Here is a 57,127-nt window from a genome sequence, read left to right as displayed (position 1 = left end):
AATCAACAAGTCCATATTTAGATGCTTTAAATGCTGTATTAGGCTTAGTAGCTCAATTTATGCTAAGTCGAAAAATCTTAGAAAACTGGCATTTATGGATTTTATATAATGTAGTTAGTATTTCAATTTATATTTCCTCCGGGTTATACGTTATGCTAATATTAGCTGTTATTAATCTCTTTATATGTATAGCTGGTTTACTAGAGTGGAAGAACAATTATAAGGGACAAAAACATACAAATAATTATATCTAGAAAATAATTAGAGTTGGAAAACCCCTGAAGCACATACGCTTCAGGGGTTTATTAATAGAATATAAGTTTATGCTTTTGTCATACCTAACAATACAGCGCCACCAATAATTAAAACACTACCTAGTGCAATAAAGATCAATTGACGTTTTGTTTTCTTTTCACCTAAGAAGACAATCGCACCGAATGTTGAGATAACGATTCCAGTTTGAGATAATGGGAAGCTTGTTGCTACTCCGACACGTGGTAGTGAAAGAAGTAAGAATAAGTTTCCAGTTCCCCATAGTAAACCAGATAAAGCATTACGGATTGCATATTTGTTAAAAGGTTTATGTTTAGATGTCAGTACAACCGCACCAACAAACATACCAACTGCTTGTGGTAAAATAGCAGACCAACCATCGATGTTATACCAACGAATAATAATTACATATACAAGATAGCCAAAAGTAGAAACAATTAAAGTAAGAAGTCCTTTTTTCAATTGTCCTGGTGGCTGAGCATTTTCTTTATCATCTAATGATGTGAATACAACACCAACTACGATTAATAGGATTGCAATCGTTCCCAGAATGATCGTTGTAGTAGTAGTCCACTCGCGGAAAGCGATAACCCCAAAGATAGAAGTTGCAACAAGTTGCATACCAGTAGAAATTGTTACAGTAGTTGAAACACCTAGTTTTTCAACTGTTTTTAATTGGTTTACTTGTCCTAAAGCCCAGAATAAACCTGAAATAAAACCAACAATCAAGATTGTCATTGTTAAAGCTGGTTGAGTAAATACATACATAATTGTTGCGAAGAATAGAGCACCGATTGTCATACCTACCGTTTGGCTATATGCACCACCGCCCATTTTTACGCTTACTAATAAGATGTTTCCCCATGCAATTGCAGGAAGAAGCGCTAATAAAATGTCCATTACAAGACTCCCTTCGTTTTGCTATACCAATATAATTACATATCGTTCTAACGATCGGTAATGCCCCACTACTAGAGTAGAAGATTACCGATCGCTAAAACAGGATGAAGAATTCACGATATAAATGCGTTTTCATTTCTTCATTTTTTCAAACACCTCCATATAATAACAGGAAATTGCCTATTTTAGAAAGTAAATTCAAATAGAATGTATATTTAAATAAAAGTTAAAATTCAGTTATTTCCCGATGGTATATTTTTATTTCCTAAGAAATAAAAAAGCAGCTTCAAAAAGAGCTGCCTTAAGAGTTAGTAATTCTTTTATTAATAAGCTGAATACATAGCAAAAATAGGAGGGACATACTAATAGTGATAACTACTAGTGTCCAGGCGAGCTGCATATTACTTGCATCAATCGCCATGTAAATTGCAGTTGGGATAGTCTGTGTTTTACCAGGAATGTTTCCGGCAAACATGAGTGTAGCACCAAACTCACCAAGCGCACGAACAAAGCTCAAAATCATTCCACTTAGTAAGGCAGGAAATGCAAGCGGAAGTGTGACGTGTAGAAAAACTTGATATGCACTTGCACCAAGGTCACGAGCACTTTCTTCAATTTGTACATTCGCGATAGAAAATCCTGTTTTTGCTGATTGGTACATAAGCGGAAATGCAACAACTGTAGAAGCAATGATCGCAGCAGTAGATGTGAACATAATAGATTGCTGAAATATTGATTCTATCCACATTCCAATGGTACTGTTATTTCCAAAAATAATAATGAGAAAAAAGCCGATTACAGTTGGCGGAAGTACCATTGGTAATAAGAAAATCGTTTCTAGTATTACTTTATATCTCCATGAGGAACGTGCTAGCGCTCTTCCGATTATCGTTCCTAAAATGGTAACGATAATGGTGGCACATGCGGCTACTCGTAAAGATAGAAAGATTGGTGATAAAATAGTATCAAAGCTCATGGCAATTATGATAGGACGGTAAATCCATATTTCTTAAAGATAGATTGTGCATCTTTTGACTGCAAATACTCATAAAATGAAGTCGCCTCTTTCTTATGCTTAGACTCTTTTATAACACCTAAAGGATAGTGAATTGGCTCATGAGAAGTAGCAGCTGCTGTCTCACCAATCTTCACTTTTTCTGAAATAAGAGCATCTGTTTTGTATACAATACCAGCATCGACATTTCCTGTTTCTACATATGTTAACACTTGGCGAACATCTTTTGTAAATACGACTTTATTTTGAACATCATTCCAAAGGTTTTCGTGCGTTAAAGAAGCTTTTGCATATTTGCCAGCAGGTACAGATTCAGGTGTACCAAGTGCAATTTTTTTGATTTTCTCATCTTTTAAATCTTGAAATTTTGTAAGAGAACTATCTTTAGGTATGACTAGAACTAGTTCATTTCCAAGAAGATTTTTCCCTTCCTGTTCATTAATGAATCCTTTTTTAACAAGAGTTTGGAATTTATCTTCTGCTGCTGAGAAGAATAAATCAGCGGGTGCGCCCTGTTCGATTTGTTGTTGAAGTGCACCAGAAGCACCGAAATTAAAAGAAAGTTTAATATTAGGTTCTTTTTCTTTATATTTTGTTTCAATTTCTTTTAATGCATCTTGTAAGCTTGCAGCTGCGGATATAGTAAGTTCAACTGTTTTTCCTTCTTTAGCAGTTGATTTCTCTTTCTTATCTCCGTTTGTACATGCAACGCTAAATATAAGAAGAAAAGAAAATATAAGCGCCCCTATGGATCGTAATATAAACTTGTTCATAAGAAAATCCCCTTTCGTTTTGACATATTCAATTATAACTAATTATAACTAAATATAACTAGTTATAATTGAATATAATTTGAAAGATGTAGTTGCTCTTAAAATATAGGAGAAATATTCTTTTCTTTGTTACAATGAAGGAAGAAAGTGAGGAATCGTCTATGGATCATCATTCCTACACAACGGAAGAAGTAGCGAAGCGATTAAAAGTATCAAAATTAACTGTATACGATCTAATTAAAAAAGGAGAACTGCCTTCTTATAGAATTGGTAGACAGATGCGCATTGATGCAGCAGATTTAGAACAATATATTAAGCAAATGAAAACAGGTAACGTACAAGTTACTCCTGTTAAGAATGACAGTAATAGTATCTCGAATACATGTATTATTAGCGGACAAGAACTAACGTTAGACATGTTGGCAAAACGTATAGAAAATCGCCTGCCAAGTTCAAATATATTAAGGGCATATCAAGGTAGTTTAACGAGTCTAGTAAAAATGTATCAAGGAGAAGGAAGTATCGTTAGCTTGCATTTGTTTGATGGCGAAACGGGTACATATAATGTTCCTTACGTAAAACGTATTTTAGTGGGACAACCATGTACGATGATTAATTTATTAGCAAGGAACGTTGGGTTTTATGTGCAAAAGGGAAATCCAAAAAATATAAAAACATGGGCTGATTTATCTCAATCATCTATACGATTTGTAAATCGAGAAAAAGGTTCTGGTATTAGGGTGTTAGTCGATGAACAATTGCGCATTCAAAAGTTAAATAAAGAACGTATTAGTGGATATGAGTGGGAAGAATCGAACCATCTTGGTGTTGCCACGCAAGTCGCGAATGGAAAAGCTGACGTCGGAGTAGGGTCAGAAAAGTTTTCGCAAATTGTAAATGTAGACTTTATTCCAATCATGAAAGAACAGTATGATTTAGTGATTTTGAAGAATAAAGAAAATGAAGAGCTGATCGAAGTTGTGAAAGACATTCTGCAATCGGAAGAATTTTATAATGAATTAAATGCGATTGGCGGATACGATATGACGAAAACAGGTCAAATTGTATATGAAACAAACTAAAAAGCTGCTTGTCTATAAGACGAGCAGCTTTTTCTATATATAAAGGGGGTTGGGGAAACAAAGTGTTAAACAAGACTTTGAGCAAGTGAGTAAATGAAAGCTGTAAGAAGAGTTGCTCCACTTGCAAGTCCGATAAAGTCTGATTTGTTGAAAGTAATGTTGTTCATTATAATCTCTCCTTATTTGTTTAATGTAGTTGCAACAGCTTTTGCATCGACAAGTGCGGATAGCACCGTGCCCATTGTATTTAAAAATTTGTTTGATTTCATTTTGTTCATCATGCGTATCCGCTCCTTTTCGAATTGTTGTTGCCCTGCTTTATATCTTAATTATAGGAAATATGATCGCCTGCAACTATCGAATTAGCTTACGGAAGACTTACACTTTTGTAAGAAAAAAAGACATTCGTGTAAGAATGTCTTTTAAAGCATATTAATGTGGTGGTGCTCTTCAATTGTTTTTAAAAAGCTACGCATTGAATTCGTCATATAGCTATCCTTGCGGCGTATGAAAACCGTTGAAATACTACCATATTTTTCAGGGATTGCATGACAATGTACTTTCCCTGCTTTAGAAAGATGGTGGACAGCAGACTGTGGTACGAGTGTAATTCCAAGGCCGAGTGCAACACTGTTTAATATTGTCTCTAATATATTAAATTCCATAATTCTTTTTGGTAGCAAACCTTCGTCTTTCAGCCATCGTTCTAGTTTGGAACGGTATCCACAACCTTGGTTAAAAACGAGTAGAGGCGTTGTTGTAAATTCTTCTATATGAAAAGCTTTATTTTGTGTTACAAGCATTAATTTTTCTGTACTAACATCGTATTGTTCAATAAGTGGGTGTTTTATTGGTCCTGATATAAAAGCGCCATCTAATTGATGATCGAGTACTTCTCTAATTAATTCTTCTGTTAAACCTGCTTGTAATGACAAATCGACGTTCGGATAGCTTTTATAGTAAGAAGATAAAATGGTAGGTAATGTACTTACTGTTTCGACAGTACCGATTTTTAATATGCCAGAGGGTGTTTCGCTATCTAAAAATACTTGTTTTAGCTCATCAACATCTTGCAAAATTTTATTAACATAAACGAGCATTTTTCTTCCTTCAGCTGTTAAAGTCATACCTCGTTTATGACGATAAAAGAGCGGTGTTTTCAGTTCGTTTTCTAATTGTTTAATACGTGCAGTTACATTTGATTGTACGTAATTTAATTCCTTTGCTGCGCTACTTACACTACCTTGGTCGGCAACGCTCTGGAAGATTTGCAAGTCTCTTAATTCCATGATACTGTCCTCCTTGATGTTAACTATCATTATAAATGATAGTTAACATCATTTTGAATCATTTTACGTGATATATTTTTTCTTTTACAATTCTCTTTGTGCAAATAGAAAGAAGCGGGGGATTGTGGTGAGAAAAGGTCAAATGATAATAGGCGCTTTCACGTGTTTAATTGCAAGTATGTCATGGGGAGCAATGTTTCCAGTTGCTGATCATGCGTTAGAATACATAGATCCGTTTTATTTTTCTCTTATTCGCTATGGAGCGGTGGCGATAATGCTGATTGTATTGTTGTTAATGAAAGAAGGGAAACAGGCATTTCGTTTAGAAGGAAGAGGAAGGCTACTCGTCTTTTTCGGAACGATGGCGTTTACTGTATATAATGTACTTATATTTTTAGGTCAAATGTTAATGGGGAAATCAGGCGTGATGGTAGCCTCCATTATGGAAGCACTTATGCCGATGATTTCTATTTGTATTCTATGGGGATATAAGCGTGTAAAACCGAAAAAGTATATGATAACGAGCATGATTATCGCTTTTATAGGAGCTGTATTTGTTATTACAAAAGGTGATATGAGTTTCTTTTTAACGTTGAAAGATAACATGTTTTCGCTAGCATGTATATTTGTTGGAGTTGTGGGCTGGGTTATTTATACTATGGGTGGTCAAACGTGTAGCGATTGGTCAACATTACGTTATTCTACGTTGACGTGTGTATTCGGTACGACCGTTACAGGAATTATAACGATAATTATTACGGCACTTGGATATGTTTCAGTCCCTAGTATGGGAACGATTTCTATCGTGAGATATGATTTATTGTTTATGATGACATTACCAGGAATTGTAGCATTACTCGCTTGGAATTACGGTGTGAAAATTTTATCATCTATTAATGGTATTTTATTTATTAACTTTGTACCTATTACGACTTTAGTTATTATGATGATACAAGGATATCAAATCACAATGTTTGATATTGTAGGAACTTTATTTGTTATTGCAGCGCTTATTCGCAATAATGTTTGTCAGAGAAAAGAAGAAAACATAAATAAGAAGATGTTACAAGAAGAGCAATTACGTCAAGCTGTTTAATAGGCAATTGGAGGATTTCACATGTTAGAAAGTTTATTGTTTTTCTTCGCCGTTGGAGTTGCTTGTGAGCTTGCAGCAATTAATCGAAATGGTCGTAAGAAGATAAAACAACAAGTTGAAATGATACAGCTTTTAAAAGAGTTAAAAGAAAGAAACATTTAAAAAGACGACCGGGCATAGACGGTCGTCTTCTTCTATATAAAGGGGAAAGGGGACACAAAGTTATACAAGCGTAGCAGCGTAAATAAAAGTAGTAAGAAGAATCGAGCCGCTAGCTAATCCTAAAAAATCTAATTTGTTAAATGTGATGTTGTTCATCATGTATTCTCCTTACTTGTTTAATGTAGAAGCAACAGCTTTTGCATCGATAAGAGCGGAAAATACCATGCCCATTGTATTTAAAAGATTGTTCGTTTTCATTTTGTTCATCATATTGATCCGCTCCATTTCGAATGGTTGTTGTTTCTTTCTGACTTAATTGTATGAAAAATGGTGGAGAGTAACTATCGAATTAGCTTACAAGATAATTACACTTTTGTAAGAATTGAAATTTAATATTTAAACCTTAAAATTATTACCAACTCCTAAAACTTAGTGTTATAATTGTGGTAAGGAAATGATTATACTTCGGATGTTCAGAAAGGAACGAAACAAATGTATAAACCAATTACATTTTTGTTGAAATATATATTTAAAACAGCTGGGAAAGTAGAAGTGCAAGGAAGAGAAAAGCTACCAGAAGGTGGCCCGTATGTTGTTGCGTGTACACATACAAGTTTTATGGATGTATTAATGTTAGCTACAGGGATGTACCCAACAGAGATTCATTACATGGCCAAAAAAGAATTATTTGAAGGGAAATTCAAAAATTGGTTCTTTAAAAATGTAAATGCATTCCCTGTAGATCGTGCAAATCCAGGACCGAGTACACTTAAAATTCCATCACGCTTATTAAAAGAAGGAAAAGTGGTAGGGATTTTCCCGAGTGGAACGAGATCGACAGAAGACGTTTCGTTAAAAGCTGGTGCTGTGACAATTGCGATGCGTTCTAACGTTCCATTAATACCGGCAGCTTATATTGGTCCCTCAAGTGTAAAAGAATTAATAAAAGGAAAAAGAGCACAATTAATTTTTGGAGACCCAATTCAAATTGATGCTGAAGAACAAATAGATCGAAAAACAGCTATGAAAATGATGACAGATCAATTAAATGAGAGGTTTGAGGAGCTAAAGATAGCTTTGCAATCAAATCAAAAGTAAGAAAAGACGACCGGGCATAGACGGTCGTCTTCTTCTATATAAAGGGGAAAGGGGACACAAAGTTATACAAGCGTAGCAGCGTAAATAAAAGTAGTAAGAAGAATCGAGCCGCTAGCTAATCCTAAAAAATCTAATTTGTTAAAAGTAATGTTGTTCATCGTATATTCTCCTTACTTGTTTAATGTAGAAGCAACAGCTTTTGCATCGATAAGAGCGGAAAATACCATGCCCATTGTATGTAAAAAATTGTTTGATTTCACTTTGTTCATCATATAAATCCGCTCCTTTTCGAATAATTGTTGCCCTGTTTCTGACTTAATTGTATGAAAAATAGCGGAGAGCAACTATCGAATTAGCTTACAGGAAAATTACACTTTTGTAAGAAAAACGAATGACAGTGTAATGATAAGAAGAATTGACATATGTTCATTGCATTCATTAAGTTAGGAGTAGAGGTGAGTGTATGGCTAATATTAAAGATATCGCCAAGATGGCTGGGGTTTCAATTACAACTGTTTCGAGGGTGCTAAATGATCATCCATACGTAAGTGAAGAAAAAAGGAGAGTTGTTTTAGAAATAGTTGAGAAATTGAATTACTCACAAAACGCAAATGCTGTTCATTTATCAAAAGGAAAGACGAATATTGTTGGTGTAATTCTCCCTTACATTAATCACCCGAGCTTCGATGCAATGGTAGGGGGAATGATGGAGGGAGCGTTAACTCATAACTACAGGGTGCTACTTTGCCAAACAAACTATAATAAAAAAGAAGAAATGAAAAGTTTACATATGTTAAAAACGAAACAATTGGATGGTCTCATTATTTGTTCGCGTGCAAATGATTGGGAAATGATAGAACCGTATGCTTCGTACGGCACAATCATTGCTTGTGAAGACAATGATATTTCAAATATCTCAAGTGTATATACAAATCATTCGGCAGCTTTCCAGCTAGGAATGAATCATCTTATTGAAAAAGGTTATAAAACAATTGGTTATTGCACGGGGAGAAAGCTAGGACCGAGTAGTCAAAAGCGTTTTGATGTGTATAAGCGTCAATTGCAATCTATAGATGAAGAAGTGAATGAAGAATGGATTTTCACAGAATGTTTTACGTTAGAAGATGGTGTGAGAGTGGCTCATAAATTAAAGGAAATGCAGCATCTTCCTGAAGCATTAATAGTAGCAGGAGATGAAGTTGCGATTGGGGTTATGACAGAAGCTGAAAAATTAGGTATTCAAGTTCCTGAGGATTTAGCGATTATTGGTTTGGATAATCAACCTATCTCGCAAGTGTTACAACTTACAACTATTGATCAAAATTTAAAGGAAATAGGTAAAAAAGCCTTTGAAATGTTTTATCGACAAACAAATGATGAAAGTTCTAAACAAGAAAAGGTGGAAATTCCATATGAACTTGTGGAGCGATCTACAGTGTAGTTTTAATCCGTTATGTGTATAAGTGCATAACGGATTATTTTTTGAAATACCTTTGACAGGAAACGCGTTTCATACTTTATAAAGGAGTTAAACTGGTTTGTAACAATCCATGGATTCTTTTCAAGAATAGTATTTGGAGGGAAATGCATGAATGAACTTTTATTAAGTATAAAAAAGTTTTTAGGGAATGACGAAAATGTTTTAGCCTTTGTGGTGGGGGTTTTTGAGAAGGATAATTTTACGTTATGTTATCAACATGGGATTTTTGTTGCGACTACTAGACGTCTCCTGTTTTACGGGAAATTTCCTTACTATCCTTCAATATTTAAAGAGTACTCATATTTGCATATAGATAGCATAGTTTTTCGCCCGTATTTCGAATTTATTTGTAATCATGAAACCATCCGAGCTAAGTATATTCAGAAGGGGAATGTGGAGCAATTTGGCCGTATAGTTAGAGCGAATGTGAATAATTAATCACCCCCCTGTTTAAACATAATATTCTGGTCTTTATGAGGAAAAATGCTGAATAAAAACAACTTCTAAACCTCTAGGAGATAGTGATACAATGTCAAATGGGGGGAGGGTATGAACTATGGTTAATCAACGTATAAAGGAAATAACACTAATTACAATTGGTTCATTATTATTCGCAATTGGTATTAATTACTTTGCAATTCCAAACCGTCTATCAGAGGGTGGAATTATTGGTTTAACGGTTGTTACGTACTATTTATTTGATTGGTCGCCGGGGATTGTGAATTTTGCTATAAATGCAATTTTACTAGCTGTTGGTTATAAATTTTTTGATAAGAAAACGATGGTTTATACAATTTTAGGGATTGTAGAAACATCTTTGTTTTTATATGTTACGGAACATATTGAGTACCATGTAAATAGTGATACGTTATTAGCGGCACTATTTGCTGGTGTATTTGTCGGTATCGGATTAGGCTGTATGTTCAAAGCTGGAGGTACATCAGGGGGATCGGCAATTTTAGCACGGTTAGCAAATCAATATTTAGGTTGGAGTGTCGGAAAAGGTGTACTTATTATTGATATCGTTGTAATTGCTGGTTCTGTATTTATAATAGGGCAAGAAAAAGCGATGTACACACTTGTTGCAGTATTCATCGGAGCGAAAGTAATTGATTTCATTGTAGAAGGAATGGACACAAAAACGGCTGTTACAATTATTTCAAATCAACCAGAGTTAATACGTGAGGCTATTACGAAAAACATGACACGCGGCGTTACTGTATTAGAAGGGCGCGGCGGATATACTGGTAAAAATAAAGAAGTTTTATATGTTGTTATTAATAAACAAGAGCTTGTTAAGTTAAAGCAAGTTATTAGTCGAGTAGATGAAGATGCTTTCGTCGTTATCCATGATGTACGTGATGTACTTGGCGGAGGCTTTAAAGCGAGCTAAAAGGTGAACGAGTAAATTCGTTCATCTTTTTTTAATTCTTACAAAAATGTAAGTGTAATGTAATGAGATTCAATAGTAGATTGTATTCTTTCTTTTTAAAATGGATGTATATATATCCTGCAGAGGAGGAATGTTTATTATGAAGAAAAAAATGATCACTACTATAATAGCGATGATAGTCATAGTAATAATGTTACTACCTACGAAACTTGGACCGGTTATCGATAAATATAATCCATTTTATAAGACGAAAGAATACTATACGGTTGTGAATACAATTGGTCAGCATATTGGCGATGAGTGGTATGAATATGAATTTATTGCATTTGACGAACGTGGAAGAGAACAAAAAATAAAGAAGACTGTTAAGCATATGTTAAAGAGAGATGAAACATTAAAGGTGTACGCAAAAGGACGCTACGGCGAGTCGATTGAAGAAATTGAAGCTGTAAATATTCCTATTAATGCAAAGAGTAAACTTTTAGCGATGAGATAGCGGGTTATACCCCCGCCTATTTTTTGTCGAAAATAAAAATACTAGGTATGGGTATTTTAATGGTTCATAAAAAAGCCTTAGTCCAGAGGGACTAAGGCTTTATATATATAAAGGGGAAGGGGGTACATTGTAGTAGCATGAGTGAAAGGTATAAGAAGAGTAGCTACTAGCAATGTAATTTGGTTATGTGAGTGTTCTTCTTATTTAGCTTACTTACTAACTTTATTGTACGAGATGTAGGTGAGAGAAACTATCGAATTACATTACACATAGCTTACAAACATGTAAGTCTTCTGTAATGTAATTCGATAGTTAAAAGATAGTGAATTTTATATAGTGTAATTAGAAAGTCTCACTGTATTACTTTCTTTTTGTAATATGAATGAAGAATGAAAAACCGACTACTTTTTAATAGCCTCATCTGTATGGAGATGAGGCCCTTTTTATAAACCTTACAACATTGTAAGGTTTACGTAAGTTAATTCGATAGTAAATTTGTCATATTTTTTGCATAATAGATACAAATAGATAAAAATAATTAGGGATATAGTAAGAAGGGAGAAGAATGGGATGCGTAAAGAAGAAGTAGTGAAGTTTCCAATTAAAGATTTCTGTAGCTACTTTACTGTTGCCGTAGTATGTATTGGATTATTTGATATCATAACAAACTTAATTGTTAAATAACATAGATGACAAAACAAGAAGGGAGATCCTTTCTTGTTTTTTTTATGGGGGAATAAAAATGAAATGGATTGATAGTCATATACACGTTGACCAATATAAGGGTGAAGAGAAAAGTAGATTACTTAAAGATGTGGAAAATAGTAAAGAGATAAAGGGGCTTATTGCTGTATCTATGAATTATCAATCATGTAAAGAAACTTTATCTTTAGCAAAACGATATCCTTTTGTACATCCAGCAATAGGTTTTCATCCAGAGCAACCGATTCATAAAGAAGAATGTGAGCAAATTTATAAATTAATTGAAGAGCATGTAGAGGATATAGTTGCGATTGGTGAAGTTGGCTTACCGTATTATTTAAGAAAAGAAGATGAGCGCATTGCTGTCAATTCGTATATATCAGTGTTACAACGGTTTGTTGAACTAGCTAGTAAATATGATTTACCAATTATATTGCATGCAGTGTATGAAGATGCTGATATTGTATGTGATTTATTGGAGAAATATAAAGTTTCACGTGCGCATTTTCATTGGTTTAAAGGAAGTGAAACAACAATGAAACGTATGATGAGGAACGGTTATTATATTTCTATCACACCAGATGTTTTACATAAGGAGAAGATTAGAAAAATTGTTTCGTATTATCCTCTTGAATATATGATGGTAGAAACAGATGGACCGTGGGAATTTCAAGACGATGTTATGACGCATCCGGGAATGATTAGAGAGGTACTAAAGGAAATTAGTGTTATAAAAAACATGTCTGTTGATAAGGTTATGAAAACGATATATGAAAATACGATTCAATTTTACCCCGCATTAACGGGCAGTAAGACTTCCACCTCAAAATTTGACTAATGCGGAGGAGTTAGGTGGGAGAGCAACTTCCCGTAAAAGCCCGATTGGTTCAACTAATAACCAGTGGGGGATGGACAAAACCCCACTAATTAAAGTTTCACTTTATTTGAAAGGATAGGAGCGTTACTCTTATCCTTTTTATTATGGATATTTTTTCTAATATTTTCTATAATTTATGATGTATTTAATTTGATGAAGGAAGTAGGGAAGAAAATGGGGAGAGCATATAAAAAAATAGCTATTACAATGATGATCGGTACAATTGCACTTGCAGCGTTTGGATGTGAAGCAGAAAAAAAGGCTATCAATTCAAACGTAACACAAGAAAATAAAGAAGAACAAATGGATCCAGTAGTTGAAAAACAGATGAAAGAAAATGAGAAAAATGGCAATACGGTTGGAAACAGTTCTAATAAAGGGAAGATGGCAGAGAGTGATGGATGGGTTTACTATGCAGTAAATGGTAATAAAAATACAGGAGGCATTTATCGTACGAAAGATCAATTTCAGACTTCGGAACGTGTAGTGGAAGGTGTAAATGCTTCTTACATAAATATAAAAAACAAGGTTTTATATTTTATTCATACGGATGAAGATAAGAATGCGGGATTATCTTCTTTAATGAAGTATGATATAGCTAACAAAAAGCTAGACGCGTTAAAAGCGGATACAAATTATGTTTATATAAAAGATCAAACTTTATTTTATCCGAAAAAATATTCTGAGCGTGGTGGTTTTGATATTGTAGGGATTGTAAAAATGGATTTGAAAACGGGACAGGAAGAAGAAGCGGCATTTAAAAATTCTGGTTGGTCTCAAACGATAGATGATAGTATTCTACATTGGAATAAAAATCGTGGAACACAAGTTACAAAAGATAATAAAACTTGGTCCAAAGAAAATTATGCAACAATATCTAGTGCTACATATGATAATGAAAAATTATATGCTGTTGTCGACTTTTCGTTACCTTTTGAAACAAATGAAGCTGAGCATGGCATATATGAAATAGACGTTCAACAAAATAATGAAAAGTTATTGGTAAAGGATGCCTTGCAGATGAATGTGAAAGGGGACACTTTTTATTATATAAAAAAGGATGGAGTATATAAGAAGAGAATGAATGGAGGAAATGAAAAAGTAATTTATAATAAAGCGGTTGAACCAACTAAATCTTATTTATATTTTGTAGCAGGAGATATGTACCTCTATACGGATAATGGCACTATCATGAATCTAGATACAAAGAAATCAAATGAAGTAAAAGATAAGAAGCTAGCAGACGACGTTATGTTACAGAAAGTATGGAATGCACAGAAGGAACTCACTAGTGTTCAAATGGCTGCACTAACAGGAAACCCAAAACGAGTAGGGGATTTTTCATACGGGGAATTAGTGACCCCTATTTATAATACGAAGGATAATTTAGAGACTACGCTATCTACGTATTTCTCAAAATCATTTATAGCAGAGTATATGAAGAGTAAGTATATGAAAGAGTTAAATGGAAAAATGTACTATGCTATTGGAGATCCAGGATCAAAAGCAGCAACTAAATTTACAAAAATTATTTCTGCCGAGTTAAAGGATGGAAAAATAAAAGCGCAGGTAGAAACGTATAATGATTATGATAATGTAACGGAAAAAGTGGAAGTTGAATTTATTTATGAACATAATCAATGGGTTATTAATAATATGCCACGTTTTGGTTTAAGTTAAAAAACCACCAAGCATTTTGCTTGGTGGTTTTATTTTAGGATTCTAATTTTTTTGCACGTCTTAATAACAATAGAAAGACAATGATGAAGAAACCAAGTATAAGGAAGAATCCATATTGTTTTACATAATCCATTACGTCGCTTGCGCTTGTTGGTTTTTCAACGTGAATGCCATCTTTATTAGTAGTAATATGAATATCCTTCATCTTCACTTCATTTGTTTCTTTTTGTAAATCAATCCATTCTATATTTGGAATACTTTCTAGATCCTTTAGTACTTCTTTTAATGGTTTCACACCTAAGTAAGGATGATAGAATGCACCGATAATGCCGTCAGATAGTTTTGCAACAGATACAGCACGTTCTTTCATTTTAGCGATAGCATGTGGCTTATCTTCTTCAATAAATCCAACTGTTTCAGGCATTAATTTCATGCCATGTAAAAAGGATGGGGTACTTGTATAAAATGGTGAGTGCATGGATTTCCAAGTTGTATCACTTAACTGTAGTTGTCCTACATAAGTTGAAAAGTACCTTGATAGTATTTCATATCCTTTTTGAGACATCGTGTAATGAGGTGCTTCAAATGCGACAGGATATAATTTGGCATCTACAAGTTCTTGAATGCCTTTTTCAATATGATCAGTTGTATATTTTTCTTCAAACTCTTCCCCTTTTTTTACGTATGCATTATAGGCATCTATAGTAGGAAAGTCATCTTTTGATTTTGGTTGTTCATGATTTGGTTGACGAATTGGCTGGTCTGTTTTTACATCCCAAAATTCAAAACCTTCACCGGTTTCACTATCATAAAATTGGTGAGTATAACCATGCATAATAATTGCTGCACCATCGTCTTGCATAGAGCGTAAAAGATCGACTAGTTCGGGTTTATCTTTTAAATGTACTGTCTTTCCTGTATCAGGATCTTTATATACTGGTATGACTGTCATCATGTAGGGGATCTTTTTCTCTTTTAGTAATTCAGCAATTTCTTTTAATTGATTTATATCTGCGGCTGGATGAACGTCTTCAAGACGTAAATAAGCTTCTACTTTATTTGTCGTTGGTTTTTGTTTAAAGTAAGAAAATAGCATTTCACCGACGTAATGAGAGATCCAGTCAAAGAGATTTGGTGTTGCAACGTAGTAAGATGCTTCATGTTGAACGATTAGTGGGTTCTTGTTATTTGGGCTTAAAGCGTTAGCAAGAACAGTTCCGTTTGTATCAAAAGATTGAATCAAACGTTCTTCTTCTAGAGTGTTTTTTAATTTATTACTTGGATATTCGATTTTATTAGTTCGTATATCATTATCCTTTAGGGTAATGAATGAAAAGCGATTAGATAATTGTTCAACATTTTGCCCTAAAACTAATACTGGACCTGAGAAATTTTCTATAAGTTGTTTTGCTTCAGTAGGAAATTCTTCTTTTTGTTCACCGATATAGACGATATGTGTATAAGAAGATGAATTAGTAATTTCATTAGCCTTGTTTAAACTTTTCATAGTTATATCGTTTGTAAAATGGCCTAGTTGAGTATTAAGGATTTGAATATTATTTGTAATTGTATCTTCTTTTGTACTATATAAAACAAGTACTTTTGGTTTTGATGACGTTTGTGCAGAGATGTGGATGGGCATAAGAAGTAAAATACTGAACAAGAGTATTATGCACTTTTTCATTTGGTCTGCTCCTATTCTATATGTAGAGTTCAATTTACAATTATATACAAGAAATACGTTGTAGTCTATGAAAGTTACATTTTTGCACGTATTTACCAGCTGTTTTTTCACAAAATCGGTCTAAAGCATGATGATAATATGTATAGTTATTTGCTATGATAAAAGAGTAAGAGAATGATAGAATGTGGGTAATTGTAAAGGGAAGAAGGCTGAAAGGGGACAAATTTCAGCGGAGAAAGAGGTAGAGGTAGTGAAGAAATTCTTTGTAGGATTTTTAGTTGTTCTTGGAGTGTACTTATATTTCCAAGGAAAGTCTGAAGGAATGGGCAAATTAGTAAATGAGACAAGCTATGTTGACTCAGAAGAAGCAAAACAGATGAAACAAATTATTATAGAGGAAGCAAAGAAAGTCAATCTTCCAGAATGGATACCTCTTACAATTGCCGAACATGAAAGTCGATTAAATCCAAGAAGTGTTGGAGATAACGGAACTTCATTCGGATTGTTTCAATTGCATCGCGGTGGTGGACTTGCACCGGATCATTTAACTGATGATGAGCTGAAAGATCCACGTACAAATGCGCAAATTGCAATGCCGCATTTAATGAAAGGATATAAGCGCGGGGTGCAAAAAGGTTTGACGGATTTTGCGTTATTAAAATATATAGCAAATACATCTGGATGGCCAGGGAATTTAGGGCCAGAGTGGACGGATAATAACATGAAGTATAACATCGGATTAGAAGATGTGTACTATCGAAATAAAGGTGTAATTAAAGAGTAGGTTTTTGATACCTACTCTATTTTTTTGTGGATAATCACGTCGTTTTGTTTTGTGAAATACGCTGCTAGTTGTATTTTTACGTCTTCTAGTTTTGTGGAAACTTGCGGTATTTTATATCCTACATATAACGGTGAGACGACAAATCTAGGAACAACTTTACAAATGATTTTTTCGTTTAAGTAATAGAAGAATAAGTTATAACTACTACATCCTTTATGGAAATCTGTCAGTATGTAACGTACAGTTTGCTGAATATAATTTGCTAGTTCATCTATGCATTCAATATCTTCAATAATGATATTAAATTCAGTAAAACCGATAATAGGACGATCTGAGATATTGAGTTCAATGTGTTCGTTCTTTTGTACAATTACTCCTTGGAAGTTGTCCTGTTCTACGTTATCGAGGTAGTTTACATATTTCATTCCAATAATCTGCATGTGTGCATGATGCAAACTTCCACCTGAGAATGGACCATGATTTTTGTATAAAATTACAGATGTGAATTCTTCATTCTTCTGTAAGTCTAACCAATGTTTAATGGAGAAACGGATTAACGATCGCATATGTTCTTCTGTATATGTCGCAATATGATCTTCACAATTATCTGTTTCGATTAGCACCGTTTGAAATGTATCTTTTAATGTAGGAAATTTGTTTTTTAGCCAAATAATTGAGCCTTCAGTTGCTAAAATATCCGTTAAATTTTCTCTGTCACAAAAAGGACATGCAGCGCTTCTATTCCGGATGCTTTCTGGTTTTTGTTTGCCGATGTCGTTTAAAAAGTATAGTTGTTGTGTATCCATTTGTATTTATGCCCCTTTAAAATATGTGTAAAAATCCCGCTTAATACATTCGGGAAAAGAAGAGGAAAATCCTTTAAAGGGAATAGGAAAAATAAAAGACAAGATATCCTCATTAAGATAGGGTACCTTGTCTTTTATTTTTTCTTTAATAATGTGTATGGATAATATAGATCGTTTTTATTGCGCTTCTTTTTTCTATTTTTTATTGTGTAAAAGGCAATTGCTGTACTTGCGATTACAATAATGGCTTTCTTCATATTCATTTACCCCTTTTTATTGTTGGTTTAATTCTTGGCTAACTGCTTTTGCATCAACTAAAGCGTGTAAAATCATTTTTACCATGTTCATCATATTCTTTCACTCCTTTTTATAGTTCGTTTAGTTCTTTTACAACTGCTTGTCCGTTCACTAATACCTCAAAGATTGCTTTTAAGATTTCCTTCATCATGATTGTTTCCTCCTTTTGTTGTCTCTTTTGTTTACATCTTTATTGTATAGGGAGGCATCTTTTCGTACTATCGCTTTCCATTACGTGAACATAACAGTTTTGTAAGATTTGATGTCACTTATCGAAATGTTTAGTCTATCTTCATTATTTTCAGAAAAATGACTATTCAAACATGGAATGGGAAAGTATAATAAAGAAGTAAGTATTAAATTCCGTACGAAAGAGGTGAATGAGATGAAACGTTCTTTAGCTGCACGTGCCAAATTTTTAGATTTTATCTATTTTTGTCGTGCGATTTTTCATGATGTAGTTGTTAACGGGATACGTCTGCCCTTTTTTAACAATTGCATAGTAGCTATAGAACGATAGAAATCTCTTCACCCATTTTTAATAAACGTGTGAAAAGGGAGCTATTTAGCTTCCTTTTTCTATGCCGAAAACCATGGGGAATGTTTCTTCCCCATGGTTTTTTATATTGAAAGGAGTACGGAAAATGACAATTTGTAGTGTAAATAATGTAACGAAATCTTTTGGTGGAAACATCATATTTGAAAATATATCGCTTGAAATAAAGAATGGTGAACGTGTTGGATTAGTTGGTCGTAACGGTAGTGGAAAGACAACCATTTTTCAGCTTCTAACTGGAATGGAAAGTTTGGATGCAGGGGCCATTCATATGAAGAAAGGTACACGTATTGGTCATGTAGCACAAATTCCGAAATTTGATGAGAGTATGACTGTATATGAGGTATTGAGTTCCGCTTTTAAAATAGAAAAGGAATTAGAAAGAGAAATGCGTGCTTTAGAAAAACATATGGCGGAAGAACAGGAATCTTCTGTTTTACAAAAATTAATGGAGAGATACGGAATCATCCAAGAAAAGTTTGCGTTTCTTGGTGGTTATGAAATCGAAGCGAACATTATGAAGGTAGCAAATGGTTTACAGGTGACAGAACTATTCCCTCGATCATTTCTGGAGCTAAGTGGTGGGGAGCAAACAAAAGTAAGCCTTGCATACATGCTGTTGCAGAAACCAGATTTACTTTTATTAGATGAACCAACCAATCATTTAGATTTATTTGCAGTCGAATGGTTAGAGCAATTTTTAAAAGAATACAACGGAACAGTTATGGTTATTTCACATGATCGCTATTTCCTTGATGAAGTTGTAACGAAGATTTTTGATTTAGAAGATGGAGAGATTCACGTGTATCATACAAACTATTCTCAGTTTGTTGAGGAAAAGGAAGAAAGGTTGCTTCAGGAGTTTCAGGCTTATCAAGAACAGCAAAAGAAAATAAAGAAAATGAAAGAAGCAATTAAGCGACTACGTGAATGGGCAAATCAGGCGAATCCTCCGAATGAAGGATTGCATAAGAGAGCAAGAAGTATGGAACGTGCACTGGAACGTATGGAAAAACTAAAGAAACCTATTTTAGAACGAAAACAAATGGGACTTCAGTTTGAAGGGCAAGAGAGAAGTGGAAAAGATGTTGTTGTAATGAAAGAAGTGAGTAAAGGATTTGCGGAACATCTTTTATTTAACGAAGCAAATTTACATGTTCGTTTTCAAGAGCGTGCAGCTATCGTTGGTCGTAATGGTACAGGAAAGACAACGCTATTAAAGTTATTATTAGAAGAAATAAAACCAGACGCTGGAGAAATTCGAATTGGAAGTAGTGTGAAAATCGGTTATTTATCCCAGCATGCGTACGGAAATATGAAGAGTAATGTATTGGAGGCTTTCAGGGAATGTATAGCTGTAACAGAGGGAGAAGCGAGACATATATTAGCTAAGTTTTTATTTTATGGTCCAGCAGTGTTTAAGAAAGTAACGCAACTGAGCGGTGGGGAAAAAATGAGGTTAAGACTTGCGCAACTTATGTATCAAGATATCAATTTTTTAATTTTAGATGAGCCGACAAATCATCTCGACATTGAATCAAGAGAAGTTTTAGAGGAAGCTCTTGAACAATATAATGGAACGATTTTAGCTGTTTCACATGATCGTTATTTTTTAAATAAGTTATTTGAAAAGACGTATTGGATTGATGAGCGTAAATTATTTGAGTTTGCAGGGAACTATGCATGGGCGCGTCAAAAGTGGGAGGAAAAGCTCGAGACACAAGTGATAAAGCAGCAACGCCAAGGAAGAAAAAGTATGGAAACAGCCCCTGTAAAAAAGAAAGAAGCTAGGAATGTTGAGGAGATTGAAACCGAGTTAATGCATGTTGAAGAAGATATATATACGCTTGAGTGTAAGATGGAACAAGTAGTTGATGTTGAAATGCTTGAACAATTGTATGAAGAAAAAACGAAGAAAGAGTTGTTACGAGCAGAACTATATAATGAGTTAGAGAATATGGTGGAGTAAAGAGATTAGAATGAAAGAGCAAGTTGTTTTCTCATGTTTTGAGGGAGGGCTTGCTCTTTTTTGTGTACGGAAAGACGGAAATTGGTATAATTTTCTTGTTATTAAAATCAAGAAAAGAACTTTAGGTTATTAAAACGTGAGGAGAATGTTATGTTAGGATACGCGCGAATTGTTACAATCGTCATGATCTGTTTTGTTTATGCAAACCATGTTTCACGTGAAACAGCACATTTGCAATTTTTTGTGGGTACAGCACTTTTTATTTATATTGTGAATCATATTTTGCTAGTAAAAGTGAATGGAGGTAAAAAACTTGTTTTTTATACACTATTAGCAAATGGGATAGTCACAGCTTTATTAGGTTTTTTATTTCCCGAGACATGTTTATATTTAATTATATTTGGAATTGATGCAGTAGGGCTATTTATTCATGAATTTCGTAGAAGCATGACGTACTTTTTTATTACTTTTTTCTTTCTTTGCTGGTTTATAAATATAATACATGCTTATGAACATACAGGTAGTTTAGAATTGGAGAGTAATGCTATTAATTTTATGTTTATCGTTTTTAGTGCTTTAGCTGGAAGCTTAATAAAAAAACTTACAGCTGCTCGGAAAATGGTAGATGAGCAATATGAGGAATTGACATTATCTCATACAGCTCTAAAAGAAGCACATGAACAATTACGTCTATATGCCAAAGAGGTAGAAGAATTGACAGCCGTTCGAGAGAGAAATGATATTGCCCGAGAAATTCATGATACTGTCGGTCATAATATGACAGCCTTACTTGTCCAATTACAACTGGCAGAGGCTTTGTGGAAACAAAAGTCGGAAGCTACGGAAGAGGTTTTACATACATGTCATGGGCTAGCCAGGAAATCACTTCAAGAGGTGAGAGCGTCTGTACATGCCTTAAAAGAAGAAGGTAAACTAGGGAACATAATAGAAAATATGCGTGAAATGTTACATGGATATTCTAAAGCGACGAAAGTACAAGTATCGTTTCAATTACAAGGAGATCCGGTTGTGATTCCGCTGTCACTACAGCCTACATTGCTTCGGGTTATGCAAGAGTCTTTAACAAATGCAAAGCGGCATGGCAAAGCTAGTTTATGTGAAGTGAGTTTAACTTGTTCGGCGAAACAAGTTAAACTATGTATTTTGGATAATGGCGTGGGGGTTAACGAGGTAAGTCCAGGTTTTGGTTTACTTAATATGAGAGAACGAGTAGAGGAACATGGTGGAACTATTCAATTTGAGAGTGAGATAGAAAAAGGCTTTCGGTTACAGATTGAATTTCCACTTCAGGAGAAGACGTGGTTAATAGGGGGAATTGTATGATTCGGATTATGATTGTTGATGATCAATCACTCATTCGTGATGGTTTAGCGATGTTATTAAATTTACGTCAGGAACTTGAAGTAGTGGGAACTGCTACAGATGGAGACGAAGTGATACAAAAGGTGAAAGAGCTACATCCTGAAATTATTTTGATGGATATTCGGATGCCTCGTATGAATGGTGTTGAAGGAACACGTTTAGTTAGAGAACAATTCCCTCATATAAAAGTACTTATGTTGACGACTTTTAGTGATAGTGAGCTTATCTTTGAAGCATTGGAGCAAGGAGCAAGTGGGTATTTATTGAAGGACATGGAGACAGATGCAATCGCTCAAGCAATTTTAACGGTGCATAGTGGAGGAGCTGTGCTTCCTCAGGATATAACAGCGCAAATCATAAAAGAATTAAAAAAGACAAAAGTGGCAGTAGAGTGCACCACACCAGAACAATTAGCGCAATTAACTGAGCGAGAAGTAGATGTTTTAAGGGAAATTGGACTTGGGTTAAATAATAAAGAGATTGCGGAAAAGTTATTTATTACAGAGGGAACTGTTAAGAATCATGTTTCTAATTTAATTAGTAAGTTAGAACTGAGAGATCGAACGCAAGCAGCCATATACGCAGTAAGGTATGGCATCACGATGTACACATGACTTTTGGCATATATAAGTGTGAAAAAGCAGCAGAATTTGCTGCTTTTTTATTTTGTATTTCTATCTCAAGGATGATGGAGAGAAGAAGAAATTTTTCTACAATGAAAGTGTAGATGAATGCAAAGGGGCTGAATCAGTATGTTAGTCATAGATCATATTACGAAATCATTTGGTAAGAAGGAAATCATAAAGAATGTTTCTTTTGAGGTGAAGAAAGGGGAAACATTCGGATTGCTTGGTCCAAATGGAGCGGGAAAATCAACGACGATATCAATGATTTGCGGGTTAATTTCATACGACAGTGGCGATATAAAAGTTGGAGGGAAATCTGTAAAAGAATATCCATTAGAGGCGAAAAAGAAAATTGGTATTGTTCCACAAGACATTGCGCTCTATCCAACACTTTCAGCGAAGGAAAATTTGGTTTTTTGGGGAAAGATGTACGGTTTAAATGGAAAAGTTGCAAAAGAGCGAGCGGAGGAAGTATTGGCTTACGTCGGTTTACAGGACCGTGGAAAAGATAAAATTGAAACATTTTCAGGTGGAATGAAAAGACGTATTAATATTGGTGCCGCACTTATGCATGAGCCAGAGTTGTTAATTATGGATGAACCGACAGTTGGGATTGATCCGCAATCGAGAAACCATATTTTAGAGACTGTTAAAAAATTAAATGAAAAAGGGATGACAGTTATTTATACGAGTCATTACATGGAAGAAGTAGAGTATTTATGTGAAAGAATTGCAATTGTTGATCATGGAAAGGTAATTGCATTAGGAACGAAAAGGGAGCTATGTAATCGCCTGGCAGATGGGTTTATAGTGAGATTGCAATTAAATCGTTATAGTACGGAACTGCTACAAAAGTTGAAAGCGCTATCTGTTGTTGAACGAATTATTTTTGATGAAGATAATAGTACGATTGATATTGGGCTAAATGGTGGTGAGTCCATTGGTACAGTTGTGTCAGTAGTGGTGGAGAACAACGCTCAAATTTTAAAGCTTGAAGTGCAAGAACCGAATTTGGAGGCACTCTTTTTACAATTAACAGGACGTTCACTTCGTGATTAAGGAGGTTAGTGCGGGATGAAAAGTTTTATTATTGCATGGAAAGATTTAAAAGTACGTTTAATTGATCGACGCGGATTTATGATGATGTTAATTATGCCGCTTTTATTAACAGCGATTTTAGGTTCAGCGTTAAGTAATATATTTGATAATGGTGGACTACCAAAAACAGTGATTGGCTATTATCAAGTAGGAACTGATGAGTTTGCAGATGTCTTTCAAAAAGAAGTATTGCAATCTAAAGAATTAAAAGATGATGTGAAAGTAAAGATAGTTAATTCTCAGGAAGAGCTTGAAGATATGTTGAAGGAAAAGAAAATCGATGTGGGAATCGTCATCCCAAATAAATGGAGCGAACAAGTACAAGATGGAAAATTAAAAGAGCCAAAGGTGCTTATAGACCCATCAAAAGATATACAAGCAAAAATCGCTGAATCAATGATCCGCTCCTTTTCGGAACGTGTTCAAACAGTGGCGGTATCTACTAAAAGTGTTGTGACGGAATTAGCAAAGTCTCAGCATAGTAATGTGGAACAAGTTGCAAAAGAAGTAAGTGGAGATTTACAAACAGTAGCAACTTCGGGTACAGATAACATTGAAAAAGGAACGATAGGTAAAAAAACAGTTGCAGCGATGCAGTATTATGCAGCAGCGATGTTAGTCATGTTCTTACTATATAACATAACGGTAGGTGCAAAGTCAGTTGTCACAGAGCAACGAACTGAAACGTTGGCTCGTTTGTTTAGTACACCAACGAGCTCATTTTCAATTTTATTTGGGAAGTTTTTAGGTACATTATTATTTGCATGTATACAATTTGGAATATTTATAGTTGCTACACACTTTATGTTTCATGTGGAATGGGGTGGAGACTTGTCTCAAATAGTAGCAATAGGAATTTCTTATGCAATTTGTGTTTCTGGTTTATCTATGTTAATTGCGGCTTTTATTCGTGAGGAAAAAACGGCAGATGTAATGGGAGGAATCGGTATTCAAATACTCGCTATATTAGGAGGATCAATGTTACCGATTTATGTATTCCCTGATACACTTCAAACCATTGCGAATATTGCTCCGAATAAATGGGCACTTACAAGCTTTTTAAATATTATGTCGGGAACATCTTGGGATGTGCTACTCCCTGTTATTTTTAGTTTATGTAGTGCAGGAATTGTCTCCGTTATGATAGGAACATTACGTTTACGTACGAGATAGGAGGGAGAAATGATGAAGAAGGTTTGGGCACTTTGTTGGCTAGAGTTAAAACAAATTTTAATAAAACCACAAAGTTATATACTTATGTTTGGAATGCCTATTATTTTTACACTCATTTTCGGCGGACTTTTGGGTGGAAGTGGGAATACGAAAGTAAATGTTAGCTTAGTAGATGAAGATGGTTCTGTATTATCTAGCAAGTATTACGAGGACATAAAGAAAAGTGACTTAATTTCTATAGAGAAGGTAACGTATAAGGAAGGCAAACAGAAGATCGAAAACAAAAAATCATCCGGTATAGTTCTTATTCCGAAAGACTTTCAAAAGAATATGTTAGATGGAAGGATAGAAAATATTCAGTTTCAAGCCAGTGCTGATTTTACTGGTGGAACTTCTGTAGAGCAAGTATTGGCAAGTGCATTAAAAAAAATGGAGATAGAAGTTAGTGCAGCGAGCGATTTTGAGAAGAAAAGCAATGCCTCGTGGGAACCTATGTATAAAGAAATCTATACAAAAGTAGAACCTGCTTCGATTCAAAAAGAATCAATTTCACATGATGATCAAAAGTTAAATAACGTTACAGGGCGAGCGGCAGGATTTTCAATTCTATTCGTTATGATTGTTATGTTAAGTGCAACGGGGACTATTTTGAAAGCTAGACAACTTGGTGTTTGGTCTCGTTTATTAGAAGCACCAGTTTCAAAAGTTCAAATACTAACGGGATATATCCTTTCATTCTTTTTAATAGGGTGGATTCAATTTGGTGTTCTAATGATATTAACGCATTCCTTATTTGATGTGCAGTGGGGAAATTTATTAGGGGTTATTATACTCGTTTCCGTGTTATTATTAGCTGTCATTGGTCTAGCCTTATTATTAGCAAGTATCGTGAAAACAACAGAACAACAGTCTGCATTAGGTAATATCGTTGTGATTTCAACATGCATGATTGGCGGTCTTTATTGGACGATTGAAATTGAACCAGCATGGATGCAGACGGCAGCAAATTTTGTTCCGCAAACTTGGGCGATGCGTGGCTTTACGGAGTTAATTGTAAGGGGAGGTACATTGGCAGATATAGGGGGATATATTGGTATACTCATTTTATTTGCAGGAGTCTTTTTCATAATTAGTTTAACAAGAATACGTTACGACTGAAAAAAACAGAGTTACAGCTTTACACGCTGAACTCTGTTTTCTTTTTGTGTCGTATCTTCTCTTGTTGAAATGATAATAGCGATCCCGAGCATAATAAAAAAAGCTAAAAAGAGGACGAACTTTGGGAAGAATGGGAATAGTAATAGTGCCCCGACTATCATAATCGTTAATAATACGTAGTGCAGGACGTATTGGAATAGGTTGTCCATGTTTTCGCCCCCTTTTTGATAATTGGTTATTAGTATTCTATGTTTCATACTGAACGAATAGAAGTGAATTTTTAATTTTTTAATACGAAATAAAAGAGAACGGTTGACATGTTTAAAGGAAAGGAATAATCTTGAAATTAATCCATACTATTTTTATAGGAATAATGAATATAGTTACAGAAAGGAGTCCTATGTTCCTACATCGTTAAAAATTAGGAAGGTAAAGGTGAGAGTGCAATGAAAAATGTTTTTAAAGGAGCAATTGCTACATTTTTGAGTGTATCAGTATTACTAGCCGGATGTGTTCAAGAGGAAGCGAGTACAAACGAAGCTGGGAATGTACCGAGAGTAAAAGATGAATTTATTCAGGCAAGCGACAAAGTAAAAAGTCCCGTAAAAGCAAAAGAAAGAAAAGATACTTTTGTAGTTGGAATGCCGAGTCCTGGAGGGATATTCCTTCCGCATTTTATGGAGAATGGATGGGATGGTAATATAACGCAAGCTATCTTTGCACCTCTTGTTGGACTCGATAAGGAAGGAAAACCAATTCCAATTTTAGCGAAGAAGTGGGATATTTCGGAGGATCAGCTTACATACACGTTCTATTTGAAAGATGGTTTAAAGTTTAGTGATGGATCACCACTAACTGCAGATGATGTAGCATTTACATTAATGCTATTACACGATCCAACTTATAGTGGAGCGACTGATATAAGTCAAACAGCAATAAAGGGGGGGCAAGCGTATAAAGAAGGAAAGGCAACCTCTATTGAGGGAATTCAAGTCATTGATCCGAAAACAATTACGATTACGACTGAAAAGGTAAATGCTCAAACACTATCATTAATCGGTGGAGAAGTTATATCTAAAGCTTATTACGGGAAAGAGTATAAGCAAGGACACTTGGAGTACTTAAAAGAGTTGTATGGGAAGCCGGTGGGAGCAGGAGCTTATAAGTTAGATAAATATATTCCTGGTCAAGAGGTTCGATTTGTAGCTAATGAAAATTATTTTGAAGGAAAACCGAAGATTGAGCACTTTATTTATAAAATTTCAAAAGGTGATACAAAGCTACAACAATTTCAAGCCGGGGAAGTAGATTATGATGGTTTTACGACAAACACGGAGACGATTGAACAGTTAAAGGATTTAGGTTTTGCCAATATTAATGTATATACAGGAAGCTCTTACGGCTACATTAAAATGAATTATAAGAAACCATACTTTAAAGATAAGCGTGTCCGCCAAGCATTTATTTACGGATTAGAGCGTCAAAAAGTTGTTGATACGTATTTCCAAGGTTATGCTTCACTCGTTAATGTACCGATTACGCCAGTTTCTTGGGCGTATACAGAAGAAGGTATTAATAAATATGAGTATAACTTAGAGAAAGCAAAGAAATTATTGGATGAGGCTGGATGGAAAGCTGGTTCAGATGGAATCCGCGAAAAAGATGGTCAAAAATTGAAGGTAAGTTATTTTGCTTCTTCTGCAAGTAAAATAAATGATGTAATGATCCCGGTGATGAAAGAGGATTATAAAAAGCTTGGTGTAGAGTTTAACCCAGAATATATGGACTTTAATACGATGATTTCAAAAGTGATAAAAGGTGATTATGATTTAGCAATGGTATCTACGCCAATGATTAATGATCCGAGTGGAACAATTGAGGAGTTTGTTTCAACAAGTAAACGAAACTATGATGGATACCATAATCCGAAAGTAGATGAATTAGCGAAGCAGGCACTAGAAACATTAGATATTGAAAAACGAAAAGAAATTTATAAAAAGTTGTACCAGGAGTTGAGTGAAGATCCGCCTGTAATCTTCTTAAATAATAGTAAAGTTGTGTCTGCACATCATGCACGCATTCAAGGATTACAAGAAGATAACTATAACGGTATCTTGTTAAGTTTACCTAAATTAAAGATAGAACAATAATTTTGAAAAAATTCTCAAAATATTTATTTAGAAAGAATTGACAAAATATAACGTACGATATAAGCTAATAACCATAAAGTCTACCGGAAAGGTCGGAATAGGATTGTTACCCCTCAAAAACATCTATTTTTTTTACGATTAAAACCGACTTTTCCGATTGGCTATAAATGTGCTGTGGGAGGCATACATAAGCTAATAAGTTCAAAGGGTATCACTATTAAAAAGTTAGGGTGGGGACAATGAAGAAAAAGACAAAAAAATGGGCTGGTGTATTTTCGGTATTACTGAGTAGTTCGCTTGTGTTATCTGCTTGTGGGGGACAGGAAGAGACGGCTTCTACAGAGCCAGTTAAACAGCAGGATTTAAAAAATATAAAAATTGAAAAGATTGCTGCGACAGATAAAACGAAAGTACCTGATAAGGCGAAAAATAGAAAAGATACGTTTATTTCTGGTATCTCAAAGCCGGGGGGAGTTTTCCTACCTTACTTTCAAGAGAACGGTTGGGATGGCAATGTGACATCGGTTATTTTCGCCTCTCTTGTTACAACAGATAAACAAGGGAAACCTATACCAGATCTTGCCGAGAAATGGGATGTCTCTTCAGACCAATTAACATATACATTTCATTTACGCAAAGACTTGAAATTTAGTGATGGATCGCCATTAACTGCTGACGATGTAGCATTTACATTATCACTTCTACATGATAAAGCTTATGAAGGTGGCGATGATATTTCACAATATGCAATTAAAGGTGGTAAGGAATATAAAGAAGGAAAAGCGACGTCTATTGAAGGAATTCAAGTTGTTGATCCACAAACAATTAAAGTTACGACTGAAAAAGTTAACTCACAAGCGCTAATTGCTTTAGGTGGTCCAGTATTATCAAAAGCTTATTATGGAAAAGAATATAAGCAAAATACTAGTTTAGATTATTTAAAAGGGTTATATGGGAAACCGATAGCTGCGGGACCATATAAGTTTGAAAAATATATCCCAGGACAGGAAGTTCGTTTTACAGCAAATGAAAATTATTATGCAGGTAAACCAAAAATTCAAAACTTTATTTATAAGATTACTTCACCGGATACAAAATTCCAATTATTCCAAACAGGTGAGATAGATTATACAGGAGTAGGTTACGGGGATGAAATTTTAGAACAAGTGAAGAGTTTGCAGTTTGCAAATGTTGAAATAGAGACGGCTTCTTCATTTAGTTATATAAGAATGAATAGTAAAAAACCGTATTTAAAGGATAAGAAAGTCCGTCAAGCTCTTATTTATGGATTAGATCGTAAAAAATATGTAGATACAGCTTTTAAAGGATACGGTACAGTAGCTAACGTTCCAATTCATCCAACATCTTGGGCGTATACAGAAGAGGGCATCAATAAGTATGAATATGATTTAGATAAAGCGAAGAAGTTATTAGATGAGGCAGGATGGAAAACTGGTTCAGATGGAATTCGTGAAAAAGATGGTCAAAAACTTAAATTAACGTATTATGGTGCAAGTTCAGCAAAAGACGGTGATTTGTTTATTCCGATTGCAAAAGAGAACTATAAAGAATTAGGTGTTGAGTTCAATCCTGAATTTATGGATTTCAATACGATGCTGTCAAAAGTGAAAAAAGGCGATTATGATTTAGCTTCAGTTGCAACACCAATTACAACAGATCCAAGTGAAACTGTAAGTGGTTACTCCTCAGAAGGTGATGATAATACCTTAGGTTATAAAAATGAAAAAGTAGATGCATTAATTAAAAAAGGAATTGAAACTGTAGATATTGAGAAACGTAAACCAATTTACAAAGAACTGTACAAAGAACTAAGCGATGATCCGCCAGTAATTTTATTGAATTATCGCAGAGTCATCACAGCTTACAATGGAAACATTAAAGGGATTGATCCTGAGAAGTATGACAGTATTAGTTCGAACTCACCAGTATTGTCTATTGAGAAATAACGAGAAGAATGTATAAGTAGAAGACATTTTTTCATTCGGCTAGTAATATGCTGATTCGAAAAAATGTTCTTCTATTTTAAGCATAAGATTGGAGAGAAAAAGGGTGAAAACGTATATCGTTCGTAGGTTGTTACAAATGATTCCTACACTTTTGGGAACGTCAGTTGTTATTTTCTTCCTGTTTGCACTTCTTCCAGGGGATTATATTGATTCGAATCCTAAGATTACACCGCAAAGGGCGGAAGAGCTTCGGGAATTGTACGGATTAAATAAGCCAATTGTTGAACGCTATTTTCACTGGCTAGGTAATGCGTTACAAGGAGACTTTGGTTTTTCGCTTCAATATCAAGAACCTGTAACATCACTATTAAATAAATTTATTTGGAACTCTTTTATTGTAGCAATTGTTGCATTGTTTTTTATTTGGCTAATCGCACTTATTATCGGTGTATTTTCAGCGACGAAGCAACATTCTTTATTCGATAAGCTTGTAACAATTGGTATCTTTGCAGCAATGTCATTTCCTTCATTTTTTATAGGTCTGTTTCTAATTAAGGTGTTCGCAGTGGATCTTAAATTATTGCCGATAGGTGGAATGATTGATGTTGGCAGTAATTCAACAGGATTTGCTTACGTGATAGAAGTTGCAAAACATATGATTTTACCAGTATTTATTTTGACACTTCTCGGGGTTGGCTCGCTAACTCGTTATTTTAGAACAAGTATGTTAGAGGTTGTAAGACAAGATTACATACGAACGGCACGAGCAAAAGGGTTAAAAGAGAAGACTGTTATTTATAAACATGCATTAAAAAACGCCATTTTACCGGCTATTACATTGCTTGCGTTTGAGTTACCTGGATTGTTTTCTGGAGCGATTATTATTGAACAAATTTTTAACTGGCCAGGGATTGGCGGTATTCAATTGGAAGCACTAAATTTCCGTGATTATACAGTATTGATGGCATTTACGATGTTTCTTTCTTGTTTAACAATTGTTTCAAACTTTTTCGCAGACATTGTATATGCAGTTGTTGATCCACGCATTCGGTTGAAGTAAAGGGGGGAAACGAGATGGAAACTGTTACAGCGATTGCAGAGAAGAAAGAAAAAAAGAGAAGGAAAAATGAATCATCACCGTGGCGACAAGCTCTTAAAAAGATAAAGAAAAATAAGATGGCGCTCGTAGGATTGTATGCATTAATTTTTATGTTTATATTTTGTTTTATCGGTCCGTTCTTTTCACCATATGCATCAGGGAAAATACAAGTTGCGTTAATTAATAAACCACCTAGTTTTTCTCATTGGCTTGGTACAGATCAATTAGGGAGAGATATTTTAACGAGACTTATGCAAGCGGGACGAATTTCATTAACGATTGGCCTAGCTTCAATGGTTTTATCAGTGATACTAGGGGCTGTATTAGGGGCTATTGCAGGTTTTTATCGTGGCATCGTTGATAATATTATTATGCGTCTTGCCGATATTTTAATGTCGATGCCAGGATTACCGCTACTTATTATAATGGGTGCGATTTTATCAGAGTGGAAAGTACCGTCTGATTATCGTTTGTATGTCATTATGATTATTTTAAGTTTAGTAGGATGGCCGGGGCTTGCACGGCTTGTAAGAGGTCAAATTTTATCACTTAGAGAGCAAGCATTTATGCAAGCTGCTGATGTGCTAGGTATAAAAGATTACCGGAAAATTATATATCACTTAATTCCTAATGTTTTACCAATATTAATTGTTGTATCCACATTAGGTGTTGCAGGTTCTATTTTAGGGGAGTCCGCACTAAGCTACTTAGGTCTCGGAGTCGTCCCACCTACACCGTCATGGGGGAATATGATTAGCGCAGCGAACTCATTAATTGATTTTCAAAAGCGTCCGTGGTTATGGATTCCGCCTGGTTTTGCAATTTTTATAACAGTTGTATCCATTAATTTACTTGGTGATGCACTTCGTGATGCGTTAGATCCAAAGATGAGACGGTAGGTGAGGGAATATGAGTAAAGCGGTAGTAGAGTTGAAAGACTTACAAACACACTTTCAGACAGAAGAAGGAACAGTAAAAGCTGTGAATCATGTTAGTTTTACAGTTCGAGAAGGTGAAACTGTTTGTGTTGTAGGTGAATCTGGTTGCGGGAAAAGTGTAACGGCTTTATCTATTATGGGACTTATTGCTGAATCAGGCAGTGTAGTAGGTGGAGATATTTTATATGAAGGAAAAAGTCTTTTAGGAATGAAAGAGAAAGAGCTTCGTAGTTTACGAGGTAATGATATTGCGATGATTTTCCAAGAACCGATGACATCGCTGAATCCGGTCTTCACTGTAGGGGAACAGATTGTAGAGACGTTAAGGGAGCATGAATTACTTAGTAAAAACGAAGCGTATAAGAAAGCAATTGAGTTAATTCGTAAAGTAGGCATAGCTCGTGCTGATGAAATTGTCCATTCTTATCCGCACGAACTGAGTGGTGGAATGTTACAGCGTATTATGATTGCTGTTGCACTTAGTTGTAATCCGAAGTTATTAATTGCTGATGAACCGACAACGGCTCTTGATGTTACGATTCAAGCTCAAATATTAGACTTATTAAGACAAGTAAAAGAGGAATTTAAAACATCAATTTTATTAATTACACATGATTTAGGCGTTGTAGCAGAAATGGCTGATTACGTTGTCGTTATGTATGGCGGGAAAGTTATTGAAGAAGCCCCAGTACTAGAGATATTCAAAAATCCGAAACACCCGTATACGAAAGGTTTGTTGAAATCAAAACCAGTGATGGGTAAACGAATAGATAAACTATATTCTATTCCAGGGCAAGTTCCTAATTTAGTTGGTTTAGATGAGTTTTGCTACTTTAGCGGCCGTTGTGAGCATTGTATGGAAATATGTAAAGAAGAAGCGCCAAGTTTGAATGTACATGATGAGAATCATAAAGTTGCTTGCTGGTTATATGAGGAGCGTGCGGAACAATGAGTGAACCATTACTAGAAGTAAAAAACTTAAAAACATATTTTCCAATTAAAGGCGGCATATTTAGTAGAACGGTTGGACATGTAAAAGCAGTTGATGGGGTAAGTTTTACTATTAATAAAGGTGAAGTGTTCGGCCTCGTTGGTGAATCGGGAAGCGGAAAAACGACGATAGGAAAAACAATTTTACGTCTCGTCCAAAAAACGGAAGGGGAAGTGAAGTTTAAAGGGCAAGATGTTCACTCTTTATCTAAGGAAGAATTGAGAAAACATCGTCCTAATATGCAACTTGTTTTCCAAGATCCATTTAGCTCATTAAATCCGAGAATGAGAATTGGGGAAGCGCTTGGTGAGCCGATGTTAGCTCACGGATTAGCCACGAAAGAAAATGTTCGTGAGAAGGTGACAGAAGTATTAGATTTATGTGGTTTAGCCCCATATCATATTGACCGGTACCCTCATGAATTTTCTGGTGGACAACGTCAACGTATCGTTATCGCAAGAGCTATGGTATTAAATCCAGAATTTATTGTAGCTGACGAACCTGTGGCAGCACTAGATGTATCTATTCAAGCACAAATCATTAATTTATTTAGTGAGTTACAGGAGAAAAGGGGACTATCTTATTTATTCATTTCACATGATTTAAGCGTAGTAGAGCATTTATGTACGAAGATTGGAATTATGTATTTAGGAACGATTGTGGAAACAGCGCCACGTGATGAGTTATTTATAAATCCACTTCATCCGTATACAAAAGCATTGTTATCCGCTGTGCCAATACCAGATCCAACAGTGAAGCGAGAGCGAATTATACTAGAGGGTGATATTCCAAGTCCAGCGAATCCACCTTCAGGTTGTCGCTTTCATACACGTTGCCCGTTTGCAACAGATATTTGTAAACAAACGGTACCGGAATTCCGTAATGTTGGTGAAGAGCATTTTGTTGCTTGTCATCATGTATAAAAGAGAAGGACTCTTTCAGAAGTTGAAAGAGTCCTTTTTTTATTTACTAGATGAAGTTTGTTTCAATACAAATTGCTCGATTGCATGAGCAACACCATGTTCATTGTTTGTTAATGTGACAACATCACATAGTTTTTTTACATCTTCTTCAGCATTTCCCATTGCAACTGATAAGCCAGCTACTTGTAACATGGGCACATCATTAAAGTTGTCCCCGATCGCAATAGTATCTTCAATTGGTATATTGAAATAAGCAGCCATTTCTTGTAGACCGTTTCCTTTATGACCATGCTTATCCATAATTTCTACATTAGTAGGAGCGGATGCTGTAACTGAAATATCGGTGTCTTCTTGTAGCACGCTTAATAGCTGTGTACGATGCTCTGCGTTAAACGTCAAAATGAAGAATTTAGATATTTCTAATTCTGGATTATTTACAACATCTTCGATTTTTTGGAAATCAGTAATTAAGTTTGATTTCTTTTGTTTTTCTGTAATTCTTTCAAGTTCCTCAAGTGTAACATCTAGTGCATGCTTGTTCTCTTCGAACGCCTGCATGACTTGATCTTGCCATGTATATGGAGAATAAACTCCTTTATTCGTATATAGCTTATAAGGAAAACCTTCAGATTCTAGTAATTTTGCAAGCTTGTATACTTTATCGTTTTGTAAACAACGCGAGTTAATTACTTTTCCATCCACATAAACAATTGCCCCATTGCTCGCTCCAACCGGAAGAGATAGTTTATATTCTTCCAATAATTTTAAAGCATCTTCTTTTGCACGACCAGAACAAATCATAACTATATGACCAGCCTCTTTTGCAGTTTGGATAGCTTGTAAGTTCTCGTTGGAGATTTCAAGATTAGATGATAGTAGTGTACCATCCATATCTAATGCGATTAATTTCAAAATGACCACCTCTTTGCTTTTATTATACATAGTTATATGGAGGAAACATATAAACTTATCTTGGAAAGATTGTATTTTACCTCTCATGAACTATCAGTAAGAATTTGATAGATTCCACTTTATTAATGAAAGATTTATGTTGATTTGTAACAAAAGTAGAGGTGGATATGGGGATGTTTCGTTATATGACTGTAATATTACATGAATGTTACAAATATGAAGTTAGTAGAAAATGCATTAAATCAAGGTTTTTTAGGATGTTTATAAAAAAACGTAAAAAAAGTGTAATAAAATTTACGTAATTATATTGCAACGTAACAATAGTTATGTTACATTAATGTTACAAACGTTACGTTATTAAATTTAATGTAACATCAACATAAAAACTATGAAATAAACATTTCCTAGAAATTACATATAGATAACTTATTAAAAGGAGGATACATAATATGAAAGAGCAAGTATTACAAGTAACAAAAGGTGACTTCGTAGGATCAGCAAGTGGAGCAGTAGTATTAACAGCATTAATCGTATTTCTATCAAGCGTATTAGTATAATAGAAGTTTTGTAACAAAAGAAAAAGAGAGGAGAATGCAAAATGAAAGAGCAAGTATTACAAGTAACAAAAGGTGATTTCGTAGGATCAGCAAGTGGAGCAGTAGTATTAACAGCGTTAATCGTATTTCTATCAAGCGTGTTAGTATAATAAAAGTTTTGTAACAAAAAACAAATGAAGGGAGAATGAAAGAAATGAAAGAGCAAGTATTACAAGTAACAAAAGGTGACTTCGTAGGATCAGCAAGTGGAGCAGTAGTATTAACAGCATTAATCGTATTTCTATCAAGCGTATTAGTATAATAGAAGTTTTGTAACAAGAGAAAAAGAGAGGAGAATGCAAAATGAAAGAGCAAGTATTACAAGTAACAAAAGGTGACTTCGTAGGATCAGCAAGTGGAGCAGTAGTATTAACAGCATTAATCGTATTTCTATCAAGTGTATTAGTGTAATAGAAGTTTTAAATTATACAAAATGAAAGGAGAATGAGGAATATGAACAGTGAACAAGTGTTACAAGTAACAAAAACAGATTTATTAGGATCATTAGGTGGAGCGATAGTATTAACATCATTTATTCTATTCCTTGCAAATGTATTAGTATGAGACATATAAATACAATTATTCAAAAAAAATAAAGACTCTAGCATATTAGTAAGTAATTAATATGTTGGGGTCTTTTTTATTTTCTTCTATATATCCAAGTATGAATAGTCTCCCTTTATTTTAAAGAGAAAAAAGTCGAATTTTATATGTAAGAAAAAAAGAGGAATTTGACAGAAAAGATAGAAAATTTTAAAGGTCAGAATTTGTTAGCTTGCTAACTAATTTCTATTAATTGATGTTGGAAGCGTTTTCGGTTGGTTTTAAGTATGGACCATTTAATCTATTTACAGGGGGATGAGGATTTTATGAAACAAAAATCTATGGATACGCTAGCTGCACAAATGGAGGACTTTTTTCCAGTACGTGATGTAGATCATTTGGAATTTTACGTAGGAAATGCAAAGCAATCAAGCTATTACCTTGCGAGAGCATTCGGATTCAAAATCGTGGCTTACTCTGGATTAGAAACTGGTAATCGTGAAAAAGTATCTTATGTTCTTGTGCAAAAAAATATGCGTTTCGTTGTGTCTGGGGCTTTAAGTAGCGACAATCGTATTGCAGAATTTGTAAAGACTCATGGTGATGGCGTGAAAGATGTGGCGTTACTTGTTGACGATGTTGATAAAGCATACTCGGAAGCGGTGAAACGTGGTGCAGTCGCAATTGCTCCACCTGTAGAGTTAAAAGACGAGAACGGTACATTGAAAAAAGCAGTTATTGGTACGTATGGTGATACAATTCATACGCTTGTAGAGCGTAAAAATTATAAAGGAACATTTATGCCAGGATTCCAAAAGGCTGAGTTTGATATTCCATTTGAAGAGTCAGGTTTAATTGCTGTAGACCATGTAGTTGGTAATGTTGAAAAGATGGAAGAGTGGGTTAGTTATTACGAGAACGTTATGGGCTTTAAACAAATGATCCATTTTGATGATGATGATATTAGTACAGAGTATTCAGCATTAATGTCGAAGGTTATGACAAATGGAAGTCGTATTAAGTTCCCTATTAACGAACCAGCAGATGGAAAGCGAAAATCACAAATTCAAGAATATCTAGAATTCTACAATGGAGCAGGTGTACAGCATCTTGCTTTACTAACAAATGACATTGTTAAAACAGTAGAGGCGCTTCGTGCAAATGGTGTGGAGTTTTTAGATACACCAGATACTTATTATGATGAATTAACTGCACGAGTTGGAAAAATTGATGAAGAAATTGATAAGTTAAAAGAATTAAAGATCTTAGTAGATCGCGATGATGAAGGCTATTTACTACAAATCTTTACGAAACCAATTGTAGATCGTCCAACTTTATTTATTGAAATCATTCAGCGTAAAGGGTCTCGTGGATTTGGAGAAGGAAACTTTAAAGCGTTATTTGAATCAATTGAAAGAGAACAAGAGCGTCGCGGAAATTTATAAAATTTATATCCACCAGCAGGAATTCTTTTGCTGGTGGAAATTTCATTTTCATAAGGAGGAATCATGATGAAATTTGTTACATTTCGTCTTCCTTCAAAAGAAATGCGAGCTGGATGGCTTGAAGGTGACAAAGTAATCGATATGAATCTTGCTAGTGGTGGAAAATTACCTTCTTCTATGTTCGCCTTTTTAGAGAAAGCGGATGAGTATGTAGAAGTGTTGCGTAATATTAATAATCCGGAAAAGGGCATATATTCTTTAGAGGAAGTGCAATTAGCAGCAGCGATTCCTAATCCGAGTAGTATTAGGGATTTTTATGCATTTGAACAGCACGTAAAAACGGCACGTGGCCGAAGAGGGTTAGATGTTGTACCTGAATGGTACGATATCCCGGTTTTTTATTTTACGAACCATCGTGCTGTAATTGGTCCAGATGATGTTGTAATTAGTCCGAAGAAATCTAAAAAACTTGATTATGAGTTAGAGATTGCTTGCGTAATTGGGAAAGAAGGAAGAAATATTTCTCGTGAGCAAGCAGAGGAATATATTTTGGGTTATTGTATTATGAATGATTGGAGTGCAAGGGACTTACAAGCAACAGAAATGAAGGTAGGACTTGGTCCAGCGAAAGGAAAAGATTTTGCAACTTCATTAGGAGCGTACCTTGTTACGAAAGAGGAACTAGATATTTATCGTAATGGTGACCGTTATGAGTTAGAGATGACTGCTCATGTAAATGGAAAGCTATTATCAAAAGGGAACTTCCGAGATATTTACTATACATTTGCTGAAATGATTGAACGTGCTTCGGAAGACGTTACGTTATATCCAGGCGATGTGATTGGTTCTGGAACAGTAGGAACAGGTTGCATTTTAGAACTAGGCACAGAAGAGTGGCTACAAGATGGTGATGTGGTAGAACTTACGATTACTGGTTTAGGTACATTATGTAATACGGTCAAAATAGAAAGGGAAGCAGGTGATGAGCATGTTTTATCGTCACATGGGGGAGCTACCTCATAAACGACATGTACAATTCCGTAAAAAAGATGGGTCGCTTTATCGTGAACAGGTAATGGGAACAAAAGGTTTTTCTGGTACGCAGTCTATTTTGTATCATCATTATATGCCAACGGAAGTAGGGCATGCGGCATTATCCCACTCTTGTCAGTTGCAATATGAAGAAGATGTTGCTCTTTCTCATCGTCACTTTCGCACGAAAGAAAATAAAAAAAGTGGTGATGCAGTAAGTGGAAGAAACTTTATACTTGGAAATGAAGATTTATTAATTGGAGTGGTGAGCCCAACAGAAAAAATGGATTATTTCTATCGTAATGGTGATGGCGATGAAATGTTGTTTGTCCATTACGGAACAGGAAAAATTGAAACGATGTTTGGAACGATTCATTATCGAAAAGGTGATTATGTAACAATCCCAATTGGAACGATTTATCGTGTTATTCCAGATGAAGGAGAGACTAAGTTTCTTGTTGTAGAGGCAAATAGTCAAATTACAACACCGCGTCGCTATCGTAATGAGTATGGACAATTGTTAGAACATAGCCCGTTTTGTGAGAGAGATATTCGTGGTCCTGAAAAATTAGAGACGTATGATGAAAAAGGTGAGTTTGTCGTAATGACAAAGTCGAGGGGCTATATGCATAAACATGTTTTAGGACATCATCCGTTAGATGTTGTTGGTTGGGATGGCTATTTATATCCTTGGGTCTTTAATGTAGAGGATTTTGAACCAATTACAGGTCGTATTCATCAGCCACCTCCAGTACATCAAACGTTCGAGGGTCACAATTTCGTTATTTGTTCTTTCGTACCACGTTTATATGACTATCATCCAGAATCTATTCCGGCACCGTATTATCATAGTAACGTGAATAGTGATGAAGTACTGTACTATGTAGAAGGTAACTTTATGAGTCGAAAAGGTGTGGAGGAAGGGTCTATTACACTTCATCCGAGCGGCATTCCTCACGGACCACATCCTGGGAAAACAGAGGCGAGTATAGGGAAAAAAGAAACGCTTGAATTAGCTGTTATGATAGATACATTCCGTCCGCTTCGTATTGTAAAACAAGCACATGAAACAGAAGATGAAAAATATATGTATAGCTGGATTGAAGAGGGATCATATACTGTGAAATAAGTAAAAAGAGGCATGCTCAATAACAGAGCATGCCTTTTTTATGGAATCGACATGTATAATAATACCAAAAAAAGTTATAGAAAGATATATAGAAAGAATGATAAAAATCGTGCATATTCATAAGAGTTTCTACTTATTTCGACAAAAGTATTGACTGGGAAAAGTGCTATGAGTAAAATAAAAAAGCAAATTAAAAATTTTCAGAAAATTTAAAACTTGGAGGAGCATGCTATGAAGCAAATTTTTCAAAAGAAGCCTATTGCAAAGTTAATGCAAGAGAGTAAACAAAAGACGTTAGCAAGAACATTGGGCGCACTAGATTTAACGATGCTTGGAATCGGGGCAATTGTTGGAACAGGTATTTTTGTTCTAACGGGCGTGGTAGCAGCGAAACATTCTGGACCAGCTATTATATTATCATTTGCGATAGCCGCGTTAGCATGTGCCTTTGCTGCATTTTGTTATGCTGAATTTGCTTCTTCAGTTCCTGTCTCAGGCAGTGTCTATACGTACACATATGCGACGATGGGAGAAGTATTCGCATTTTTAATTGGATGGGACTTAATGCTTGAGTATTTACTTGCAACCTCTGCTGTGGCAAATGGTTGGTCCGCGTACTTCCAATCTTTATTAAAGGGATTTGGAATTCATATTCCTACCATTCTCTCCTCAGCCCCTGGTACAGGAAAGGGTGGAATAATTGATTTGCCGGCAGTTCTAATTATTTTAGTGATGACAGTTCTTTTATCTAGAGGTGTTCGTGAAAGTGCACGTGTAAATAATATTATGGTATTTATTAAACTAGCGGTTGTTCTTATTTTTATCTTTGCTGGTTTTAATTATGTGAAACCTGAAAACTGGACGCCTTTTATGCCATTTGGCTTAGATGGTGTAATGGCTGGAGCTGCTACAGTGTTCTTTGCATTCATAGGTTTTGATGCAGTTTCAACGGCAGCAGAAGAAGTGAAACGTCCACAACGTGATTTACCAATTGGTATTATTGCATCTTTATTAATTTGTACAGCTCTTTATATTATCGTTTCGCTTATTTTGACAGGAATTGTTCCATACGGACAGTTAAATATATCAGATCCAGTCGCTTTTGCACTTCAATTTATTGGACAAGATAGTTTAGCGGGAGTAATTTCAGTAGGAGCAATTACAGGGATCACAACAGTAATGTTAGTTATGATGTATGGGCAAGTACGCGTTTCATATGCAATGAGTAGAGATGGATTGTTGCCGAAACGTCTTGCTAAAGTTCACCCGAAATTTAAAACACCGTTTTTAAATACGTGGACAACGGGAATTATTGCAGCACTTATTTCAGGATTAATAGATTTAAATGTGTTAGCGCATCTTGTAAATATGGGGACTTTATCAGCCTTTGCACTTGTCGCTGTTGCTGTTATTGTAATGAGAAGAACGCATCCTGATTTACCAAGAGCATTTAAGGCGCCGCTTGTACCGTTTTTACCAGCGTTAACGGTAATTTTTTGTTTATACTTAATGCTTCAATTATCCGGGACGGCTTGGATTAGTTTTGGTGTATGGATGATTATCGGTATTGCGGTTTACTTCTTATATAGCCGAAAACATAGTGCTTTAAATAATAGTAAAGAAGAAGACGACGCAGCCAATTTATAAGTAGAAAAATCCATTCTAATTATGTTAGAATGGATCTTTAATTTTGAAAATTTACATTCTTCTGAACTTGTTATAAGATAATTATTGGTGAACAAAAGGGGTGAAATAATGAAAAATACGTGGCGTGAGTTAAGGGAGATGGACCGTAACGTATGGATTCGGTTTATTGGTGAGACGTTAAATGGAATTGCAATGATGATGTTGATGCCTTTTTTTGCATTATATTTAAAAGATAAGGTAGATTCATTATTACAGGTCGGAGTGATTATGGCACTGTCTCCAATTGCTGCAAGCTTTGGATCAATTATAGGGGGAAGAATTGCTGATATATATGGAAGAAAACCGATTATGATATTTTCGATGGCGAGCAATGCGGTATTCATGCTCGGTTTTTTATTTATAGAAGGATTTATTCCATATGCGATTTTATCTATTTTTTTAGGATTAAGTAATTCGTTATTTCATCCAGCTGCATCAGCGATGGTTGCGGATGTAACGGCGCCAGAAAAAAGAACAGAAGCATATGGTTTATTGCGAATGGGACACAATATAGGTGCTGCAATTGGTCCGATAATGGGGGCTTCAGTAGTTATGTTATCGAAGAACCTTGTGTTTATTATTGCCGCATCTACGATGTTATTTTATGCATTACTTGTATTCGTTCTTATTCAAGAGACAATGCCAAAGAATACGAATAAGGAAGAGGATAAAGAAAAGGAATCAGGAGCAGTGTGGAAAATTGTATTGCGAGATAAGGCACTCATGATTTATTTATTAGCAGGTATCATTATTTCGATGGGATTTTCTCAAACAGAAGGCATGTTGCCACTGCACTTTGATAATGAAATGAAAGGTATTTTTGGAACTAACAATCCATACCCATATTTAATGGCGTTAAACGGACTATTAGTTGTGTTGTTCCAATTTCAAATTTCAAAATGGGCCACAGATAAACCTGTTGGAAAGACGATGTTATATGGTGCATGTTTGTTTGGGATTGGATTATTTTTTATAGGGTGGTTACCGAAGTGGTTTGGAGAATTTGATATAAATGCTACAATTATTTTAATAACGTTACTGTTTGTATATGCCATATATACGTTAGGTGAGATGATTATGTCGCCTGTACAGATGACGTTTGTAGCGAATTTGGCCCCTGAACATTTGAGAGGGACTTATATGGGAGCTGCAAGTTTGCAGTGGATTACAGGAAGTGCATTCGGTCCGCTTCTTGGAGGTTTTTTATTAGATCGATTACTTGGCCACTTTCTATTTACAATTTTAGCTGTAGGATGTGTAGTTGCAGGTATTGTATATATTTCTTTAGACCGTCTCGTTGAACAAAGGCAAAAAAGCACACTAACCAAACAATCTTCTTAATGATTAGATGACATACACAAAAAGGGGATTTCTACATATTTTAGGTACATAACTAGATTGGTTTACAATTTTATCCCACTTTAATGAGCAGTAAGACCCCCACTGATTAAAGTTTCACTTTATATATGTATGAAGAAAGTTAAGTGGAAAAAGTATAGAAAACCAATAAGTGGTGTCATTTAATTATTTGTGGAAGTTGCATTTTATTTCAAATAGGAACTACCTATTTTTATAAAAAGTGCTAAAATAGAAAAATGAAAACAATTGGTTAGGGTGATTTCAGTGACAAAAATTAAATTAGGTTTATTATATGGTGGAAAATCAGCTGAGCATCAAGTTTCGCTACAAACGGCTCTTGCTGCTATTAAAGCATTAAATCAAGATAAATTCGAGATTCATCCAATTTATATTACAGAACAAGGTCAATGGGTACGCGGTGAGCGTATTGAAGGTGAAGTAACAGATGTTGAAGTTCTAAAAATGAGCGGTGCAGAAAATGCGATTTCTCCGTTATCATTAAGCACAGAAATCATTCCATCTGCAAATGCTGAGGAAAATGCTATCGACGTTATTTTCCCATTACTACATGGACCAAATGGTGAAGATGGAACGGTACAAGGATTACTAGAATTAATGAATATTCCTTATGTAGGAAATGGTGTTCTAGCATCTGCTGCTGGTATGGATAAAGTTGTTATGAAAAACATCTTTGCAGAAGCTGGATTGAAACAAGCAAAATATGCATCATTTATTCGTAGTGCATGGGAAAAAGATCGTGAAACAGCATATGAAAAAGTAGAAGAAGTATTAGGATACCCTTGCTTCGTAAAACCAGCAAACCTTGGTTCAAGTGTTGGGATTAATAAGTGTAAAAATCGTGAAGAACTTGAGAATGCATTTGAAGAGGCATTCCAATTTGACCGTAAAATTATTGTGGAAGAAAATATCGTTGGACGTGAAGTAGAAGTTGGTGTACTAGGTAATGATGAACCGAAATGTTCAGTTGTAGGTGAAATCGTACCTAAAAAAGACTTCTATGATTATAAGTCGAAATACATCGATGGTGATACAGCGTTAATTATTCCAGCTGAAATGACAGAAGAAGAGTCTAATGTTATTAAGCGAGATGCGATTGTTGCATTCCAATCGTTAGATGGTGCTGGCTTAACGCGAGCTGATTTCTTCTTAACGAAAGATGGAGAAGTATATATTAACGAAGTGAATACGATGCCAGGATTTACGCCGTTTAGTATGTTCCCTCTACTATGGCAACATACTGGATTACCGTATCCGGAATTAATTGAAGAGCTAATTCGTTTAGCGATGGAGCGTCACGAAGAAAAACAAAAAATTAAATATACAATCTAACAAAAAAGGAGGAGGCACTATTCGAAGGAATAGTGCTTCCTCTATGTAAGGAGTGTTTTTATGATAAATCGAACGTTAAAACAAGTAGAACAAATGACAAATGGTACGGGATTAGCAGAGCAGTATGAGGGAATTACTATACAAGGAGTGTCTATTGATACGAGAAAAATCGAAAAAGGAAACTTATATGTTCCGATTCAAGGTGAACGTTTCGATGGACATGCTTTTGTAGATAAAGCTGTTGAAAATGGAGCTGTGGCGACATTATGGATGAAAGATGTAGCAAATCCACCTGAGAATCTTCCGGTTATTTTTGTAGAAGACACGCTATCAGCATTACAAATGTTAGCAAAAAACTATCGCGACCAATTGGATGTTAAAGTGATTGGTGTGACAGGTAGTAACGGTAAAACATCTACAAAAGATATTGTAACAAGTCTTCTTGCGACTAAATTCAAAGTTCAAAAAACAGAAGGAAACTTCAATAATCATATCGGGCTACCTCTTACTATTTTAAACTTAGAAGAAAATACAGAAGTAGCTGTATTAGAAATGGGAATGTCAAGCCGCGGGGAAATTGAATTCTTATCTAAGTTAGCTCGTCCAAATGCAGCTATCATTACGAACATTGGTGAAGCGCATTTAATGGACTTAGGATCTCGTGAGGCAATTGCTGAAGCGAAATTAGAAATTGTGACAGGATTACAAGAGGGTGGAGTGTTCGTATATAACGGAGACGAGCCATTATTAACGAATCGTGTTCCTGAAATGAATTTAATAGCTGAAACAGTTACGTTTGGTGATGCTAGAGCAAATGATTACTATCCAACGACTGTAACGTTACAAGCAACTGGGACACACTTTAAAATGAATAGAGAAGAAAACATTTCATTCTATCTACCGGTATTAGGGAAACACAATGTGTATAATACGCTTGCTTCTATGGCAATTGCGAAACATTTTGGTGTAACGTGGGAAGAGATGAAAGAAGGTTTAGTAACACTTCAAATGACAGGCATGCGTATGGAAATTGTAAAAACAAATAGTGGATTAACAATTATCAACGATGCTTATAATGCAAGTCCAACAGCTATGGAAGCAGCATTCCACCTAATGAATGGTTTAGATGGATTCTCTAAAAAAATTGTTGTTCTCGGCGATATGTTAGAGCTTGGAGATCAAGAAGTACAGTTTCATTATGAGGTAGGTAAATTAATCGATCCAGCAAAAATCTCCTATGTGTTCACATATGGTAAATTAGGGGCTCAAATTGCTGAAGGAGCGAAAATTAATTTCCCTAACGAACGTGTAAAGGCTTATGATAATAAAGAAGAGTTAGTAAAAGAGTTGCAAGCAGTAGTCGATGCAAAAGATGTTGTATTAATAAAAGCATCTCGCGGTATGAAATTGGAAGAAGTAATTACGATGTTGAAATAATTGGTGTATATAAATAGGGATGATAGCTACGAAAAAAGAAGAAACTTATAATAAGCGCTTACAGTAAATATAAAAAAATAAAAGTGAAGAAAAAACCTCTGAATATGAAAATAAGGTAACAGTTGGGTTTGCTTTTTACACATACAAAACTTATAATTGATAAAGTGTAATAACGTTTAGAAGTATTTTCGTGAAGAATATACGCCCGTTTATATACGTGAGCATTCAGGAAAAGGGCTTTTCCGCAAATTCGGAAAACGCCTTTTTTTAAATGATAAGTATAGGATAGAAAAGGAGAAGTAACATTGACAACATTTCGAGAATTAGGATTAAGTGATTCTTTACTGCAATCTGTTGAAAGTATGGGCTTTGAAGAGGCTACGCCAATTCAAGCTGAAACAATTCCACATGCATTGCAAGGTAAGGATATTATTGGGCAAGCACAAACAGGTACAGGGAAAACAGCAGCATTCGGATTACCACTATTAGATAAAGTGGATACACATAAAGAATCGGTTCAAGGTATTGTTATCGCGCCAACGCGTGAATTAGCAATTCAAGTTGGAGAAGAGCTATACAAAATTGGTAAACATAAACGCGTTCGTATCTTACCAATTTATGGTGGTCAAGATATTAACCGCCAAATTCGTGCTCTAAAAAAACACCCACACATTATTGTTGGTACGCCGGGTCGTATTTTAGATCATATTAACCGTAAAACACTTCGCTTACAAAACGTAGAGACAGTTGTTCTTGACGAAGCGGATGAAATGTTAAACATGGGCTTCATTGAAGATATTGAAGCAATTTTAACAGATGTGCCAGAAACACACCAAACATTACTATTCTCAGCGACAATGCCGGACCCAATCCGTCGTATTGCTGAGCGTTTCATGACTGAGCCTCAACACATTAAAGTAAAAGCAAAAGAAGTAACAATGCCAAACATTCAGCAGTTCTATTTAGAAGTGCAAGAAAAGAAAAAGTTTGATGTATTGACACGCTTATTAGACATTCAATCTCCAGAGCTTGCGATTGTATTCGGTCGTACAAAGCGTCGTGTTGATGAATTATCAGAAGCATTAAATTTACGTGGTTATGCTGCGGAAGGTATCCATGGTGATTTAACTCAGGCGAAACGTATGTCTGTATTACGTAAGTTCAAAGAAGGTTCTATTGAAGTTCTTGTTGCAACAGACGTTGCTGCGCGTGGTCTTGATATTTCAGGTGTAACACACGTATACAACTTCGATATTCCACAAGATCCAGAATCATACGTTCACCGTATTGGCCGTACTGGTCGTGCAGGTAAAAAAGGTATTGCAATGCTATTTGTAACACCACGTGAATCTGGACAATTAAAAAATATCGAGCGTACAACAAAACGTAAAATGGACCGTATGGATGCACCAACACTTGACGAGGCACTAGAAGGTCAACAACGTTTAATCGCTGAAAAACTTCAAAACACAATTGAAAATGAAAACTTAGCATACTACAAGCGTATTGCAGAAGAAATGTTAGAAGAGAACGACTCTGTAACAGTAGTAGCTGCTGCTTTAAAAATGATGACAAAAGAGCCAGATACAACTCCAATCGCTTTAACATCAGAACCACCAGTTGTTTCAAGAGGTGGCGGTTCTAAAAAACGCGGCGGTAACGGAGGCGGGTACCGTGACGGTAACCGTAATCGTAGTCGTGATGGACGCGGTGGCGATGGTCGTAACCGTGACCGCAATCGTGATGGTCGTAATCGTGACGGTAACCGTGATCGCAATCGTGAAGGTAGCCGTGATGGCAACCGTGGTCGTCGTGGAGAAGGTCAAGGTCGCCCAGGATCTTCAAACGGACGCGGCGAAAGAAAACATCATAGCCGTAAGCCACAAGCTTAATAGTAAAAAAGAGAATGCCCTTTTCCGGCATTCTCTTTTTTTATTTCTGTAATTGTACATACTACATAATAACTTGTGTAGAAATGAGGTGCTACATGCTTGTAAGACTTGGGTATGTTGCGATGAGTGTACATTTGAAAAACGCATCCCCATCTCAAACGATGACGTACGCGCAGTTTCAAAAAATAGATGATCGGGAAGCGGCGATTCGTAAACTTGAAAGAATTGCTAATTCGAATTTGGAAAATTGCTTACGGTTATTAAAACATAATAAAGGCCATGATATATCCTTTTTTCGACTTAGCTCTAAGTTGATTCCTTTAGCGAATCATGAGGAGTTGTTAGAGTGGAACTACATTCGTCCCTTAAAAGAAAATTTAAAGGTGCTAGGTGATTACGCTATTCGAATGAATATGCGTATTGATTTTCATCCAGATCATTTTGTTGTACTTAATTCACCTGAGGAGAATATTTTTAAACACTCTGTCAAGACATTACAAATGCATAGAAAATTATTAAAAGGTATGGGAATTGAACATAAGCAACGATGTGTAATGCATGTTGGGGGCGGATATAAAGATAAAGAGCTCGCATTAGAGCGTTTTATAGAGAATTGGTCTAATGTCCCAAGAGGTATTCAGGAAATGATTATGTTAGAAAATGATGATACAACTTTTACGCTCGAGGACACATTATATTTAGGAGAAAAGTTGGACATTCCCGTTGTATTTGATTTACATCATCATATGATGAATCATGATCGAGAAGATTGGCATGAAGATTGGGCGCGTGTTGTACATACGTGGGAATCGTCTTTGTTACCGGTGAAAATGCACATTTCTAGTCCTAGAGAGGGAAAAGACCCAAGGGCACATGCGGACTTTATTAATGTAGATACTCTTTTATCTTTTTTAAAAAAGATAAAAGGAAGTGTTCCGCAAATTGATTGTATGATTGAAGCGAAGAAGAAGGATGAGTCTTTATTTCAACTCATGAGAGATTTAAGTGAACAAACAGATGTGGAAATTATAGATGGTGCGAGCTTTTATATTAAATGAGCTCTGCACCATCGAGTTTTTTTGTTAATAGAGGAGTGCAAATACCACCAATGATCAATCCTGTTAAATGGCTGATAGGGTTGGCAGAGGGATTGAAAAAAGTGAATAGTAGTAATATACATATCATAATTGAAAAAATAGCGATGTCTCTTGGATTGGAAGAGCGATATCGGCTATACATTAGAAATAACTGTGCACCTAGTAATCCGAAAATACCACCAGATGCCCCGGCATGAATATATTCATGAGGCATAATAAGATAAGAGGAAATATTTCCGAGAATGCCAGAAAGGAAAAAAATAATGATGAAAGACAAGTGCCCTAGTTGTTTTTCAATAGAAGAGCCAAGCACGAATAAACAAATACTATTAAAAAGAAAATGTTGTAAGTCTACATGTACGAGCAGGGAAGTTAGGAGACGCCACCATTCTCCTTTAGCGATATATTCATTAGAAGCTGCCATAGGAAAGAGGGAAAAATCACCTAATATAATCATGATTAATTGTATGAGAAGTAAAGTGATGACGATTGGTTGTAAGGAAATGCGGGCGGATGGTATTAGCATGTTGTGAGTATCACTCCTTTTGCATCAGAAAGATTCTCTGTTATTCTTACAATATGAAAAAAGAAAGCTAAATAGAAGAAGGGGATTTTGAAATGATTGTAGGGATTGGAATCGACATTATTGAATTAAATCGAATTGAAAAAATGATAGATGGAAAGCTTAAATTTATGGAACGTATTTTAACTGAAAGTGAACGTAATGTTGCAAAGGGGCTGAAGGGAAGTCGCCTTATAGAGTTTGTAGCTGGAAGATTTGCAGCGAAAGAGGCGTATTCAAAAGCGGTAGGGACTGGTATCGGGAAAGAAGTGAGTTTTTTAGATATTGAAGTAAGAAATGATGATAGAGGTAAGCCGATTCTTATTACAAGTACAGAGCATATTGTTCATTTATCAATTAGTCATAGTAAGGAATTTGCTGTTGCTCAAGTTGTTTTAGAAAGCTCGTCACGCTAGTCTGCATATTTTATATCTTTGTCTCATATATTTGTGGTAGCGATAAGGAAGGTACATCTTCCATTCATTCATTTATAGGGGCAAAGGGGCTGAAGTGATGAAAAGGCGTCTGTTTTTAGTTCTTCTCGGTTTATTAACCGTTTTTGTGTTGGCCGGTTGTATGGAAAAGAAACAAGATGATGTTGTGAGAGATTTAGAGGCGAAAGTAAAAGGGTTGAAAAGCTATCAAGCTGAAGCGAAATTATCTATTAAAACAGGGAATGAGCCTCAGGAGTATAAGGTAGAAATATGGCATAAAGAACCTTCTTTTTATCGTGTGAATTTGCAGAATGCGAAAAAAGATCAAAGTCAAATTATTTTAAGGAATGAAGAAGGTGTATTTGTATTAACGCCAGCGCTTAATAAGAGTTTCCGTTTCCAAAGTGATTGGCCGCAAAATAGTAGCCAGGCTTATTTATACGAATCCCTTGTGAGGGACATTTTGCAGGATAAGAAAAACCTTACTTTTGAAAAAACAGATAAGTATTATATCTTTAAAACAAAAACAAATTATCAACACCAAAACATGTTGCCGAAACAAGAGATTACATTGAAGAAAAGTGATTTAACACCAGTTTCGGTGAAGTTAATGGATAATGATCAAAATGTTCTTGTGAAAGTAGATTTCTCTAAAGTGAAATTTGATGCGAAATTTGATAAAGGTGCATTTGATACGAAACAAAATATGTCTAGAGCGCAAGTAGATGTTCAAACGACAGCGAAAGAAGACAAACCATTTGCTATTTTGTATCCGCGTGATACGCCGCAAGGTATGACTTTGAAAGATGAAAAAGAGTTGAAGACAGACAGTGGCAAGCGTGCGATACTCACATACACTGGAAGTAAGAAATCCTTTACTTTAATACAAGAAAAGGCAAAAGTTGCAGAGGCTTCGTCAGCGATAAGTGTGAGCGGAGAATTGGTTGATCTTGGCTTTACAATTGGAGCATTGACGAAAGACTCTTTAACGTGGTCGCATAACGGAGTAGAATATATGCTCGTGTCTAAAGGTTTAGAGCCGAAGGAGCTGTTAATGGTTGCTCGTTCAGTTACAGAGAAGCAGGTGAAGTGAACTTCTTAGACGTGGTGATATATGTGCACCACGTCTTTTCTTAGTTTGAAGGGTGGATTTCATAAAAGAAGCATATAAAAGAATAAGCTTCGCATATCGTGTATAAGGAAGTGTATTTATGGAAGAAGCGCCATTTTACCGTGACACTTGGGTGGAAGTGGATTTAGATGCGATTTATAACAATGTTACACATATTAAAGAATTTATCCCAAGTGGTGTAGAAATTTTTGCCGTAGTTAAAGGGAATGCATATGGGCACGATTATGTACCGGTGGCTAAAACAGCATTAGAAGCGGGGGCGACAAGGTTAGCAGTTGCGTTCTTAGATGAAGCTTTAGTGCTTCGAAGAGCCGGTATTACTGCGCCGATTTTAGTGTTAGGTCCTTCTCCTCCTCGTGATATAAATGTAGCTGCTGAAAATGATGTAGCATTAACTGTTTTTCAAAAGGAATGGGTAGATGAAGCAATCAAACTTTGGGATGGTTCGTCTACGATGAAATACCATATTAATTTCGATAGTGGTATGGGGAGAATTGGAATACGCAAACGTAAAGAATTAAAAGGTTTTTTAAAAAGCTTAGAAGGTGCACCATTTTTAGAATTGGAAGGAGTTTATACACATTTTGCAACGGCAGATGAGGTGGAGACTTCTTACTTTGATAAGCAATATAACACATTTTTGGAGCAGTTAAGTTGGTTGAAAGAATTCGGAGTGGATCCTAAGTTTGTTCATACAGCTAATAGTGCTGCAACACTACGTTTTCAAGGGATTACATTTAATGCAGTACGAATTGGCATTGCGATGTATGGGTTATCTCCATCTGTAGAAATACGCCCTTTTTTACCGTTTAAATTAGAACCAGCGCTATCACTGCATACGAAAGTTGCTCATATTAAACAGGTGATTAAAGGGGATGGAATTAGTTATAACGTCACTTATCGAACGAAGACGGAAGAATGGATTGCGACTGTTGCAATTGGGTATGCAGATGGGTGGCTTAGAAGATTACAAGGATTTGAAGTGCTTGTAAATGGTAAACGGGTACCGATTGTAGGGCGAGTAACAATGGATCAATTCATGATTCACCTTCCTTGTGAAGTGCCTCTTGGCACGAAAGTTACACTCATTGGAAGGCAAGGAGATGAATATATTAGCGCTACAGAGGTTGCGGAATATTCAGGGACTATTAATTATGAAATTATTACAACGATTAGTTTCCGTGTGCCGAGAATATTTATACGGAACGGGAAAGTTGTGGAAGTAATCAATTATTTGAATGATATATAGAGGGTAGTATGATTTGCTTCTTGTCATGTGAGAGGACTTTTTGGTGGCTAAGAATAAGTTCGTTTTTTGACGAGAAGCTTTTTACTTATCATTACTTTTAACATAATTTAACGTGGAAACTCTTCCGTTTCTTTTTGTAATGAGATAAAAAATAAAAGAATATGAATGTTTTGTTTGTGAATTGGAAAACATAAGCAAGGAATAAGGAAGTCTTTGCAACAGGCTCCATACAATGGTATTATTACAATAGGTGTCATATATATATTTGGGTGTGTAGTTGACGGTGGAGGTGTATTTTTGTGTCCGAATCAAGTGTAACTACTGAAATCGTGGTTCGGTTGCCAAAGCAAATGGTAACGGAATTGGACGGAATTGGAAAACAAGAGAATAAGAATCGCCATGAACTAATTTGCCAGGCAACACAACTGTTATTGCGTCAACATAAGACGAAGAAACGCTACCAACATGAATCAATGCGACGTGGGTACATTGAAATGGGAAAAATTAATCTTGGTATTGCATCTGAAGCTTTCTTAGCAGAGTATGAAGCAGCTCATACAGTAGAACGCTTAGTTAGCGGGGGGTAATATTTTGATTGTAAAACGCGGCGACGTGTATTTTGCAGACCTTTCCCCAGTTGTTGGTTCTGAGCAAGGAGGCGTTCGTCCGGTTCTTGTCATTCAAAATGACATCGGAAATCGTTTTAGTCCAACGGTGATTGTAGCGGCTATTACTGCACAGATTCAAAAAGCGAAATTACCCACTCATGTGGAAATTGATGCGAAAAAGTACGGTTTTGAGAGAGATTCTGTTATTTTACTTGAGCAGATTCGAACAATCGATAAGCAGCGCTTAACGGACAAAATCACTCACTTAGATGAAGTGATGATGATTCGTGTAGATGAAGCGCTACAAATTAGTTTAGGACTAATAGATTTTTAAATCGGCAGTTTAAGTTGCTCTCTTTGAAGGGCAACTTTTTTTATTATAGAGGAGGTTACGGTTGTATATGGAAATGGTAGATAATCGACAAGCGTTAATGAAAATGTTAGTGAAGGAATTAGGCTTTACCGAAAAGCAAGTTCGTCATGTTATTCAATTAACAGAAGAAGGTAACACAGTTCCATTTATTGCTCGTTACCGAAAAGAATGGACAGGCTCTTTAGATGAAGTGCAAATTCGTACAATTTTAGAGAGATGGCAATATATGATGCAGCTTGAAGATAGGAAAGAAGAGGTTCTTCGTCTTATTGATGAGAAGGGGAAACTGACAGGAGAATTACGTCAGCAAATTGTGAAAGCTACAAAGTTGCAAGAAGTAGAAGATTTATATCGTCCGTATAAAGAGAAGAGAAGAACGAAAGCAACGATTGCAAAAGAAAAAGGATTAGAGCCATTAGCTGAATGGTTATTATTATATACGAAAGAAGATCCGAATCAGAAGGCAATGGAGTTTGTAAATGCCGAGAAAGAAGTGCAATCTGCAGAAGAAGCATTACAAGGTGCTCAAGACATTATTGCAGAAATCGTTTCAGATGAAGCGGCATATCGTAGTTGGATTCGGAATGTTACTTTTAGAAAAGGTGTTATGTCTTCGGCTGTAAAAGATGAAGAGAAAGATGAAAAAAATATATATGAAATGTATTACAGCTATGAAGAACCGTTGCAGAAAGTCGTGCCGCATCGCGTATTAGCGATGAATCGAGGTGAGAAAGAAGATATATTGAGAGTTTCTGTTGTTCCACCAGTAGATGAGATAGTAACTTTCTTATATAAGAAAGTAATTCGTGATAACGATTCAAAAAGTGCACAGTATGTAAAATTAGCAATAGAGGATGGTTATAAACGATTAATTCAATCCTCTATTGAAAGGGAGATTCGAAAAGAATTAACAGAAACAGCTGAGGAACAAGCGATACATATTTTCTCTGAGAACTTACGTAATTTGTTATTACAACCTCCAATGAAAGGAAAGGTTGTGTTAGCTGTAGACCCTGCATATAGAACGGGTTGTAAATTAGCTATCGTAGACGATACGGGGAAAGTTCTATATATTGATGTTATTTATCCGCATCCACCAGTGCGTAAATATGAAGATGCAAAAGCGAAAGTTCTTTCTATTATAGATAAATATCAAGTTGAAATGATTGCGATTGGGAATGGTACAGCTTCTAGAGAATCGGAAGAATTTATAGTTGATGTATTACAAAATGTGAAACGAGAAGTCTTCTATATTATTGTGAACGAAGCTGGTGCGAGTGTGTATTCGGCTTCTGATTTAGCACGTGAGGAATTCCCGGATTTACAGGTTGAAGAAAGAAGTGCGGTTTCTATCGGTAGACGTCTGCAAGATCCACTTGCTGAACTTGTAAAGATTGATCCGAAATCAGTTGGGGTTGGACAATACCAACATGATGTATCTCAAAAAAGATTAAATGAATCATTAACGTTTGTAGTAGAGACGGCAGTTAACCAAGTCGGTGTGAATGTAAATACAGCTTCAGTTGCGTTGTTGCAATATGTTTCGGGTTTATCAAAAACTGTTGCGAAAAATATTGTAGCAAAGCGTGAAGAAGAAGGGAAATTTACAAAACGAACAGACTTAAAGAAAATACCACGTCTAGGTGCGAAGACATATGAACAATGTATAGGTTTCTTACGTATATTAGAAGGGGCAAATCCGTTAGACCGTACAGGTATTCATCCAGAACAATATAAAAATGTTGAATTGTTATTGAAGAGTCTAGGATTATCAAAAGATGACGTAGGGCAACCGCAATTACAAAAGAGTTTAGAAGAAGTAGAGATTTCTAAGTTGTCGCAAGAAACGGGAGTTGGAGAACCAACATTAGTTGATATTATAGATGCACTCATTAGTCCAGAGCGAGACATGAGGGATGAGTTGCCTAAACCGCTTCTGAAAAAAGGGATTTTGAAATTAGAAGATTTAAAACGTGGTATGGAACTGGAAGGAACAGTTCGTAACGTTGTTGATTTTGGTGCTTTTGTTGATGTAGGTGTGAAACAAGATGGTTTAGTACATATTTCTAAACTAAGCAAACAATACGTGAAGCATCCGTTAGATGTTGTATCTGTCGGACAAATCGTCAAAGTATGGGTAGATGATATTGATACGAAAAAAGGTCGCGTTGCATTATCTATGTTGCCGATTGAATAGTAAGAGAAGAGAGCAGATGAAACTGCTCTTTTTTTATAGGATAAAACGTGTAATGGATTAAGAACTTTGATGTATTTTGCTATAATAAAACCAGCATTCATTTAATAATTTAATTTGATACCGGTTTTTTTCAAAATATGCGCGTTGCATTTGTTTTTTGAGCCATGTAGGCATAGGAATCCCTCCTTGTTTAATCCTACTCTCATAAATGTAAAGTAATATTGATGAGAGGTTGGTGAGTGGATTTCTATTTTTGCTATGTTTTTAGAAACCACGCTTCTTGAATGAGGATGGGTATATGTACTATTTAATATATGTATAAGAGAGGAGAAAAGTGTAAAAATATTTTTTTGTTTAGGAGGAATGAAAATGGATGAGCAAGAAATACAGCGGCTAGTGGAAGAAGTATCGCTACAATATTTCGGAATGCCGTTTTTACATAAGGCACTGTTTAATAGTAGGTTGCGTACAACTGGTGGACGTTATCTATTGAATACACACAATATTGAACTGAATTATCGATATTACGAAATGTATGGGAAAGAAGAATTAGTTGGAATTGTTAAACATGAACTTTGTCATTATCACTTACATATTACAGGAAGAGGATATAAGCACCGGGATAAGGATTTTCGCGAACTGTTAAAGGCAGTTGATGCGCCGCGGTTTTGTAAACGAATGATGAATGAAGAGAAGGAAAAAAAGGTTTATATGTATGAATGTATGGGATGCTCACTTCAATATGTAAGAAGACGTCAAATTAATACAAAAAGATATGTCTGCGGAAAGTGTAAAGGGAAACTAATCTTGATAAAGAAAACATCTTGACAGTGAAAACGCAATCCAGTATATTATAAACATGTCACGTTTGTACAAGATGTTGTGAAAAAACTTCTTGACTTACGATGAGAATTTTTATAAGATACAAATTGTCTTTATTATTCCGCAGTAGCTCAGTGGTAGAGCTATCGGCTGTTAACCGATCGGTCGTAGGTTCGAGTCCTACCTGCGGAGCCATACAGAGAAGTACCCAAGTGGCTCAAGGGGCTCCCCTGCTAAGGGAGTAGATCGCGAACGCGGTGCGAGGGTTCGAATCCCTTCTTCTCTGCCATTCATATTGGCCCGTTGGTCAAGTGGTTAAGACACCGCCCTTTCACGGCGGTAACACGGGTTCGAATCCCGTACGGGTCACCACTTCGGAGGATTAGCTCAGCTGGGAGAGCACCTGCCTTACAAGCAGGGGGTCGGCGGTTCGATCCCGTCATCCTCCACCATAATAGTATAATGAAAAGTGAAATGACATTAATGTAAAGATTAAATGGTCCCGTGGTGTAGTGGTTAACATGCCTGCCTGTCACGCAGGAGATCGCCGGTTCGACCCCGGTCGGGACCGCCATTTTAACTTCTGCTAATTGGCAGTTGTTTTTTATTGGTCATTATGGTACAATAACATTTGTCTTTGAAAATAAGATAAGTATTTCGATGGGCTATAGCCAAGCGGTAAGGCAACGGACTTTGACTCCGTCATGCGCTGGTTCGAATCCAGCTAGCCCAGCCATTTACGAGCCATTAGCTCAGTTGGTAGAGCATCTGACTTTTAATCAGAGGGTCGAAGGTTCGAGTCCTTCATGGCTCACTTTTGTTTTTTCCGCGCGGTCGTGGCGGAACGGCAGACGCGCTAGGTTGAGGGCCTAGTGGGGGAAACCCCGTGGAGGTTCAAGTCCTCTCGGCCGCATCAAAAATCTTTTTTAAAAAAGTACTTGCATTTGAAAATGCAGTATGATAAGATAATTGAGTCGCCAAAATACAACGACGAAAAAACATCATGAATAAGCGCCCGTAGCTCAATTGGATAGAGCGTTTGACTACGGATCAAGAGGTTAGGGGTTCGACTCCTCTCGGGCGCGCCAATTACGGGAAGTGGCTCAGCTTGGTAGAGCACCTGGTTTGGGACCAGGGGGTCGCAGGTTCAAATCCTGTCTTCCCGACCACGCGGGTGTAGTTTAGTGGTAAAACAAGAGCCTTCCAAGCTCTGGTCGAGAGTTCGATTCTCTTCACCCGCTTTTAGTTCTTTGAAAACTGAACGAAACAAACAACGTGAAACGTCAATTTTTATTTTATGATGCTAGACAAACTAACTTTATTGGAGAGTTTGATCCTGGCTCAGGATGAACGC

The 57,127-nt window shown here is 35.7% G+C and carries 60 protein-coding genes and 11 tRNA genes (1 of these 71 cut by a window edge); 57 read left to right on the top strand and 14 right to left on the bottom strand.

Annotation, left to right across the window (positions count from 1 at the left end; genetic code table 11):
- Positions 1-254 carry the end of a nicotinamide riboside transporter PnuC gene (gene pnuC, locus ACTFRS_RS26750; RefSeq protein WP_139869610.1) on the top strand. It extends 397 nt beyond the left edge of the window, so the window shows 254 of its 651 coding nt (coding positions 398-651); the start codon falls outside the window, past its left edge; its stop codon occupies positions 252-254.
- Positions 255-321: 67 nt separating this feature from the next.
- Here pnuC and ACTFRS_RS26745 read toward each other — a convergent pair whose 3' ends face one another.
- The 3 genes from ACTFRS_RS26745 to modA form a co-directional block, all read right to left on the bottom strand.
- Positions 322-1,173: a GRP family sugar transporter gene (locus tag ACTFRS_RS26745; RefSeq protein WP_000353544.1), complete on the bottom strand. Its 852-nt coding sequence runs from the start codon at positions 1,171-1,173 to the stop codon at positions 322-324.
- A 301-nt stretch (positions 1,174-1,474) separates the two neighbouring features.
- A complete protein-coding gene (gene modB, locus ACTFRS_RS26740) occupies positions 1,475-2,149 on the bottom strand; it encodes a molybdate ABC transporter permease subunit (protein ID WP_440025713.1) in 675 nt (224 codons plus the stop codon).
- A gap of 5 nt (positions 2,150-2,154) precedes the next feature.
- A complete protein-coding gene (gene modA / locus ACTFRS_RS26735; RefSeq protein ID WP_431085297.1) occupies positions 2,155-2,961 on the bottom strand; it encodes a molybdate ABC transporter substrate-binding protein in 807 nt (268 codons plus the stop codon).
- A 134-nt stretch (positions 2,962-3,095) separates the two neighbouring features.
- Between modA and ACTFRS_RS26730 the strand changes: the two genes are divergently transcribed.
- Positions 3,096-4,043 (top strand): helix-turn-helix transcriptional regulator, encoded by a 948-nt coding sequence (locus tag ACTFRS_RS26730; protein WP_139869642.1) that lies wholly within the window; start codon positions 3,096-3,098, stop codon positions 4,041-4,043.
- A 65-nt stretch (positions 4,044-4,108) separates the two neighbouring features.
- On the opposite strand, the gene ACTFRS_RS26725 is transcribed toward ACTFRS_RS26730, so the two are convergent.
- A complete protein-coding gene (locus ACTFRS_RS26725) occupies positions 4,109-4,210 on the bottom strand; it encodes a DUF3948 family protein (RefSeq protein ID WP_098922466.1) in 102 nt (33 codons plus the stop codon).
- A 255-nt stretch (positions 4,211-4,465) separates the two neighbouring features.
- Positions 4,466-5,332 carry a LysR family transcriptional regulator gene (locus ACTFRS_RS26720; protein WP_000423054.1) on the bottom strand — a complete coding sequence of 289 codons (867 nt, stop codon included), beginning with the start codon at positions 5,330-5,332 and terminating at the stop codon, positions 4,466-4,468.
- Positions 5,333-5,459: 127 nt separating this feature from the next.
- Between ACTFRS_RS26720 and ACTFRS_RS26715 the strand changes: the two genes are divergently transcribed.
- The gene (locus tag ACTFRS_RS26715) at positions 5,460-6,428 is read left to right on the top strand and encodes a DMT family transporter (RefSeq protein ID WP_139869613.1); all 969 of its coding nucleotides are present in this window, start codon (positions 5,460-5,462) and stop codon (positions 6,426-6,428) included.
- A gap of 21 nt (positions 6,429-6,449) precedes the next feature.
- Positions 6,450-6,590 carry a YrzO family protein gene (locus tag ACTFRS_RS26710; protein ID WP_440025710.1) on the top strand — a complete coding sequence of 47 codons (141 nt, stop codon included), beginning with the start codon at positions 6,450-6,452 and terminating at the stop codon, positions 6,588-6,590.
- Positions 6,591-6,650: 60 nt separating this feature from the next.
- On the opposite strand, the gene ACTFRS_RS26705 is transcribed toward ACTFRS_RS26710, so the two are convergent.
- Positions 6,651-6,746, bottom strand: coding sequence for a DUF3948 family protein (locus tag ACTFRS_RS26705; protein WP_073530339.1), 96 nt, complete (start codon positions 6,744-6,746; stop codon positions 6,651-6,653).
- A gap of 336 nt (positions 6,747-7,082) precedes the next feature.
- Here ACTFRS_RS26705 and ACTFRS_RS26700 point away from each other — a divergent pair, with 336 nt between their 5' ends.
- Complete coding sequence (locus tag ACTFRS_RS26700; protein ID WP_139869614.1) at positions 7,083-7,688, top strand: lysophospholipid acyltransferase family protein; 606 nt, start codon at positions 7,083-7,085, stop codon at positions 7,686-7,688.
- A 62-nt stretch (positions 7,689-7,750) separates the two neighbouring features.
- On the opposite strand, the gene ACTFRS_RS26695 is transcribed toward ACTFRS_RS26700, so the two are convergent.
- A complete protein-coding gene (locus ACTFRS_RS26695; protein WP_073530339.1) occupies positions 7,751-7,846 on the bottom strand; it encodes a DUF3948 family protein in 96 nt (31 codons plus the stop codon).
- 305 nt (positions 7,847-8,151) lie between these two features.
- Here ACTFRS_RS26695 and ACTFRS_RS26690 point away from each other — a divergent pair, with 305 nt between their 5' ends.
- The 6 genes from ACTFRS_RS26690 (at position 8,152) to ACTFRS_RS26665 (ending at position 14,316) form a co-directional block, all read left to right on the top strand.
- The gene (locus ACTFRS_RS26690; protein WP_139869615.1) at positions 8,152-9,129 is read left to right on the top strand and encodes a LacI family DNA-binding transcriptional regulator; all 978 of its coding nucleotides are present in this window, start codon (positions 8,152-8,154) and stop codon (positions 9,127-9,129) included.
- Positions 9,130-9,276: 147 nt separating this feature from the next.
- Complete coding sequence (locus ACTFRS_RS26685) at positions 9,277-9,606, top strand: PH domain-containing protein (protein ID WP_139869616.1); 330 nt, start codon at positions 9,277-9,279, stop codon at positions 9,604-9,606.
- 118 nt (positions 9,607-9,724) lie between these two features.
- Positions 9,725-10,561: a YitT family protein gene (locus tag ACTFRS_RS26680; RefSeq protein WP_044790585.1), complete on the top strand. Its 837-nt coding sequence runs from the start codon at positions 9,725-9,727 to the stop codon at positions 10,559-10,561.
- 139 nt (positions 10,562-10,700) lie between these two features.
- Positions 10,701-11,057: a YxeA family protein gene (locus ACTFRS_RS26675; RefSeq protein ID WP_000728419.1), complete on the top strand. Its 357-nt coding sequence runs from the start codon at positions 10,701-10,703 to the stop codon at positions 11,055-11,057.
- A 742-nt stretch (positions 11,058-11,799) separates the two neighbouring features.
- A complete protein-coding gene (locus tag ACTFRS_RS26670) occupies positions 11,800-12,597 on the top strand; it encodes a TatD family hydrolase (RefSeq protein ID WP_048553632.1) in 798 nt (265 codons plus the stop codon).
- 213 nt (positions 12,598-12,810) lie between these two features.
- Positions 12,811-14,316: a DL-endopeptidase inhibitor IseA family protein gene (locus tag ACTFRS_RS26665; RefSeq protein ID WP_440025706.1), complete on the top strand. Its 1,506-nt coding sequence runs from the start codon at positions 12,811-12,813 to the stop codon at positions 14,314-14,316.
- Positions 14,317-14,350: 34 nt separating this feature from the next.
- Here the strand turns inward: ACTFRS_RS26665 and ACTFRS_RS26660 are convergent, their stop codons facing one another.
- Positions 14,351-16,000: a DUF2334 domain-containing protein gene (locus tag ACTFRS_RS26660; RefSeq protein ID WP_139869619.1), complete on the bottom strand. Its 1,650-nt coding sequence runs from the start codon at positions 15,998-16,000 to the stop codon at positions 14,351-14,353.
- Between the two features lie 250 nt (positions 16,001-16,250).
- On the opposite strand from ACTFRS_RS26660, the gene ACTFRS_RS26655 reads away from it, so the two are divergent.
- Complete coding sequence (locus ACTFRS_RS26655) at positions 16,251-16,784, top strand: transglycosylase SLT domain-containing protein (protein WP_000713259.1); 534 nt, start codon at positions 16,251-16,253, stop codon at positions 16,782-16,784.
- Positions 16,785-16,795: 11 nt separating this feature from the next.
- On the opposite strand, the gene ACTFRS_RS26650 is transcribed toward ACTFRS_RS26655, so the two are convergent.
- Both ACTFRS_RS26650 and ACTFRS_RS26645 read right to left on the bottom strand, forming a co-directional pair.
- Positions 16,796-17,590 (bottom strand): DUF4931 domain-containing protein, encoded by a 795-nt coding sequence (locus tag ACTFRS_RS26650; protein ID WP_139869620.1) that lies wholly within the window; start codon positions 17,588-17,590, stop codon positions 16,796-16,798.
- Positions 17,591-17,724: 134 nt separating this feature from the next.
- Positions 17,725-17,853 carry a spore coat protein B gene (locus tag ACTFRS_RS26645; RefSeq protein WP_139869621.1) on the bottom strand — a complete coding sequence of 43 codons (129 nt, stop codon included), beginning with the start codon at positions 17,851-17,853 and terminating at the stop codon, positions 17,725-17,727.
- Positions 17,854-18,272: 419 nt separating this feature from the next.
- Between ACTFRS_RS26645 and ACTFRS_RS26640 the strand changes: the two genes are divergently transcribed.
- The 7 genes from ACTFRS_RS26640 to ACTFRS_RS26610 all read left to right on the top strand — a co-directional run bounded on the left by ACTFRS_RS26640 (position 18,273) and on the right by ACTFRS_RS26610 (position 25,850).
- Complete coding sequence (locus ACTFRS_RS26640; RefSeq protein WP_000830641.1) at positions 18,273-18,407, top strand: RAxF-45 family protein; 135 nt, start codon at positions 18,273-18,275, stop codon at positions 18,405-18,407.
- A gap of 124 nt (positions 18,408-18,531) precedes the next feature.
- Positions 18,532-20,412: a ribosomal protection-like ABC-F family protein gene (gene abc-f / locus ACTFRS_RS26635; RefSeq protein WP_139869622.1), complete on the top strand. Its 1,881-nt coding sequence runs from the start codon at positions 18,532-18,534 to the stop codon at positions 20,410-20,412.
- 150 nt (positions 20,413-20,562) lie between these two features.
- Positions 20,563-21,756, top strand: a complete 1,194-nt coding sequence (locus ACTFRS_RS26630) for a sensor histidine kinase (RefSeq protein ID WP_139869623.1) — start codon at positions 20,563-20,565, stop codon at positions 21,754-21,756.
- Complete coding sequence (locus tag ACTFRS_RS26625; protein WP_000619343.1) at positions 21,753-22,409, top strand: response regulator; 657 nt, start codon at positions 21,753-21,755, stop codon at positions 22,407-22,409. Before ACTFRS_RS26630 ends, ACTFRS_RS26625 begins: the two co-directional genes overlap by 4 nt.
- A gap of 138 nt (positions 22,410-22,547) precedes the next feature.
- On the top strand, positions 22,548-23,480 hold the full coding sequence (locus ACTFRS_RS26620) for an ABC transporter ATP-binding protein (RefSeq protein WP_061185325.1): 933 nt from the start codon (positions 22,548-22,550) through the stop codon (positions 23,478-23,480).
- Between the two features lie 15 nt (positions 23,481-23,495).
- Positions 23,496-24,692: an ABC transporter permease gene (locus ACTFRS_RS26615; RefSeq protein ID WP_139869624.1), complete on the top strand. Its 1,197-nt coding sequence runs from the start codon at positions 23,496-23,498 to the stop codon at positions 24,690-24,692.
- 12 nt (positions 24,693-24,704) lie between these two features.
- Positions 24,705-25,850 (top strand): ABC transporter permease, encoded by a 1,146-nt coding sequence (locus ACTFRS_RS26610; RefSeq protein ID WP_440025701.1) that lies wholly within the window; start codon positions 24,705-24,707, stop codon positions 25,848-25,850.
- A gap of 11 nt (positions 25,851-25,861) precedes the next feature.
- Here ACTFRS_RS26610 and ACTFRS_RS26605 read toward each other — a convergent pair whose 3' ends face one another.
- Complete coding sequence (locus ACTFRS_RS26605; protein ID WP_000369258.1) at positions 25,862-26,059, bottom strand: hypothetical protein; 198 nt, start codon at positions 26,057-26,059, stop codon at positions 25,862-25,864.
- Between the two features lie 237 nt (positions 26,060-26,296).
- On the opposite strand from ACTFRS_RS26605, the gene ACTFRS_RS26600 reads away from it, so the two are divergent.
- The 6 genes from ACTFRS_RS26600 (at position 26,297) to ACTFRS_RS26575 (ending at position 33,918) form a co-directional block, all read left to right on the top strand.
- Positions 26,297-28,000, top strand: coding sequence for an ABC transporter substrate-binding protein (locus tag ACTFRS_RS26600; protein ID WP_440025699.1), 1,704 nt, complete (start codon positions 26,297-26,299; stop codon positions 27,998-28,000).
- A gap of 239 nt (positions 28,001-28,239) precedes the next feature.
- Positions 28,240-29,967 (top strand): ABC transporter substrate-binding protein, encoded by a 1,728-nt coding sequence (locus ACTFRS_RS26595; protein WP_431085293.1) that lies wholly within the window; start codon positions 28,240-28,242, stop codon positions 29,965-29,967.
- A 103-nt stretch (positions 29,968-30,070) separates the two neighbouring features.
- A complete protein-coding gene (locus ACTFRS_RS26590; protein WP_139869628.1) occupies positions 30,071-31,027 on the top strand; it encodes an ABC transporter permease in 957 nt (318 codons plus the stop codon).
- A gap of 14 nt (positions 31,028-31,041) precedes the next feature.
- Positions 31,042-31,965, top strand: a complete 924-nt coding sequence (opp4C, locus tag ACTFRS_RS26585) for an oligopeptide ABC transporter permease (protein ID WP_242294862.1) — start codon at positions 31,042-31,044, stop codon at positions 31,963-31,965.
- A gap of 10 nt (positions 31,966-31,975) precedes the next feature.
- On the top strand, positions 31,976-32,956 hold the full coding sequence (locus ACTFRS_RS26580; RefSeq protein ID WP_000030795.1) for an ABC transporter ATP-binding protein: 981 nt from the start codon (positions 31,976-31,978) through the stop codon (positions 32,954-32,956).
- Positions 32,953-33,918 carry an ABC transporter ATP-binding protein gene (locus ACTFRS_RS26575; protein ID WP_242294863.1) on the top strand — a complete coding sequence of 322 codons (966 nt, stop codon included), beginning with the start codon at positions 32,953-32,955 and terminating at the stop codon, positions 33,916-33,918. Before ACTFRS_RS26580 ends, ACTFRS_RS26575 begins: the two co-directional genes overlap by 4 nt.
- 39 nt (positions 33,919-33,957) lie before the next feature.
- On the opposite strand, the gene ACTFRS_RS26570 is transcribed toward ACTFRS_RS26575, so the two are convergent.
- Positions 33,958-34,830, bottom strand: coding sequence for a Cof-type HAD-IIB family hydrolase (locus ACTFRS_RS26570; RefSeq protein ID WP_242294864.1), 873 nt, complete (start codon positions 34,828-34,830; stop codon positions 33,958-33,960).
- A gap of 449 nt (positions 34,831-35,279) precedes the next feature.
- Here ACTFRS_RS26570 and ACTFRS_RS26565 point away from each other — a divergent pair, with 449 nt between their 5' ends.
- The 14 genes from ACTFRS_RS26565 (at position 35,280) to uvsE (ending at position 48,357) form a co-directional block, all read left to right on the top strand.
- A complete protein-coding gene (locus tag ACTFRS_RS26565) occupies positions 35,280-35,387 on the top strand; it encodes a DUF3948 family protein (RefSeq protein ID WP_000664237.1) in 108 nt (35 codons plus the stop codon).
- A gap of 41 nt (positions 35,388-35,428) precedes the next feature.
- Complete coding sequence (locus ACTFRS_RS26560; protein ID WP_000664237.1) at positions 35,429-35,536, top strand: DUF3948 family protein; 108 nt, start codon at positions 35,429-35,431, stop codon at positions 35,534-35,536.
- A gap of 44 nt (positions 35,537-35,580) precedes the next feature.
- A complete protein-coding gene (locus tag ACTFRS_RS26555; protein ID WP_000664237.1) occupies positions 35,581-35,688 on the top strand; it encodes a DUF3948 family protein in 108 nt (35 codons plus the stop codon).
- 41 nt (positions 35,689-35,729) lie between these two features.
- Positions 35,730-35,837 carry a DUF3948 family protein gene (locus ACTFRS_RS26550; RefSeq protein WP_000664237.1) on the top strand — a complete coding sequence of 36 codons (108 nt, stop codon included), beginning with the start codon at positions 35,730-35,732 and terminating at the stop codon, positions 35,835-35,837.
- 42 nt (positions 35,838-35,879) lie between these two features.
- Positions 35,880-35,990, top strand: a complete 111-nt coding sequence (locus ACTFRS_RS26545) for a DUF3948 family protein (protein WP_139869631.1) — start codon at positions 35,880-35,882, stop codon at positions 35,988-35,990.
- A 305-nt stretch (positions 35,991-36,295) separates the two neighbouring features.
- On the top strand, positions 36,296-37,414 hold the full coding sequence (hppD, locus tag ACTFRS_RS26540; protein ID WP_242294888.1) for a 4-hydroxyphenylpyruvate dioxygenase: 1,119 nt from the start codon (positions 36,296-36,298) through the stop codon (positions 37,412-37,414).
- A gap of 66 nt (positions 37,415-37,480) precedes the next feature.
- Positions 37,481-38,437: a fumarylacetoacetate hydrolase family protein gene (locus tag ACTFRS_RS26535; protein ID WP_242294889.1), complete on the top strand. Its 957-nt coding sequence runs from the start codon at positions 37,481-37,483 to the stop codon at positions 38,435-38,437.
- Positions 38,403-39,575: a homogentisate 1,2-dioxygenase gene (locus ACTFRS_RS26530; protein WP_000499916.1), complete on the top strand. Its 1,173-nt coding sequence runs from the start codon at positions 38,403-38,405 to the stop codon at positions 39,573-39,575. The genes ACTFRS_RS26535 and ACTFRS_RS26530 overlap by 35 nt, the downstream gene beginning before the upstream one ends.
- 231 nt (positions 39,576-39,806) lie before the next feature.
- Entirely contained in the window at positions 39,807-41,222 is a 1,416-nt protein-coding gene (locus tag ACTFRS_RS26525; RefSeq protein ID WP_000809368.1) for an amino acid permease, read from the top strand.
- A gap of 108 nt (positions 41,223-41,330) precedes the next feature.
- The gene (locus tag ACTFRS_RS26520; protein WP_139869633.1) at positions 41,331-42,602 is read left to right on the top strand and encodes an MDR family MFS transporter; all 1,272 of its coding nucleotides are present in this window, start codon (positions 41,331-41,333) and stop codon (positions 42,600-42,602) included.
- Between the two features lie 282 nt (positions 42,603-42,884).
- On the top strand, positions 42,885-43,970 hold the full coding sequence (locus ACTFRS_RS26515) for a D-alanine--D-alanine ligase (protein WP_000161443.1): 1,086 nt from the start codon (positions 42,885-42,887) through the stop codon (positions 43,968-43,970).
- A gap of 60 nt (positions 43,971-44,030) precedes the next feature.
- Positions 44,031-45,407 (top strand): UDP-N-acetylmuramoyl-tripeptide--D-alanyl-D-alanine ligase, encoded by a 1,377-nt coding sequence (gene murF, locus ACTFRS_RS26510; RefSeq protein ID WP_000610682.1) that lies wholly within the window; start codon positions 44,031-44,033, stop codon positions 45,405-45,407.
- Between the two features lie 305 nt (positions 45,408-45,712).
- A complete protein-coding gene (locus tag ACTFRS_RS26505) occupies positions 45,713-47,299 on the top strand; it encodes a DEAD/DEAH box helicase (protein WP_139869634.1) in 1,587 nt (528 codons plus the stop codon).
- A gap of 95 nt (positions 47,300-47,394) precedes the next feature.
- Positions 47,395-48,357: a UV DNA damage repair endonuclease UvsE gene (gene uvsE / locus ACTFRS_RS26500; protein ID WP_242294904.1), complete on the top strand. Its 963-nt coding sequence runs from the start codon at positions 47,395-47,397 to the stop codon at positions 48,355-48,357.
- On the opposite strand, the gene ACTFRS_RS26495 is transcribed toward uvsE, so the two are convergent.
- Positions 48,350-48,922: a rhomboid family intramembrane serine protease gene (locus tag ACTFRS_RS26495; protein ID WP_139869636.1), complete on the bottom strand. Its 573-nt coding sequence runs from the start codon at positions 48,920-48,922 to the stop codon at positions 48,350-48,352. The genes uvsE and ACTFRS_RS26495 overlap by 8 nt on opposite strands.
- Before the next feature lie 92 nt (positions 48,923-49,014).
- Here ACTFRS_RS26495 and acpS point away from each other — a divergent pair, with 92 nt between their 5' ends.
- The 6 genes from acpS (at position 49,015) to ACTFRS_RS26465 (ending at position 54,951) form a co-directional block, all read left to right on the top strand.
- Entirely contained in the window at positions 49,015-49,374 is a 360-nt protein-coding gene (acpS, locus tag ACTFRS_RS26490) for a holo-ACP synthase (RefSeq protein WP_139869637.1), read from the top strand.
- Positions 49,375-49,534: 160 nt separating this feature from the next.
- Positions 49,535-50,485, top strand: a complete 951-nt coding sequence (locus ACTFRS_RS26485) for a LolA family protein (protein ID WP_029141035.1) — start codon at positions 49,535-49,537, stop codon at positions 50,483-50,485.
- A gap of 118 nt (positions 50,486-50,603) precedes the next feature.
- Positions 50,604-51,773, top strand: coding sequence for an alanine racemase (gene alr / locus ACTFRS_RS26480; RefSeq protein ID WP_139869638.1), 1,170 nt, complete (start codon positions 50,604-50,606; stop codon positions 51,771-51,773).
- Positions 51,774-52,072: 299 nt separating this feature from the next.
- Positions 52,073-52,360, top strand: coding sequence for an antitoxin EndoAI (locus ACTFRS_RS26475; protein WP_000004570.1), 288 nt, complete (start codon positions 52,073-52,075; stop codon positions 52,358-52,360).
- 4 nt (positions 52,361-52,364) lie between these two features.
- Complete coding sequence (gene ndoA, locus ACTFRS_RS26470) at positions 52,365-52,715, top strand: type II toxin-antitoxin system endoribonuclease NdoA (RefSeq protein WP_000635963.1); 351 nt, start codon at positions 52,365-52,367, stop codon at positions 52,713-52,715.
- 67 nt (positions 52,716-52,782) lie between these two features.
- Positions 52,783-54,951 carry a Tex family protein gene (locus ACTFRS_RS26465; protein WP_242294907.1) on the top strand — a complete coding sequence of 723 codons (2,169 nt, stop codon included), beginning with the start codon at positions 52,783-52,785 and terminating at the stop codon, positions 54,949-54,951.
- A gap of 57 nt (positions 54,952-55,008) precedes the next feature.
- On the opposite strand, the gene cmpA is transcribed toward ACTFRS_RS26465, so the two are convergent.
- On the bottom strand, positions 55,009-55,125 hold the full coding sequence (cmpA, locus tag ACTFRS_RS26460; RefSeq protein ID WP_001143642.1) for a cortex morphogenetic protein CmpA: 117 nt from the start codon (positions 55,123-55,125) through the stop codon (positions 55,009-55,011).
- 195 nt (positions 55,126-55,320) lie between these two features.
- On the opposite strand from cmpA, the gene ACTFRS_RS26455 reads away from it, so the two are divergent.
- The 12 genes from ACTFRS_RS26455 (at position 55,321) to ACTFRS_RS26400 (ending at position 57,014) form a co-directional block, all read left to right on the top strand.
- The gene (locus ACTFRS_RS26455; RefSeq protein WP_000344243.1) at positions 55,321-55,779 is read left to right on the top strand and encodes a SprT family protein; all 459 of its coding nucleotides are present in this window, start codon (positions 55,321-55,323) and stop codon (positions 55,777-55,779) included.
- A gap of 114 nt (positions 55,780-55,893) precedes the next feature.
- Positions 55,894-55,968 (top strand) — tRNA-Asn (locus tag ACTFRS_RS26450).
- A 3-nt stretch (positions 55,969-55,971) separates the two neighbouring features.
- A tRNA-Ser gene (locus tag ACTFRS_RS26445) sits at positions 55,972-56,062 on the top strand.
- 8 nt (positions 56,063-56,070) lie between these two features.
- A tRNA-Glu gene (locus tag ACTFRS_RS26440) sits at positions 56,071-56,145 on the top strand.
- A gap of 4 nt (positions 56,146-56,149) precedes the next feature.
- Positions 56,150-56,225: transfer RNA gene (locus ACTFRS_RS26435), tRNA-Val, on the top strand.
- A gap of 46 nt (positions 56,226-56,271) precedes the next feature.
- Positions 56,272-56,347 (top strand) — tRNA-Asp (locus tag ACTFRS_RS26430).
- Between the two features lie 87 nt (positions 56,348-56,434).
- Positions 56,435-56,509, top strand: a tRNA-Gln gene (locus tag ACTFRS_RS26425).
- Positions 56,510-56,514: 5 nt separating this feature from the next.
- A tRNA-Lys gene (locus tag ACTFRS_RS26420) sits at positions 56,515-56,587 on the top strand.
- A 16-nt stretch (positions 56,588-56,603) separates the two neighbouring features.
- Positions 56,604-56,686, top strand: a tRNA-Leu gene (locus ACTFRS_RS26415).
- Between the two features lie 98 nt (positions 56,687-56,784).
- A tRNA-Arg gene (locus ACTFRS_RS26410) sits at positions 56,785-56,861 on the top strand.
- Between the two features lie 4 nt (positions 56,862-56,865).
- Positions 56,866-56,942 (top strand) — tRNA-Pro (locus ACTFRS_RS26405).
- 1 nt (position 56,943) lies between these two features.
- Positions 56,944-57,014: transfer RNA gene (locus tag ACTFRS_RS26400), tRNA-Gly, on the top strand.
- The last annotated feature ends 113 nt before the right edge of the window (positions 57,015-57,127 follow it).

Origin of the sequence: Bacillus cereus group sp. MYBK139-1, from assembly GCF_051916915.1 — a bacterium.
Classification (GTDB): domain Bacteria; phylum Bacillota; class Bacilli; order Bacillales; family Bacillaceae_G; genus Bacillus_A; species Bacillus_A pacificus.
The sequence above is the reverse complement of the archived record's forward strand: the minus strand, read 5'-3'. Positions and strand labels throughout refer to the sequence as shown.

Bases quoted from the DNA above. Each gene is read 5' to 3' on its own strand.
- ACTFRS_RS26745 (WP_000353544.1), bottom strand. From the start codon at position 1,173: ATGGACATTTTATTAGCGCTTCTTCCTGCAATTGCATGGGGAAACATC.
- modB (WP_440025713.1), bottom strand. From the start codon at position 2,149: ATGAGCTTTGATACTATTTTATCACCAATCTTTCTATCTTTACGAGTA.
- modA (WP_431085297.1), bottom strand. From the start codon at position 2,961: ATGAACAAGTTTATATTACGATCCATAGGGGCGCTTATATTTTCTTTT.
- ACTFRS_RS26730 (WP_139869642.1), top strand. From the start codon at position 3,096: ATGAAGGAAGAAAGTGAGGAATCGTCTATGGATCATCATTCCTACACA.
- ACTFRS_RS26725 (WP_098922466.1), bottom strand. From the start codon at position 4,210: ATGAACAACATTACTTTCAACAAATCAGACTTTATCGGACTTGCAAGT.
- ACTFRS_RS26720 (WP_000423054.1), bottom strand. From the start codon at position 5,332: ATGGAATTAAGAGACTTGCAAATCTTCCAGAGCGTTGCCGACCAAGGT.
- ACTFRS_RS26710 (WP_440025710.1), top strand. From the start codon at position 6,450: ATGTTAGAAAGTTTATTGTTTTTCTTCGCCGTTGGAGTTGCTTGTGAG.
- ACTFRS_RS26705 (WP_073530339.1), bottom strand. From the start codon at position 6,746: ATGAACAACATCACATTTAACAAATTAGATTTTTTAGGATTAGCTAGC.
- ACTFRS_RS26700 (WP_139869614.1), top strand. From the start codon at position 7,083: ATGTATAAACCAATTACATTTTTGTTGAAATATATATTTAAAACAGCT.
- ACTFRS_RS26695 (WP_073530339.1), bottom strand. From the start codon at position 7,846: ATGAACAACATTACTTTTAACAAATTAGATTTTTTAGGATTAGCTAGC.
- ACTFRS_RS26690 (WP_139869615.1), top strand. From the start codon at position 8,152: ATGGCTAATATTAAAGATATCGCCAAGATGGCTGGGGTTTCAATTACA.
- ACTFRS_RS26685 (WP_139869616.1), top strand. From the start codon at position 9,277: ATGAATGAACTTTTATTAAGTATAAAAAAGTTTTTAGGGAATGACGAA.
- ACTFRS_RS26680 (WP_044790585.1), top strand. From the start codon at position 9,725: ATGGTTAATCAACGTATAAAGGAAATAACACTAATTACAATTGGTTCA.
- ACTFRS_RS26675 (WP_000728419.1), top strand. From the start codon at position 10,701: ATGAAGAAAAAAATGATCACTACTATAATAGCGATGATAGTCATAGTA.
- ACTFRS_RS26670 (WP_048553632.1), top strand. From the start codon at position 11,800: ATGAAATGGATTGATAGTCATATACACGTTGACCAATATAAGGGTGAA.
- ACTFRS_RS26665 (WP_440025706.1), top strand. From the start codon at position 12,811: ATGGGGAGAGCATATAAAAAAATAGCTATTACAATGATGATCGGTACA.
- ACTFRS_RS26660 (WP_139869619.1), bottom strand. From the start codon at position 16,000: ATGAAAAAGTGCATAATACTCTTGTTCAGTATTTTACTTCTTATGCCC.
- ACTFRS_RS26650 (WP_139869620.1), bottom strand. From the start codon at position 17,590: ATGGATACACAACAACTATACTTTTTAAACGACATCGGCAAACAAAAA.
- ACTFRS_RS26645 (WP_139869621.1), bottom strand. From the start codon at position 17,853: ATGAATATGAAGAAAGCCATTATTGTAATCGCAAGTACAGCAATTGCC.
- ACTFRS_RS26640 (WP_000830641.1), top strand. From the start codon at position 18,273: ATGAAACGTTCTTTAGCTGCACGTGCCAAATTTTTAGATTTTATCTAT.
- abc-f (WP_139869622.1), top strand. From the start codon at position 18,532: ATGACAATTTGTAGTGTAAATAATGTAACGAAATCTTTTGGTGGAAAC.
- ACTFRS_RS26630 (WP_139869623.1), top strand. From the start codon at position 20,563: ATGTTAGGATACGCGCGAATTGTTACAATCGTCATGATCTGTTTTGTT.
- ACTFRS_RS26625 (WP_000619343.1), top strand. From the start codon at position 21,753: ATGATTCGGATTATGATTGTTGATGATCAATCACTCATTCGTGATGGT.
- ACTFRS_RS26620 (WP_061185325.1), top strand. From the start codon at position 22,548: ATGTTAGTCATAGATCATATTACGAAATCATTTGGTAAGAAGGAAATC.
- ACTFRS_RS26615 (WP_139869624.1), top strand. From the start codon at position 23,496: ATGAAAAGTTTTATTATTGCATGGAAAGATTTAAAAGTACGTTTAATT.
- ACTFRS_RS26610 (WP_440025701.1), top strand. From the start codon at position 24,705: ATGAAGAAGGTTTGGGCACTTTGTTGGCTAGAGTTAAAACAAATTTTA.
- ACTFRS_RS26605 (WP_000369258.1), bottom strand. From the start codon at position 26,059: ATGGACAACCTATTCCAATACGTCCTGCACTACGTATTATTAACGATT.
- ACTFRS_RS26600 (WP_440025699.1), top strand. From the start codon at position 26,297: ATGAAAAATGTTTTTAAAGGAGCAATTGCTACATTTTTGAGTGTATCA.
- ACTFRS_RS26595 (WP_431085293.1), top strand. From the start codon at position 28,240: ATGAAGAAAAAGACAAAAAAATGGGCTGGTGTATTTTCGGTATTACTG.
- opp4C (WP_242294862.1), top strand. From the start codon at position 31,042: ATGGAAACTGTTACAGCGATTGCAGAGAAGAAAGAAAAAAAGAGAAGG.
- ACTFRS_RS26580 (WP_000030795.1), top strand. From the start codon at position 31,976: ATGAGTAAAGCGGTAGTAGAGTTGAAAGACTTACAAACACACTTTCAG.
- ACTFRS_RS26575 (WP_242294863.1), top strand. From the start codon at position 32,953: ATGAGTGAACCATTACTAGAAGTAAAAAACTTAAAAACATATTTTCCA.
- ACTFRS_RS26565 (WP_000664237.1), top strand. From the start codon at position 35,280: ATGAAAGAGCAAGTATTACAAGTAACAAAAGGTGACTTCGTAGGATCA.
- ACTFRS_RS26560 (WP_000664237.1), top strand. From the start codon at position 35,429: ATGAAAGAGCAAGTATTACAAGTAACAAAAGGTGATTTCGTAGGATCA.
- ACTFRS_RS26555 (WP_000664237.1), top strand. From the start codon at position 35,581: ATGAAAGAGCAAGTATTACAAGTAACAAAAGGTGACTTCGTAGGATCA.
- ACTFRS_RS26550 (WP_000664237.1), top strand. From the start codon at position 35,730: ATGAAAGAGCAAGTATTACAAGTAACAAAAGGTGACTTCGTAGGATCA.
- ACTFRS_RS26545 (WP_139869631.1), top strand. From the start codon at position 35,880: ATGAACAGTGAACAAGTGTTACAAGTAACAAAAACAGATTTATTAGGA.
- hppD (WP_242294888.1), top strand. From the start codon at position 36,296: ATGAAACAAAAATCTATGGATACGCTAGCTGCACAAATGGAGGACTTT.
- ACTFRS_RS26535 (WP_242294889.1), top strand. From the start codon at position 37,481: ATGAAATTTGTTACATTTCGTCTTCCTTCAAAAGAAATGCGAGCTGGA.
- ACTFRS_RS26530 (WP_000499916.1), top strand. From the start codon at position 38,403: ATGTTTTATCGTCACATGGGGGAGCTACCTCATAAACGACATGTACAA.
- ACTFRS_RS26525 (WP_000809368.1), top strand. From the start codon at position 39,807: ATGAAGCAAATTTTTCAAAAGAAGCCTATTGCAAAGTTAATGCAAGAG.
- ACTFRS_RS26520 (WP_139869633.1), top strand. From the start codon at position 41,331: ATGAAAAATACGTGGCGTGAGTTAAGGGAGATGGACCGTAACGTATGG.
- murF (WP_000610682.1), top strand. From the start codon at position 44,031: ATGATAAATCGAACGTTAAAACAAGTAGAACAAATGACAAATGGTACG.
- uvsE (WP_242294904.1), top strand. From the start codon at position 47,395: ATGCTTGTAAGACTTGGGTATGTTGCGATGAGTGTACATTTGAAAAAC.
- ACTFRS_RS26495 (WP_139869636.1), bottom strand. From the start codon at position 48,922: ATGCTAATACCATCCGCCCGCATTTCCTTACAACCAATCGTCATCACT.
- acpS (WP_139869637.1), top strand. From the start codon at position 49,015: ATGATTGTAGGGATTGGAATCGACATTATTGAATTAAATCGAATTGAA.
- ACTFRS_RS26485 (WP_029141035.1), top strand. From the start codon at position 49,535: ATGGAAAAGAAACAAGATGATGTTGTGAGAGATTTAGAGGCGAAAGTA.
- alr (WP_139869638.1), top strand. From the start codon at position 50,604: ATGGAAGAAGCGCCATTTTACCGTGACACTTGGGTGGAAGTGGATTTA.
- ACTFRS_RS26465 (WP_242294907.1), top strand. From the start codon at position 52,783: ATGGAAATGGTAGATAATCGACAAGCGTTAATGAAAATGTTAGTGAAG.
- cmpA (WP_001143642.1), bottom strand. From the start codon at position 55,125: ATGCCTACATGGCTCAAAAAACAAATGCAACGCGCATATTTTGAAAAA.
- ACTFRS_RS26455 (WP_000344243.1), top strand. From the start codon at position 55,321: ATGGATGAGCAAGAAATACAGCGGCTAGTGGAAGAAGTATCGCTACAA.